At 67.9% G+C, this 56,850-nt stretch carries 56 protein-coding genes and 1 pseudogene (1 of these 57 running past the window's edge); 28 read left to right on the top strand and 29 right to left on the bottom strand.

Translation table 11 applies throughout. The features are described 5' to 3' along the window. Positions 1 to 320, bottom strand: part of the annotated coding region (locus A5790_RS09230; protein ID WP_231987652.1) for an Ig-like domain-containing protein (this coding region is incomplete at its 3' end). Its footprint begins 2,302 nt before the window's first position; 320 of its 2,622 annotated nt are in view. A gap of 383 nt (positions 321 to 703) precedes the next feature. Between A5790_RS09230 and A5790_RS09225 the strand changes: the two genes are divergently transcribed. Beyond that, positions 704 to 1,333 (top strand): PaaI family thioesterase, encoded by a 630-nt coding sequence (locus tag A5790_RS09225; protein ID WP_066842821.1) that lies wholly within the window; start codon positions 704 to 706, stop codon positions 1,331 to 1,333. Beyond that, positions 1,330 to 2,190: a TIGR03619 family F420-dependent LLM class oxidoreductase gene (locus A5790_RS09220; RefSeq protein WP_066842878.1), complete on the top strand. Its 861-nt coding sequence runs from the start codon at positions 1,330 to 1,332 to the stop codon at positions 2,188 to 2,190. The genes A5790_RS09225 and A5790_RS09220 overlap by 4 nt, the downstream gene beginning before the upstream one ends. A gap of 18 nt (positions 2,191 to 2,208) precedes the next feature. Here A5790_RS09220 and A5790_RS09215 read toward each other — a convergent pair whose 3' ends face one another. Next, positions 2,209 to 2,763, bottom strand: a complete 555-nt coding sequence (locus tag A5790_RS09215) for a DoxX family protein (RefSeq protein WP_066842819.1) — start codon at positions 2,761 to 2,763, stop codon at positions 2,209 to 2,211. An 88-nt stretch (positions 2,764 to 2,851) separates the two neighbouring features. Next, positions 2,852 to 4,288, bottom strand: coding sequence for a type I glutamate--ammonia ligase (gene glnA, locus A5790_RS09210; RefSeq protein WP_064394040.1), 1,437 nt, complete (start codon positions 4,286 to 4,288; stop codon positions 2,852 to 2,854). Between the two features lie 155 nt (positions 4,289 to 4,443). Here glnA and A5790_RS09205 point away from each other — a divergent pair, with 155 nt between their 5' ends. Continuing rightward, positions 4,444 to 4,926, top strand: a complete 483-nt coding sequence (locus tag A5790_RS09205) for an RDD family protein (protein WP_066842817.1) — start codon at positions 4,444 to 4,446, stop codon at positions 4,924 to 4,926. A gap of 99 nt (positions 4,927 to 5,025) precedes the next feature. Here A5790_RS09205 and A5790_RS09200 read toward each other — a convergent pair whose 3' ends face one another. Genes A5790_RS09200 through sucB form a run of 6 tightly spaced genes read right to left on the bottom strand, consistent with a single transcriptional unit; the run spans position 5,026 to position 12,026 of the window. Then, positions 5,026 to 6,819, bottom strand: coding sequence for an amidohydrolase (locus tag A5790_RS09200; RefSeq protein ID WP_197696748.1), 1,794 nt, complete (start codon positions 6,817 to 6,819; stop codon positions 5,026 to 5,028). Between the two features lie 24 nt (positions 6,820 to 6,843). Next, a complete protein-coding gene (locus A5790_RS09195) occupies positions 6,844 to 7,596 on the bottom strand; it encodes a DUF4191 domain-containing protein (protein ID WP_066842815.1) in 753 nt (250 codons plus the stop codon). Positions 7,597 to 7,600: 4 nt separating this feature from the next. Then, a complete protein-coding gene (gene lipA, locus A5790_RS09190; RefSeq protein ID WP_066842813.1) occupies positions 7,601 to 8,527 on the bottom strand; it encodes a lipoyl synthase in 927 nt (308 codons plus the stop codon). Beyond that, a complete protein-coding gene (lipB, locus tag A5790_RS09185; protein ID WP_066842812.1) occupies positions 8,527 to 9,207 on the bottom strand; it encodes a lipoyl(octanoyl) transferase LipB in 681 nt (226 codons plus the stop codon). The genes lipA and lipB overlap by 1 nt, the downstream gene beginning before the upstream one ends. Positions 9,208 to 9,217: 10 nt before the next feature. Beyond that, positions 9,218 to 10,123 carry a TIGR01777 family oxidoreductase gene (locus A5790_RS09180; protein ID WP_066842811.1) on the bottom strand — a complete coding sequence of 302 codons (906 nt, stop codon included), beginning with the start codon at positions 10,121 to 10,123 and terminating at the stop codon, positions 9,218 to 9,220. Between the two features lie 19 nt (positions 10,124 to 10,142). Then, entirely contained in the window at positions 10,143 to 12,026 is a 1,884-nt protein-coding gene (gene sucB, locus A5790_RS09175; protein ID WP_066842810.1) for a 2-oxoglutarate dehydrogenase, E2 component, dihydrolipoamide succinyltransferase, read from the bottom strand. Between the two features lie 159 nt (positions 12,027 to 12,185). Here sucB and A5790_RS09170 point away from each other — a divergent pair, with 159 nt between their 5' ends. Continuing rightward, positions 12,186 to 12,542 carry an oxidoreductase gene (locus tag A5790_RS09170; RefSeq protein ID WP_066842808.1) on the top strand — a complete coding sequence of 119 codons (357 nt, stop codon included), beginning with the start codon at positions 12,186 to 12,188 and terminating at the stop codon, positions 12,540 to 12,542. 70 nt (positions 12,543 to 12,612) lie between these two features. After that, on the top strand, positions 12,613 to 14,379 hold the full coding sequence (locus A5790_RS09165) for an SDR family oxidoreductase (RefSeq protein ID WP_066842874.1): 1,767 nt from the start codon (positions 12,613 to 12,615) through the stop codon (positions 14,377 to 14,379). 119 nt (positions 14,380 to 14,498) lie between these two features. On the opposite strand, the gene A5790_RS09160 is transcribed toward A5790_RS09165, so the two are convergent. Continuing rightward, entirely contained in the window at positions 14,499 to 16,019 is a 1,521-nt protein-coding gene (locus A5790_RS09160; protein ID WP_066842872.1) for a leucyl aminopeptidase, read from the bottom strand. Between the two features lie 17 nt (positions 16,020 to 16,036). After that, complete coding sequence (locus A5790_RS09155; RefSeq protein ID WP_066842869.1) at positions 16,037 to 17,122, bottom strand: adenylate/guanylate cyclase domain-containing protein; 1,086 nt, start codon at positions 17,120 to 17,122, stop codon at positions 16,037 to 16,039. A 60-nt stretch (positions 17,123 to 17,182) separates the two neighbouring features. Between A5790_RS09155 and gcvT the strand changes: the two genes are divergently transcribed. Continuing rightward, positions 17,183 to 18,277, top strand: a complete 1,095-nt coding sequence (gcvT, locus tag A5790_RS09150; RefSeq protein WP_066842867.1) for a glycine cleavage system aminomethyltransferase GcvT — start codon at positions 17,183 to 17,185, stop codon at positions 18,275 to 18,277. 22 nt (positions 18,278 to 18,299) lie between these two features. Continuing rightward, on the top strand, positions 18,300 to 19,418 hold the full coding sequence (locus tag A5790_RS09145; protein WP_066842806.1) for a branched-chain amino acid aminotransferase: 1,119 nt from the start codon (positions 18,300 to 18,302) through the stop codon (positions 19,416 to 19,418). A gap of 20 nt (positions 19,419 to 19,438) precedes the next feature. Here the strand turns inward: A5790_RS09145 and A5790_RS09140 are convergent, their stop codons facing one another. The 4 genes from A5790_RS09140 to A5790_RS09125 are packed head-to-tail and all read right to left on the bottom strand — an operon-like array spanning position 19,439 to position 22,376. Beyond that, complete coding sequence (locus tag A5790_RS09140) at positions 19,439 to 20,161, bottom strand: adenosylcobinamide-GDP ribazoletransferase (protein WP_066842804.1); 723 nt, start codon at positions 20,159 to 20,161, stop codon at positions 19,439 to 19,441. 3 nt (positions 20,162 to 20,164) lie between these two features. Beyond that, complete coding sequence (gene cobT / locus A5790_RS09135) at positions 20,165 to 21,220, bottom strand: nicotinate-nucleotide--dimethylbenzimidazole phosphoribosyltransferase (protein WP_066842802.1); 1,056 nt, start codon at positions 21,218 to 21,220, stop codon at positions 20,165 to 20,167. After that, positions 21,217 to 21,747 carry a bifunctional adenosylcobinamide kinase/adenosylcobinamide-phosphate guanylyltransferase gene (locus tag A5790_RS09130; protein ID WP_066842800.1) on the bottom strand — a complete coding sequence of 177 codons (531 nt, stop codon included), beginning with the start codon at positions 21,745 to 21,747 and terminating at the stop codon, positions 21,217 to 21,219. Before A5790_RS09130 ends, cobT begins: the two co-directional genes overlap by 4 nt. 5 nt (positions 21,748 to 21,752) lie before the next feature. Further along, the gene (locus tag A5790_RS09125; RefSeq protein ID WP_369829778.1) at positions 21,753 to 22,376 is read right to left on the bottom strand and encodes a DUF3043 domain-containing protein; all 624 of its coding nucleotides are present in this window, start codon (positions 22,374 to 22,376) and stop codon (positions 21,753 to 21,755) included. Positions 22,377 to 22,570: 194 nt separating this feature from the next. Between A5790_RS09125 and A5790_RS09120 the strand changes: the two genes are divergently transcribed. Further along, positions 22,571 to 22,945 (top strand): iron-sulfur cluster assembly accessory protein, encoded by a 375-nt coding sequence (locus A5790_RS09120; protein ID WP_066842795.1) that lies wholly within the window; start codon positions 22,571 to 22,573, stop codon positions 22,943 to 22,945. A 16-nt stretch (positions 22,946 to 22,961) separates the two neighbouring features. Here the strand turns inward: A5790_RS09120 and A5790_RS09115 are convergent, their stop codons facing one another. After that, entirely contained in the window at positions 22,962 to 23,594 is a 633-nt protein-coding gene (locus A5790_RS09115; RefSeq protein ID WP_066842793.1) for a hypothetical protein, read from the bottom strand. A gap of 119 nt (positions 23,595 to 23,713) precedes the next feature. On the opposite strand from A5790_RS09115, the gene A5790_RS09110 reads away from it, so the two are divergent. Next, positions 23,714 to 24,688 (top strand): carbohydrate kinase family protein, encoded by a 975-nt coding sequence (locus tag A5790_RS09110; protein ID WP_066842791.1) that lies wholly within the window; start codon positions 23,714 to 23,716, stop codon positions 24,686 to 24,688. On the opposite strand, the gene asnB is transcribed toward A5790_RS09110, so the two are convergent. Then, positions 24,689 to 26,620: an asparagine synthase (glutamine-hydrolyzing) gene (gene asnB / locus A5790_RS09105; RefSeq protein WP_066842789.1), complete on the bottom strand. Its 1,932-nt coding sequence runs from the start codon at positions 26,618 to 26,620 to the stop codon at positions 24,689 to 24,691. Between the two features lie 128 nt (positions 26,621 to 26,748). Between asnB and A5790_RS09100 the strand changes: the two genes are divergently transcribed. The 4 genes from A5790_RS09100 (at position 26,749) to A5790_RS09085 (ending at position 30,007) form a co-directional block, all read left to right on the top strand. Beyond that, positions 26,749 to 27,816: a cytochrome c oxidase subunit II gene (locus tag A5790_RS09100; protein ID WP_066842787.1), complete on the top strand. Its 1,068-nt coding sequence runs from the start codon at positions 26,749 to 26,751 to the stop codon at positions 27,814 to 27,816. A gap of 9 nt (positions 27,817 to 27,825) precedes the next feature. Continuing rightward, positions 27,826 to 28,245, top strand: coding sequence for a cytochrome c oxidase subunit 4 (locus A5790_RS09095; protein WP_064394022.1), 420 nt, complete (start codon positions 27,826 to 27,828; stop codon positions 28,243 to 28,245). Positions 28,246 to 28,457: 212 nt separating this feature from the next. After that, entirely contained in the window at positions 28,458 to 29,324 is an 867-nt protein-coding gene (locus A5790_RS09090) for an MmpS family transport accessory protein (protein WP_066842785.1), read from the top strand. After that, on the top strand, positions 29,324 to 30,007 hold the full coding sequence (locus A5790_RS09085) for a DUF2561 family protein (RefSeq protein WP_066842783.1): 684 nt from the start codon (positions 29,324 to 29,326) through the stop codon (positions 30,005 to 30,007). The genes A5790_RS09090 and A5790_RS09085 overlap by 1 nt, the downstream gene beginning before the upstream one ends. Positions 30,008 to 30,046: 39 nt before the next feature. Here A5790_RS09085 and A5790_RS09080 read toward each other — a convergent pair whose 3' ends face one another. Genes A5790_RS09080 through A5790_RS09065 form a run of 4 tightly spaced genes read right to left on the bottom strand, consistent with a single transcriptional unit; the run spans position 30,047 to position 34,420 of the window. Then, complete coding sequence (locus tag A5790_RS09080; RefSeq protein ID WP_066842781.1) at positions 30,047 to 31,759, bottom strand: cytochrome bc complex cytochrome b subunit; 1,713 nt, start codon at positions 31,757 to 31,759, stop codon at positions 30,047 to 30,049. Beyond that, positions 31,756 to 32,970, bottom strand: a complete 1,215-nt coding sequence (locus tag A5790_RS09075; RefSeq protein WP_066842779.1) for a ubiquinol-cytochrome c reductase iron-sulfur subunit — start codon at positions 32,968 to 32,970, stop codon at positions 31,756 to 31,758. Before A5790_RS09075 ends, A5790_RS09080 begins: the two co-directional genes overlap by 4 nt. After that, entirely contained in the window at positions 32,967 to 33,797 is an 831-nt protein-coding gene (locus tag A5790_RS09070) for a c-type cytochrome (RefSeq protein WP_197696753.1), read from the bottom strand. Before A5790_RS09070 ends, A5790_RS09075 begins: the two co-directional genes overlap by 4 nt. Positions 33,798 to 33,808: 11 nt before the next feature. Next, complete coding sequence (locus A5790_RS09065) at positions 33,809 to 34,420, bottom strand: heme-copper oxidase subunit III (RefSeq protein WP_066842775.1); 612 nt, start codon at positions 34,418 to 34,420, stop codon at positions 33,809 to 33,811. A 69-nt stretch (positions 34,421 to 34,489) separates the two neighbouring features. Between A5790_RS09065 and trpD the strand changes: the two genes are divergently transcribed. Further along, positions 34,490 to 35,557, top strand: coding sequence for an anthranilate phosphoribosyltransferase (trpD, locus tag A5790_RS25410; protein ID WP_369829777.1), 1,068 nt, complete (start codon positions 34,490 to 34,492; stop codon positions 35,555 to 35,557). Here the strand turns inward: trpD and A5790_RS09050 are convergent. Further along, a pseudogene (locus A5790_RS09050) lies at positions 35,495 to 37,390 on the bottom strand (DEDD exonuclease domain-containing protein); the annotation flags it as partial. The gene trpD and the pseudogene A5790_RS09050 overlap by 63 nt on opposite strands. A gap of 2 nt (positions 37,391 to 37,392) precedes the next feature. On the opposite strand from A5790_RS09050, the gene A5790_RS09045 reads away from it, so the two are divergent. The 4 genes from A5790_RS09045 to A5790_RS09030 all read left to right on the top strand — a co-directional run bounded on the left by A5790_RS09045 (position 37,393) and on the right by A5790_RS09030 (position 40,829). After that, positions 37,393 to 37,596, top strand: coding sequence for a hypothetical protein (locus tag A5790_RS09045; protein ID WP_064349930.1), 204 nt, complete (start codon positions 37,393 to 37,395; stop codon positions 37,594 to 37,596). 153 nt (positions 37,597 to 37,749) lie between these two features. Next, positions 37,750 to 38,871 carry a peptidoglycan hydrolase RipC gene (gene ripC, locus A5790_RS09040; RefSeq protein WP_066842772.1) on the top strand — a complete coding sequence of 374 codons (1,122 nt, stop codon included), beginning with the start codon at positions 37,750 to 37,752 and terminating at the stop codon, positions 38,869 to 38,871. After that, positions 38,840 to 39,691 carry a peptidase gene (locus tag A5790_RS09035; RefSeq protein WP_066842770.1) on the top strand — a complete coding sequence of 284 codons (852 nt, stop codon included), beginning with the start codon at positions 38,840 to 38,842 and terminating at the stop codon, positions 39,689 to 39,691. Before ripC ends, A5790_RS09035 begins: the two co-directional genes overlap by 32 nt. 1 nt (position 39,692) lies before the next feature. Next, on the top strand, positions 39,693 to 40,829 hold the full coding sequence (locus A5790_RS09030) for a glycosyltransferase family 4 protein (protein ID WP_066842768.1): 1,137 nt from the start codon (positions 39,693 to 39,695) through the stop codon (positions 40,827 to 40,829). Here A5790_RS09030 and A5790_RS09025 read toward each other — a convergent pair. Further along, positions 40,817 to 42,619 carry a long-chain fatty acid--CoA ligase gene (locus A5790_RS09025; RefSeq protein WP_066842766.1) on the bottom strand — a complete coding sequence of 601 codons (1,803 nt, stop codon included), beginning with the start codon at positions 42,617 to 42,619 and terminating at the stop codon, positions 40,817 to 40,819. The two genes, A5790_RS09030 and A5790_RS09025, sit on opposite strands and share 13 nt — an antisense overlap. A 92-nt stretch (positions 42,620 to 42,711) precedes the next feature. On the opposite strand from A5790_RS09025, the gene A5790_RS09020 reads away from it, so the two are divergent. From A5790_RS09020 to A5790_RS09000, 5 genes are all read left to right on the top strand, one after another. Continuing rightward, entirely contained in the window at positions 42,712 to 43,101 is a 390-nt protein-coding gene (locus tag A5790_RS09020) for a polyketide cyclase / dehydrase and lipid transport (protein ID WP_066842764.1), read from the top strand. A 40-nt stretch (positions 43,102 to 43,141) separates the two neighbouring features. Beyond that, positions 43,142 to 43,579, top strand: coding sequence for an SRPBCC family protein (locus A5790_RS09015; protein WP_064394010.1), 438 nt, complete (start codon positions 43,142 to 43,144; stop codon positions 43,577 to 43,579). Between the two features lies 1 nt (position 43,580). Further along, on the top strand, positions 43,581 to 44,840 hold the full coding sequence (locus tag A5790_RS09010) for an ArsA family ATPase (protein WP_066842762.1): 1,260 nt from the start codon (positions 43,581 to 43,583) through the stop codon (positions 44,838 to 44,840). Then, a complete protein-coding gene (locus A5790_RS09005) occupies positions 44,837 to 45,226 on the top strand; it encodes a hypothetical protein (protein ID WP_066842864.1) in 390 nt (129 codons plus the stop codon). The genes A5790_RS09010 and A5790_RS09005 overlap by 4 nt, the downstream gene beginning before the upstream one ends. A gap of 83 nt (positions 45,227 to 45,309) precedes the next feature. Beyond that, a complete protein-coding gene (locus A5790_RS09000; RefSeq protein ID WP_066842761.1) occupies positions 45,310 to 46,035 on the top strand; it encodes a 1-acyl-sn-glycerol-3-phosphate acyltransferase in 726 nt (241 codons plus the stop codon). 32 nt (positions 46,036 to 46,067) lie between these two features. Here the strand turns inward: A5790_RS09000 and A5790_RS08995 are convergent, their stop codons facing one another. Beyond that, positions 46,068 to 47,345, bottom strand: a complete 1,278-nt coding sequence (locus tag A5790_RS08995) for a glycosyltransferase family 87 protein (protein WP_066842759.1) — start codon at positions 47,343 to 47,345, stop codon at positions 46,068 to 46,070. Between the two features lie 129 nt (positions 47,346 to 47,474). Here A5790_RS08995 and A5790_RS08990 point away from each other — a divergent pair, with 129 nt between their 5' ends. Genes A5790_RS08990 through A5790_RS08980 form a run of 3 tightly spaced genes read left to right on the top strand, consistent with a single transcriptional unit; the run spans position 47,475 to position 50,233 of the window. Further along, a complete protein-coding gene (locus A5790_RS08990; RefSeq protein ID WP_197696752.1) occupies positions 47,475 to 48,317 on the top strand; it encodes a hypothetical protein in 843 nt (280 codons plus the stop codon). Then, a complete protein-coding gene (locus A5790_RS08985) occupies positions 48,317 to 48,814 on the top strand; it encodes a polyadenylate-specific 3'-exoribonuclease AS (protein WP_064394005.1) in 498 nt (165 codons plus the stop codon). The genes A5790_RS08990 and A5790_RS08985 overlap by 1 nt, the downstream gene beginning before the upstream one ends. 33 nt (positions 48,815 to 48,847) lie before the next feature. Continuing rightward, positions 48,848 to 50,233, top strand: a complete 1,386-nt coding sequence (locus A5790_RS08980; RefSeq protein ID WP_066842755.1) for a class II 3-deoxy-7-phosphoheptulonate synthase — start codon at positions 48,848 to 48,850, stop codon at positions 50,231 to 50,233. Here A5790_RS08980 and A5790_RS08975 read toward each other — a convergent pair. Continuing rightward, complete coding sequence (locus A5790_RS08975) at positions 50,230 to 51,414, bottom strand: protein kinase (protein WP_066842863.1); 1,185 nt, start codon at positions 51,412 to 51,414, stop codon at positions 50,230 to 50,232. The genes A5790_RS08980 and A5790_RS08975 overlap by 4 nt on opposite strands. Positions 51,415 to 51,481: 67 nt before the next feature. Here A5790_RS08975 and A5790_RS08970 point away from each other — a divergent pair, with 67 nt between their 5' ends. Then, on the top strand, positions 51,482 to 51,886 hold the full coding sequence (locus tag A5790_RS08970) for an Rv2175c family DNA-binding protein (RefSeq protein ID WP_066842753.1): 405 nt from the start codon (positions 51,482 to 51,484) through the stop codon (positions 51,884 to 51,886). Here A5790_RS08970 and A5790_RS08965 read toward each other — a convergent pair. From A5790_RS08965 to A5790_RS08950, 4 genes are all read right to left on the bottom strand, one after another. Continuing rightward, positions 51,807 to 53,426 carry an alpha-(1->6)-mannopyranosyltransferase A gene (locus tag A5790_RS08965; protein ID WP_066842751.1) on the bottom strand — a complete coding sequence of 540 codons (1,620 nt, stop codon included), beginning with the start codon at positions 53,424 to 53,426 and terminating at the stop codon, positions 51,807 to 51,809. The two genes, A5790_RS08970 and A5790_RS08965, sit on opposite strands and share 80 nt — an antisense overlap. Positions 53,427 to 53,428: 2 nt before the next feature. Continuing rightward, entirely contained in the window at positions 53,429 to 54,517 is a 1,089-nt protein-coding gene (gene idsA2 / locus A5790_RS08960) for a bifunctional (2E,6E)-farnesyl/geranyl diphosphate synthase (protein WP_066842747.1), read from the bottom strand. A gap of 66 nt (positions 54,518 to 54,583) precedes the next feature. After that, a complete protein-coding gene (locus A5790_RS08955; RefSeq protein WP_109395591.1) occupies positions 54,584 to 55,312 on the bottom strand; it encodes a DUF3153 domain-containing protein in 729 nt (242 codons plus the stop codon). Positions 55,313 to 55,322: 10 nt separating this feature from the next. After that, positions 55,323 to 55,922: an N-acetyltransferase gene (locus tag A5790_RS08950; RefSeq protein WP_066842745.1), complete on the bottom strand. Its 600-nt coding sequence runs from the start codon at positions 55,920 to 55,922 to the stop codon at positions 55,323 to 55,325. Between the two features lie 229 nt (positions 55,923 to 56,151). On the opposite strand from A5790_RS08950, the gene A5790_RS08945 reads away from it, so the two are divergent. After that, positions 56,152 to 56,556: a DUF3040 domain-containing protein gene (locus A5790_RS08945; RefSeq protein WP_066842743.1), complete on the top strand. Its 405-nt coding sequence runs from the start codon at positions 56,152 to 56,154 to the stop codon at positions 56,554 to 56,556. The last annotated feature ends 294 nt before the right edge of the window (positions 56,557 to 56,850 follow it).

The following is a 56,850-nucleotide window of genomic DNA, read 5'->3' as shown; positions in this document are numbered from 1 at the left end:
TTAGTCTGGCCGTCGTTTTGGCTAGTCTGGGCGCCGCTGCGAACCTCTCCGTTCGCCGAGATGACAACACCATCGTCGAGCTTTAGAGAGCCTTTCGAGTCGGCTGGCGGCTCAGGGGGTGCTGCGATTCGTTCGTCGGGCGAGGCATTCGGCTGTTGCGCGGCTTTGGTCAGGTCCGTAGCAGTCTCTGCCTCCGGGGAATTCACCGAATTCGTCTGCTGACTTTCGTTATCTGTATCGACCGAAGCGCTGTCATCTTGCGCCCATACCACGCCTGTGCCGCTCGCCATAGCTACGCCCACACCCAACGCGACGGCCAACGCCCCGACCCGACCGACATGCTTTGCGTAGCCCATGACGCCCCCTTATTGATGCAGCTGGTCCAGGGCCGGACGCTACCTGTGAATTTGCTTGGAGGAATCGGGTGTTTCCCTATTCTGACGCCTAGGAAAAGGAAACCCTTCTGTTGGCAAACATCGGATTCACGGTTTCTCTTTCTCAAGATGCGCCGAACGCATGTTGCTGAATACCTATGAAGAAATGTTGCTGAGGCAATAATTCGGCTCGGCATTTTATTGAGAAGGAAATTTTCGAAGTCACAGCCGCTCGGGACCAACCCGGTCGGATTCCGGTGGGGAGGGCACTCGACGAGTGGCTGAGTGCGCACCGGCCAGTTGCTCTTTGTAGTGTTCGATGCGTGAGCATGGATTTCGGGTTCGACGTGATCACCGACGAGGAGTACGAGCGCCAGCGTGCGCTGTACGGTCCGCTGACCGAGGCAGTGCGCCGACTGATCTATGCGAGCCTGCACACCGAGATCGACGAGACCGCCGTCGCGGACGCGCAGGCCAAGATCGAGGCCGTCACACAGATTCTCGAGAGCACACAGCGCCCGGTGTCCTCCACCCTGCGGCACGAGGCCACCGGCCGCCCGCTGGCGTGGGCGAATCCCGCTGTGGGACTGCGTAATGCGATCGCACCGCCGATGGTGATCCACCACGAACAGGATGGTCGCTGCTGGAGTGAGTTCACGCTGAGCGGCGCCTATGAGGGGCCGCCGGGGTGGGTGCACGGTGGCATCTGCGCGTTGGTGCTCGATCATCTACTGGGCGAGGCCGCCAGTGACGGCCTTACCCAGCCGAAGTTCACCGGCACCATCTCGCTGCGTTATCTGCGCGGCACACCGCTTGGACCGCTGCGTGCGGAGGCGTTCGTGGAACGGTCCGAGGGGGTCAAGACGTTCGCCCGCGGATATCTGCTCGACGCACAGGGGGCCACGGTGGAGGCTGAGGGTGTGTTCATCCAGCCGGCGTGGGCGAGGGACGCCGGATGAAGTTCTATGTCAGCCTGGCTTTCCTCGACACCGCAGAGGTCGTCGAGATCGCCAAGGCGGCAGACGACCTCGGCTACGAAGGCCTCGGCATCCCGGATCACGTCGTCAACCTCGAGACGTTGGAGACCCCGTACCCCTACACCAAGGACGGCAGCAGGCGCTGGGAGCCGTTCACCGACTGGCCCGATCCGTGGGTGCTGATCGGCGCGCTGGCCCTCGTCACGTCACGGTCGCGGTTCGTCACCACGGTGTATCTGCCCGCGATGCGCGACCCCTACTCGGCGGCGAAGGCGATCGGCACCGCAGCCGTCCTGGCCGGCGGCCGACTCGAACTCGGAATCGGCGTCGGCTGGTGTGAGGAGGAGTTCACGCTGATGGGTCAGCAGTTCGCGCGGCGCGGTAAACGCACCGACGAGATGCTCGACCTGATGAAGGAACTCTGGAAACCGGGCTGGACTGAGTTCGACGGCGAGTTCTACACAACGCCGAAGCTGGAGATGGAGCCGACACCGCCGCCGATCCCGATGTACGTCGGCGGGCTCTCCGATATCGCGCTTCGCCGCGCGGCGCGCCACGACGGCTGGATCGGCGACCTGATCACCACCGACCGTGCCCTCGAACGCGTCGCCACGCTGCGCGACCTACGCGCCGAAAACGGTTTGACCATGGCCGATTTCGAGGTGCTGACCCCGCTGACCGACGCATTCACCCCCGATCATTTCGACCGCGCGGAAGCAGGCGGCATCACCGGCATCATCACCATGCCGTGGATGTTCTACGCCGGCCCGGCAGCCTCGTTGGCCGAGAAGATCGACGGGATGAAGATGTTCCGCAAGGACCTTCGGCTCGACAGCTAACCCCAGCGAGCGATCACGTCACCGCCGGAAGCGGCTCAGCAGGCCGCGACGCCGAACCGGCGCAGCAGTGGCGGCCGGCCCCGCAGTGGCGGCCGGTGCGGCGGTGCCGGTGACCACGCGTCCGGGCGCCGCGCCACCGACTCGGGTGCGGCGGCGGGCGTCGGCCGACCAGGCACCTGGACCGGTCGTCGCCAAGAGCAGGAACGCAAAGCAGTACAGGATCGCCGCCTCGCCGCCGTTGCCGCCCATCTGCGCGTCGAACGGCCAGAAGCTGGCGGCCGGGCCTTCCAGCGGTGGCCAGTGCATCCAGAAGTACGCGACGGCCATGTGGCCCGCGGCGATGAACGCGGCGATCCGCGTGAAGAGACCCACGGTGATCAGCAGGCCCGCGACGAATTCGATCAGCCCGGCCCACCACGCGGGCCAGGTTCCAACCGGTACGGCAGCACCGAGGGGCCAGCCGAAGAGCTTCATCGAGCCGTGCAGTGTGAAGAGCAGACCGAAGATGATCCGGAAGATGCTCAGAACAGGTGAGGAGTATCTGGCAAGACGGGCATCGAAGGTGGTCGTCATGCGCGTTTACCCTACGCGCAGACGCACTTCGGGCCGGGCGATTTGACTCGCCCGGCCCGAAGTGTCGACTGATGTTTACCCGGCTCGGTTACACGTCGAAGTACAGCGCAACCTCGTACGGATGCGGCCGGATCTGGATCGGCATGATCTCGTTCTCCCGCTTGTAGGAGATCCACGTCTCGATCAGGTCCTCGGTGAACACCCCGCCCTCGGTGAGGTAGTCGTGGTCCTCTTCGAGCTTGTCGATGACCGCCGACAGCGAGGTGGGCGCCTGCGGAATGTTGGCGGCCTCCTCCGGCGGCAGCTCGTAGAGGTCCTTGTCGACCGGCGTCAGCGGCTCGATCTTCTTCTTGATCCCGTCGATGCCTGCCATCAGCATGGCCGCGAACGCCAGGTACGGGTTGCCCGAGCTGTCCGGGCAGCGGAACTCGAGGCGCTTGGCCTTCGGATTGTTGCCGGTGATCGGGATACGCACACACGCCGACCGGTTGCGCTGGCTATACACCAGGTTGATCGGCGCCTCGTAGCCCGGAACCAGACGCTTGTAGGAGTTCACCGTCGGGTTAGTGAACGCCAGCAGCGACGGCGCGTGGTGCAGGATGCCGCCGATGTAGTGGCGGGCGAGGTCGGACAGTCCCGCGTAGCCGGACTCGTCGTGGAACAGCGGCTGGCCGTCCTTCCACAGCGACTGGTGCGCATGCATACCGGAGCCGTTGTCACCGAACAGCGGCTTGGGCATGAACGTCACCGTCTTGCCGGCCTGCCAGGCGGTGTTCTTGATGATGTATTTGAACAGCAGCACATCGTCGGCCGCATGCAGCATGGTGTTGAACTTGTAGTTGATCTCGGCCTGGCCCGCGGTGCCGACCTCATGGTGGCCACGCTCGAGAACGAAGCCCGCGTTCTGCAGGTTGGTCGCCATCTGGTCGCGCAGGTCGACGTAGTGGTCGTAGGGCGCGACGGGGAAGTAGCCGCCCTTGGGCCGGACCTTGTAGCCGCGGTTGGGGCTTCCGTCGGCCTCCAGCGGCTCACCGGTGTTCCACCAGCCCGACTCCGAGTCCACCTCGTAGAAGGTGCCGTTGATCCTCGAGTCGAAGGTCACCGAGTCGAAGATGTAGAACTCGGCCTCGGCGCCGAAGTACGCGGTGTCGGCGATGCCAGTGCTGGCCAGGTAGTTCTCCGCCTTGCGGGCAACGTTGCGGGGATCGCGCGAGTAGGCCTCGCGGGTGAACGGATCGTGCACGAAGAAGTTCATGTTCAGCGTCTTGGCGGCGCGGAACGGGTCGATGCGTGCGGTCTCGGGATCCGGAAGCAGCATCATGTCGGACTCGTGGATCGACTGGAAGCCGCGAACCGACGAGCCGTCGAAGGCCAGGCCGTCCTCGAAGACGTCCTGGGTGAAGGCCGAGGCCGGGATCGAGAAGTGCTGGACGACGCCGGGCAGATCGCAGAATCGGATGTCGACGTACTCGACTTCCCCGTCCTTGATGAGCTTGAGAATGTCGTCGGCCGTCTTTTCTGCCACTGAGTTGTCTCCTTTATCCAGTAACTCGCGCGTTGACGCTAAGGACACGATGTTGCACGGTCGTCAACCGAATGTTGCGCTGAAGTTACGCAATCACATCAGGGCCAGTCGCAGGCGGCCAATGGACTTCTTTTCAGTCCCATATCCTTCAGTGTATGGCCCGCACACTCGGGTCCTGGCTGTCGGGACCGGATCCGACCAGCGACGCGGGACCCAACGACTATCCCGGCAAGCGCCTCGGTTTACCGGAGACCGGCCCCGGGTCCATCGCCCGGTTCGGCAGGCGAATCGGCGCGCTGATGCTCGACTGGTTCATCGCATACGGGCTGGTGGGGCTCGCCGTGAACCTCGGATTCATCAGCAAGGACGATCTCCTGTACTCACCGCTGGGGTCGACGTCCATCGCGGCGGTGTGGCTGCTGCTCGGCATCGTCTCGGTGCGGTTGTACGGCTTCACCCCCGGGCAGTGGGCGCTCGGTCTGCGGGTCGCCTCGGTCGACCACCGCCAGCACGTCGGCGTCGGCCGTGCCGCGGTGCGCGGGCTGCTGGTGTTCTTCGTCATACCCGCGCTGTTCACCGACAGGGACTTCCGCGGCTACCAGGACCGCTTCAGCAACACGGCGGTGGTCCGGCGGTAGGGCCGCGCTGCTCCGTTCCCGTTTCTGCGCGCGATTCTGAAGTTGTGCTCGAAATACCGGCCGGATCTCGCACAGAAGTTCACTTTCCGCGGCCGAACGTCACACCTCGTGGCGGATCTGGCCGTTCATCATCGTCATCGTGACGTTCGCCCCGGCGATGTCGTGCGGGTCGATCGCGAGGATGTTCTCGCTCACGACGATCATGTCCGCGAGCTTGCCGACCTCGAGCGAACCCACCTTGTCGTCCATCCGGATCTGATAGGCCGCGCCCAGCGTGTTGGCGTGCACCGCCTCCGCGACGGTCAGCCGTTGGTTCGCGGGCGCCAGCACCGGCGCATCCGGTTGGCCGATCAGCTGACGGGTGACACCGATCTGGATCGTATCGAGCGGTTTGTAGGTCGAGAAGTAGCCCGCGGCCGGCCAGTCGGTACCCAGCGAGATGCGCCCGCCCGACTTCAAGACGTCTTGGGGGCGATACATCAGGTTTCGCCGTGGTGGCCCGTACCGGGCAGCCATGTTCTGCAGCGTGTCCGGATCGGCGGACATCCAGTTGGCCGAGAACTGGGCGACGACGCCGAGTTGGCCGAAGCGCCGGCTGTCGGGGTCCTCGACGTAGACCAGGTGCGCGATCGCATGCCTGCGGTCGCGCGGCGGATTGGCGGCCGCGGCGCGCTCGATCGCATCGAGGGCGACGCGGGCGGTGCGTTCCCCGCAGGCGTGTACGTGCACGTCGAAACCCGCGGCGTCGATCCGGCCGATGAGCTGGTGCCACTGCTGCTCGGTGAACGGGGATCCGCCCGTGGAATCGGGATTGTCCGCATAGGGCTCGATGAGCCATGCGGTGTATCCGCCCTGTGTTCCGTCACCGACGATCTTGACGACGTCGGCGCGTACCAGGTCGGTCGAGAACCGATCCCTGATGTCGGTCATCGCCTGTACGACGTCGTCCACCGGCGCCGATCGCACGCTGTAAGAGGCCACCACGCGGAACGGCAGCTGTCCGCGGTTCTCGACGTCGGTGTACACGCCGATCAGCGCACCCTGATCGGAGCCGATAGGTGGCACGCCGGCGTCGAACACCGACGTGATGCCGGCCGCGGACGCCTTCGGCAGCCATTCTTCGAGCAACCGCCCCATGGTCTCCGGTGCGATCGGCTCGATCGCGTCGACGAGACCGAGAACGGCGTTGACCTCGAGCACATATCCGGTCGGATCGCCGTTGCCGTCGCGTGCGTAATAGCTGAACCCCGGGATCGGATCCGGGGTGTCGCGGCCGACGCCTGCGATCTCGAGCGCCTTGCTGTTGGTCCACAGGCTGTGCCCGTCGATGGCGAAGAAGAAGCCCGGCCGGTCGGGCAGCACGCGGTCGAGGTCGGCGCGATTCGGTCCGTCGGGGCCGAACATGTCGACGCGCCAACCGAATCCGCGCACCGGTCCGGTCGGATTCTTTTCCGCGTACTGCTCGATCGCGGCCAGCGCCTCCGCGCCCGTCGGCACCTGCAGGTCGACACCCGACGTGAGGAACGCGCCGAGGAAAGGGTGGGTGTGGCCCTCGACGAAGCCGGGCATCAGCAGCCGGCCCTGCAGGTCGACCACCCGGGTGTCGGGACCGACGAGCGCCATCGCGCCCGCCTCGTCGCCGACGTGGGTGATGGTGTTGCCCCGCACCGCCACCGCCTGCGCCCACTGCGCCGGGCCTGCGACGGTGTAGATCGGGCCGTTGCGGAACACGTAGTGGGCCGCGCCATCGGTGCCCGTGGCGTCGGAGCCGCTTCCGGACGGGGCGCTCGGAGAGCAGGCGCTGGCTGCGGTCGCGGCGAGGACCACCGCGCCCGCGCGCAACACGGTGCGTCGATTCGCGAAATAGCCTGCCCATTCGCAGGCGGTGCACATACCGCGCGTCCGGCCGGAGCTGCCCTACCGCCGCCTCACCGTGCGCTGCACGCCCCGCATCTTGGCCTGCGCCGGCAGCGGGCCCTTGGGCATCGCGGCGGGCCCGACCTTGGTGCCCAGCGCGGCCAGCCGCGACTCCAGCGCGTCCAACTGCTTGACGGTGATGTTCGCGGGCAGCTTGTTCAGGTGGCGCTCCAGTTTGGCCAGCGGTACTTCACCCTCGCCGTTGCCGATGATGACGTCGTAAATCGGGGTGTCGCCGACCAGTCGAGCCGTGCGCTTCTTCTCCTGCGCCAGCAGCGGTCGCACGCGCGACGGCGACCCCTCACCGACGAAGATGACTCCCGGCCTGCCGATCACCCGGTGCACCGCGTCGAAGTGGCCCGTCGCCGCGACACCGGGCGTCACCCGCCACTTGCCCCGCATGTTGTCCAGCGCCCAGGCCGCTGCGCCCGTCTGGCCCTCGGCCTTGCTGTACACCGACTTCTGCGCGCGCCTGCCGAAGATGATGAACGCGACCAGCGCCCCGAGCACTATGCCGAGCGGAATCATCATGTAGGTGGTGAAGCCGCCCGCGAAGATGCCGAGCGCCACCGAAGCGGCGACGATCAGCACGAATGCGCCGATCATGTACGGCAGCAGACGCTTGTCCTCTTTACGCTGAATCTGGAACGCCTGCCACAGCTGGCTGCGGCGCTGTTTGGACGCCGCCTTACGAGCCGCCTTGGCTTCGGCCTTCGCAGCCTTCAGTGCCTTTGGATCGCGGGATTTCGCCATTGCTTCAGGATACGGACGCCGATTTGGCCTGGGCGTACAACCGACCCGCACGGTACGACGAGCGCACCAGGGGTCCGGCCAACACACCGGCGAAGCCGAGGCGCTGCGCGAACTGCTCATGCTCGACGAACTCGTCGGGGTGCACCCAACGCTCCACCGGGTGGTGGCGCACCGACGGCCGCAGGTACTGGGTGATCGTGACGATGTGGCAGCCCGCGTCGTACAGATCGGTCAGCGCGGCCCGCACCTCCTCGGGCGTCTCGCCCATCCCGAGGATCAGGTTCGACTTCGTCACCAGCCCGAGGTCGCGCGCCGCGGTCAGCACGTCGAGGCTGCGCTCGTAGCGAAACGCGGGCCGGATGCGCTTGAAGATCCGCGGGACCGTTTCGACGTTGTGCGCCAACACTTCTGGACGGGACTCGAACACCTGCTGCAGCAGGTCCGGCTCACCGTTGAAGTCGGGGATCAGCAACTCGACACCGGTATTGGGGTTGAGCGTCTTGATTGCGCGCACCGTCTCGGCGTACAGCCACGCCCCACCGTCGGACAGGTCGTCGCGGGCCACCCCGGTCACGGTCGAGTAGCGCAATCCCATCGCCTGCACGCTCTCGGCGACGCGGCGGGGCTCGTCGCGGTCGAGTTCGGCGGGCTTGCCGGTGTCGATCTGGCAGAAATCGCAGCGACGGGTGCACTGCTCACCGCCGATCAGGAACGTGGCCTCGCGGTCCTCCCAGCATTCGAAGATGTTGGGGCAGCCGGCTTCTTCGCAGACCGTGTGCAGACCCTCGCGCTTCACCAGCGCCTTGAGTTCCTGGTACTCCGGGCCCATCTTGGCGCGGGTCTTGATCCACGGCGGCTTGCGCTCGATCGGCGTCTCGGCGTTGCGGACCTCGAGACGCAGCAGTTTCCGACCTTCAGGAACGACAGTCACTACGTCAACGCTACCTCTAGCCGACCGTCGAGCGCATCGCACACGGCGTCGGCCACCCGGTCGATGACGTCGGAGACCGCGACGCGGCGCCCCAGTTCGGCTGACAGCGAAGTCACCCCGGCGTCGGCGATGCCGCACGGCACGATCGCGTTGAACGCCGTCAGGTCACAGTCGCAGTTGAGCGCGAATCCGTGCAGGGTGGTCGCCCGCGACACCCGGATGCCGATGGCGCCGATCTTGCGGGCCGGGCCGTTCTCATCGGCAGCGACCCACACTCCGGAGCGGCCCTCCACCCGGCCGGTCCGCACACCGAGGTCGGTGCAGACCTTGATCAGCGACTCCTCGAGCCGTCGCACGAAGTTGACGACGTCGAGCGGTTCGGCAAGGCCGATGATCGGATAGCCGACGAGTTGGCCCGGGCCGTGCCAGGTGATCTTTCCGCCGCGGTCGGTGTCGATGACGGGAGTGCCGTCGGCCCCGGGGTTCGGCCGCTCCTCGGCGAGCGTGCGTCGCCCGGCGGTGTACACCGGTGGGTGCTCGAGCAGCAGCAGGGTGTCCGGGCCGCCCGCCACGCGCTGGTCGGCGATCGCTCGTTGCAGCTGCCAGGCGTTCTCGTAGTCGACCGAACCGAGTCGGCGCACCTCGACCGGCACCGTCGCCGACCGGATCGAATGCGTCATGCCCTCGACGCTACTCCGGGCGCGCGGTGGCGAACGCCAATGCTTCACCAATGGTGTTGTGGTGGAAAACGAATCCGGCCCGCTCGAGCGCGGCGGGGATGGCGCGTTGACCGCCGAGCAGACCTTCGTCGGCGAACTCGCCCATCGCGGCGCGCAACGCGAACCCCGGCACCATCAGCGGTGTCGGGCGGTTGACGGCGCGGCCCAACGCCGTGGTGAACTCGGCGTTGGTGACAGGCGCCGGGCCGGTGAGGTTCACCGGACCCGACAGCTCGTCGTGCGATATCGCGAACAGCAGCGCGCGGATCTCGTCCTCGAGGCTGATCCACGGCATGTACTGGCGGCCGTTGCCCAGCCGAGCGCCCAGTCCCACGGAGAACAGCGGCTTGAGCCTGCCGAGTATGCCTCCGGCTTGTGCCAGCACCAGCCCCGAGCGCACGAACACCACCCGGGCGCCGTCCTGACGAGCTGGCCAGGTGGCGGCCTCCCAGTCCACGCACAGGTGGGCGAGGAACCCGTCACCTGCCGGGGCGGTCTCGTCGGTGATCTGGGAACCGGTGTCGCCGTAATAGCCGACCGCGCTGGCGTTGACCAGCACCGGAACCCCGGCCTCGGCGACCGCGGTGGCCAGCACCTCGGTCGGGCCGATGCGGCTGTCCCGCAGGCTCTGCTTGAAGGCGCCCGACCATCGCTTCTCGCCGACGTTGACCCCGCACATGTTGACCACGGCGTCCACCCCGGCCAGCATCGCCGGGTCGAATTCGCCGGTGTCGGGATTCCAGAACACCTCGTCGGCGTTCGACGGTGCGCGCCGGACGATGCGCAGCACACGGTGGTTGGTGGCGCGCAACGCGTAGACCAGAGCCGTGCCGATCAGACCGGACGATCCCGCGATCGCGATGACGGGTTCGGACACGAGATTCTCTCGAGGCGTTCTAGAGACCCAGATCGGCCTCGAATGCGCCCTCTTCTAGGCGACGCTTGATGGTGGTCAGGAAGCGCCCCGCATCGGCACCGTCGATCAGCCGGTGGTCGTATGTCAGCGGCAGGTAGCACACCGAACGCACACCGATCGACTCGTTGCCGAACTCGTCGGCGATTACCCGCGGCCGCTTGACGATCGCGCCGGTTCCCAGCATCGCCGCCTGCGGCGGCACCAGGATCGGCGTGTCGAACAGCGCGCCCTGGCTGCCGATGTTGGTGATGGTGAACGTCCCGCCGGACAGCTCGTCGGGCTTGAGGTCACTTGACCTGGCGCGCGCGGCGATGTCGGAGATCGCGCGGGCCAGCCCGGCCAGCGACAGGTCACCGGCGTTCTTGATCACCGGCGAGAGCAGACCCTGCTCCGTGTCGACCGCGATACCGAGATGCTCGGCGTCGTAGTAGGTGATCTCCTTGGTTTCCTCGTTGTAGCTGGCGTTGACATTGGGATGCGCCTTGAGCGCGTCGATCACGGCGACGGCGATGAACGGCAGGTACGTCAGGTTGACGCCCTCGCGTTCGGCGAACCCCGCCTTCGCCCGCGCCCGCAGCGACACGATCCGGGTCATGTCGACCTCGTGGGTCTGCGTCAATTGCGCTGTCGCCTGCAGGGATTCGCGCGTCTTCTTCGCGGTCAGCTGCCGGATCCGGGTGGCCTTCTGGGTGGTGCCGCGCAGGTGTGCGAGCGACGCCGCCGACGCGTCGGCATTCGCGGGCGCCTTCGCTGCGGGCGACCTGCCCGGGGCCTCGGCCGCCTGTTCGGTCGACGCCGCCGGTTCCTTGCCGGCCTCCGCGGCCGCGAGGACGTCCTGCTTGCGGATGCGGCCGCCGACCCCGGTGCCCTTCACGCTGGCGAGGTCAACGTTGTTCTCCGCGGCCAACTTTCGCACCAACGGAGTGACGTAGGGCCCGGACTCGCTCGCCGGCTGCGGTTCGGACTTGGGCTCGGATTTGGGTTCTGGCTCTGGTTCTGGCTTCCGTTCCGGCTTGGACTCCTGCGCCGGTTCCGGCTTCTTCTCTTCCTTCGGCTCCGGCTTCTTCTCTTCCTTGGGTTCGGGCTCCGGCTCTGGTTCGGGCTCAGGCTCAGGCTCCGGTTCGGGTTCCGGCTCGGGCTCGGGCTCGGGCTCGGCTTCTGCGTCGGCATCACCGATCTTGGCCAGCTCGCCGCCCACCTCGACGGTGTCGTCCTCTTCGGCGGTGATCGAGATCAAGGTGCCCGCCACGGGCGAGGGGATCTCGGTGTCGACCTTGTCGGTCGACACCTCGAGTAGCGGTTCGTCGACCTCCACGCTGTCGCCGACCTTCTTCAGCCAGCGGGTCACGGTGCCTTCGGTCACCGACTCGCCGAGTTCGGGCATCAGCACCGGAGTCGACTTACCCGAAGACTCACCCGACGACTTCGCGGCGGGCTTGTCCTTGTCCTTGTCCTCGTCGTCGGACTCGGGCTCTTCTTCGGTCTCCTCGGCTGCGGGCTCGGGCTGCGCGGCCGGTTCCTCGGCGGGCTTCTCCTCCTCGGCGGGCTGCTCGTCGTCGTCAGACCCTTGGTCCTCCTCCGACGCTTCCTCGGAGTCGTCGGAGCCTCCGGAGTCGCCGTCGTCGTCGGCATCACCGATGACCGCCAACTCGCCGCCCACCTCCACGGTGTCGTCCTCTTGGGCGATGATCTTCTTCAGCACACCGGAAGCGGGCGCGGGGATCTCGGTGTCGACCTTGTCGGTGGAAACTTCGAGCAATGGCTCATCTTGTTCGACCGTGTCACCCTCTTGCTTGAGCCATCGGGTGACAGTCCCCTCGGTAACGCTCTCACCGAGTGCGGGCATCTCAACGGTGATGGCCATGTGATTGACTACCTCGCTCCCTTGAACGGTCGTCAGTCGTGCTGGGTGATTGTCTGCATACCCATCCTGTCACGTCCGGACGCGCAGTTCGCCGCAGACCGTCCGACCCACTGTTCTGGCACTATCGAAAAGAGATGATCGGAGGGAGCGCGGACGCGAGTGGGAGTCCTCGATAGGTTTCGGCGCAGGAAGCGTAAAGGCAGGGGTTCGGGTCCCGACCCCGCCGCCGATCTGAACTATCTCCGGCAGTGGGTCGCCACGCACACCGGCGTCGAAGCGTTCGTCGAACCGAAGACCACCGTCACCGACGTCACCGTGGTGCTGGTCGCCGCCGACGGGGAATGGACGCGGCGACGCGCCGGGGGAGACGCCGGCGCGCGGCGGCTGTCCGACCGACTGAAGATCCCGGTGTACGACGTGCAGAAAGTCGGCTACCCGCAGCGGATGCGGGACTACGACGAGAAGCGCCGCATCGAGCGTCGGCGCGCTGCTCGACGGGAACTCGACGAGCGCTGACGAACGCTTGCGTGAGGAACAGAAGGCACTGATACGGTACCGGCGGTTCCGCCAAGTCACGGGAGGTGCGATGGGGGACATCGCTACGCGGTTCGTCGACAGCACCGACGACGTGCGAATCGCCGTCTACGAAGAAGGCGATCCGCAGGGGCCGACCCTGGTCTTCGTGCACGGGTGGCCCGACTCGCACGTGCTGTGGGACGGCGTGGTGCCCTTGCTGTCCGACCGGTTCCGCATCGTGCGGTATGACAATCGCGGTGTCGGGAACTCGACTGGGCCCAAACGGGTTTCGGCCTACCGCATGTCTGCGTACGCGGATGACTTCGACGCAGTCGTCGCCGCGGTGAGCCCGGGCGAGCCGGTGCACGTACTCGCCCACGACTGGGGCTCGGCGGCGATGTGGGAGTTCCTGGCCCGACCCGGTGCCGGTGACCGGGTCGCGTCGTTCACCTCGATCTCCGGTCCCAGCATCGACCATCTCAACGCCTTCGTCACCAGCAGCCTGTTGCGTCCGTGGCGTCCGCGCCGATTCGCCCGCGCCCTGAGTCAGTTCCTGTCCTTCGCCTACATGGGCTTCTTCTCGATCCCGGTGATCGCACCGCTGGCGGTGAGTGGCTTCGTCGCGAACCTGGTGCGCCAGATCCTGTTGGTGCGCGACGGCATCCCGCGTGAGCAGCTGCACCATTCCGCGACCTACAAGGCCGACGCCGCGAAGAGCGTCAAGGTCTACGGCGCCAACTACCTGCGGTCGATGAAGCCCGGACGTCGCGATCACTACGTCGACGTCCCGGTGCAGCTCATCGTCAACACCAAAGATCCGTTCGTGCGGCCGCACGTCTACGACGACACGAAGAAATGGGTGGCTCGGCTGTGGCGGCGCGACCTCGCCGCCGGGCACTGGTCGCCGATGTCGCATCCGCGAGCCATCGCCCTGTCGGTCGGACAGCTCGTCGATTTTCTCGCCGGCAAGCCACCCGCGCGTGAACTCCTGCGCGCGCAGGTCGGCACGCCACGCGAATACTTCAGCCACACACTGGTTTCCGTCACAGGTGCGGGTAGCGGCATCGGCCGTGCGACGGCGCTGGCATTCGCCCGCGAGGGCGCTGAAATCGTGGTCAGCGATATCGACGAGGGCACCGCGAAGGAGACCGCGGCCCACGTCGCCGCGCGCGGCGGAATCGCGCACGTCTACACCGTGGACGTGTCGGACGCAGAGTCCGTCGAGCGGTTCGCCGAAAAGGTGTGCGCAGAACACGGGGTGCCCGACGTCGTGGTCAACAACGCAGGCGTCGGGCACGCTGGCATGTTCTTCGATACCCCGCGCGAGGAGTACGACCGCGTGCTGGCCATCAACTTCGGCGGAGTCGTCAACTGCTGCAGGGCCTTTGGGCGCAGGATGGTTGACCGGGGGCTCGGTGGGCACGTCGTCAACATCTCCTCGATGGCCGCGTACTCACCGCAGCAGTCTATGAACGCCTATGCCACGAGTAAGGCGGCGGTCTTCATGTTCGGCGACTGCCTGCGCGCCGAACTGGACCAGGCGGGTGTCGGGCTGACGACGGTGTGTCCCGGCGTCATCGACACCAACATCGTGCACACCACCCGGTTCGACATACCGGCCGCCAAGCGGGAGCAGGCCGAAGCCCGTCGCGCGCAACTCGAGAAGGCGTTCTCCCGGCGGCGGTACGGTCCGGATAAGGTCGCCAACGCGATCGTGTCGGCGGTCAAGAAGAACAAGCCCATCCGCCCCGTGGCCCCGGAGGCCCACATCGTCTACGGCGTCGCACATCTGCTTCCGCAGGTGATGCGCAGCGCCGCGCGCGGCAAGGTCGTCTAGCGCCGAAACCGACGTTATGGCGGGTTTTTGCGCGTAAAAGCCGCCATTTCGTCGGTCTCACGGAGAGGATCAGCCGCTCGCGGCTCTTGCTTGATCAGCCGCTCGCGGCCTCTGTCTGATCAGCCGCTCGCGGCTATGTCCTCCAGGACCGCGAACATCGTCCGCGTCGGCACACCCGTGCCGCCCTTACCCGTGTAGCCCCACGGCCCTCCCGTGTTGTACGCCGGGCCCGCGATGTCGATGTGGGCCCACTGCACACCGTCTGGCACGAACTCGCGCAGGTAGGTGCCCGCCACGAGCATGCCGGCATAGCGCGAACCGCTGACGTTGGCGAGGTCGGCGACCGTCGACTTCAAATCGTCCTTGAGTTCCTCGGGCAACGGCATCGCCCAGGCGTTCTCGCCGACCGACTGCGAAATACCGGCCACCCGGTCGCGGAACTCGTCGCTGCCCATGACGCCCGGTGTCCGCGCGCCGAGGGCGACGGTCTGGGCGCCGGTCAGCGTCGAAGTCTCGATCAGATAGTCCGGCTTGTCCTCACCCGCGCGCACGATCGCGTCGGCCAGGATCAGCCTGCCTTCGGCGTCGGTGTTGAGCACCTCGACCGTGATGCCGCCGTACTGCGTCAAGACGTCACCGGGACGCTGCGCGGTCGCCGACGGCATGTTCTCGGCCATCGGCACCGTGGCGATCACGTCGATCGGCAGCTTCTGCTTGGCCGCCAGCACAACCGTGGCGATGACCGCCGCCGCACCGCCCATGTCAGAGGTCATGTGGTGCATGTTCGCCGCGGGCTTGATCGAGATGCCGCCGGTGTCGAACGTGATGCCCTTGCCGACCAACGCGACACGCTTCCCCTTACGGCGGGCGCCCTTGTGGGACAGCCGCACCAGCCGCGGCGGCCGCGACGAACCCTTGCCGACGCCGATGATGCCGCCGTAACCGGCCTTCTCCAACGCCTTCTCGTCGAGGACCTCGACCGATAGCCCGGCTGCTTCGCCCAAAGCTTTTGCGCGCCGGGCGAACTCGTCGGGAAACAGGTGGCTGGGCGGAGTGTTGACGAAATCGCGGGCAGTGGCCACCGCGGTCGCGATGTCCGCCGCACGTTGTGCGGCCTCCTTGGTGGCCGACTTGCTGTCCGAGGTCAGCGCGGTGATCTCGCGAAGGCCGGCGTCTTTGGGTGCGGTCTTGTCGCTGCGGAAGTCGCTGAACCGGTATGCGCCCAGAATCAGGCCCTCGACCGCCGCCGCGAGGTCCACGCCCGACAGCGCGGTCAGCACCGACTCGGTGCCGTTGAGCGACCGCGCCGCCACCCCGGCCGCGCGGCGGATAACATCGGCCGGATACCCGTCCCGTCGCTTACCGAGCCCGACGGCCAGCACGCTGCCCACCGGAAGCGACGGTGCGACGACACGCGTGACCTGCTCGCAGCCGCCCTTGGCGTTCAGCGCCGCCAGCGCGGACTCGATCTCGGCGACCGCCGCGGCGTTGAGGGACGGGCTGGGCACCACCTTCACCGCTGAGTCGTCGTCCCCGTTCACCACGGGGACGACCAGCACCGAGCCATCGGCTTTGCGTTTGGGCAGCGAGGTGCTGACGGTGACGATCGGGGTCTGATATCCGGGGGTTGCAGGGCTCACGAAACCCAACCCTAGCTTCAGGAGCCCGCGTGAAGGTCGTAGGCCGTGACCGGACCCTCGAACCCTTTGAGCGTCAAGGGTTCCAGCTGGGCCGCGGGGTGATCGGGCAGCGCATCGCGCACATCACGCGCGGCAAGTATCTGGCCGGGCGCCGCCGCGCTGACCAGTCGGGCTGCCAGGTTGACGGGGGTGCCGAAGTAGTCGCCTCCGATCGAGAGCACCAGCCCATACCCCAGGCCGGCACGAACCCCCAGGCCGCTCTCGCGCGCCCCCGGATACTCGACCAGGTCGGTCGCGGCCTTGACCAGCTGCTCCGGGCTGGAGTTCACCCACATCACCTCGTCGCCGATGAACTTGACCACCCGGCCGCCGTCGCCGTGCACCACATCGCTGACCGCGCCACTGAACTCGACCAGCAGATCCGACAGCTCCGTCGGGCTCAGCCGCTGGGTCAGCACCGTGAACCCCGACAGGTCGGCGAACCCGACGCCGCAGGTCACCATCGCCGATGCGTCGTGGATGACGTCCTCGAAGTAGGCCCTGGCGCTGGTGATGTGGTGGCGCCACACCGCATCCATCAGCGCCGAGATTCCGGGCACCAGCGCGGCGACCGAACGGTAGGCGCGTGCGGTGGTCAGCTCGTCGTGGGTGTGCGTCATCAACAGATCGGGCTGCGCCAGCCGGATCATCGTTCCGCTGGCCTCGGCGAGGCGCGCCATCGTCGCACCGATGATCCGGAGGAAGTTGAGCGCGGCGTCCGAGCCGGTCACCGCGCTGATCGTCCGCCACGACGCCAGCGCGTCGACGTCGGCGCGGCTCAGCGCGGGCACGTCGGGGCCGGCGACGCGCAGACCGAGCGCCTGCCAGGCGTGGGCGAGGTCGGCGAGGTCGACGCCGAGTTGTTCGGCGGCCGCCCGCAGGGTGTAGGTGGGAGGCCCCGACCACTGCAGGACGTCGCCGGCCAGACCGAAGAGCCGGCCGCGGCGTTCGGCCTCGACCATCTCCTCGGCGGAAAAGCCCAGCGAGTCGAGGTAGGCGATCAGCCCGGCCCGCGCATGGGCGTCGGCGATCCCGGCGGCTTGCAGCGCGTCGAGGTCGACCACCTGCACAAGTGTGCCAACTTCGCGGCCCCATTAGGGTGGATCGGCGTGACGCACGGTGAGATGAACGACGTGTCCAAGGGCCCGCTGGAAGACCGCCACCGCGAACTCGGAGCGAACTTCGCCGAGTTCGGCGGCTGGCTGATGCCCGTTTCGTACGCGGGAACGGTCAGCGAGCACAACTCGACGCGTACCTCCGTCGGGCTGTTCGACGTCAGCCATCTGGGAAAGGCATTGGTGCGCGGTCCGGGGGCCGCCGATTACATCAACTCCGCATTCACCAACGACCTGCGCCGGATCGGCCCGGGCAAGGCGCAATACACGTTGTGCTGCAACGACTCCGGCGGGGTGATCGACGACCTGATCGCCTACTACGTCTCCGACGACGAGATCTTCCTGGTGCCCAACGCCGCCAACACCGCCGCGGTCGTCGAAGCGCTGCGCGAGCGGGCGCCTGCAGGCCTCACCATCACCGACGAACACCGGTCGTACGCGGTGCTTGCGGTTCAGGGACCGAAATCGGCCGAGACGGTCGGCGCGCTGGGGTTGCCCACCGACATGGACTACATGGGCTACGCCGACGCCGAGTTCGCCGGCGTACCCCTGCGGGTCTGCCGCACCGGCTACACCGGCGAACACGGTTACGAGCTGCTGCCGCCGTGGGACAGCGCGGGCGTGGTCTTCGACGCACTGCTCGAGGCCGTCACCGCCGCCGGTGGCGAGCTCGCGGGGCTGGGGGCCCGCGACACCCTGCGCACCGAGATGGGTTATCCGCTCCACGGCCACGAACTGTCGCCGGACTTCTCGCCGCTGCAGGCCCGCTGCGGGTGGGCCATCGGCTGGCGCAAGGACGCGTTCTGGGGGCGTGCCGCGCTGCTTGCCGAGAAGGAGGCCGGCCCGCCCCGGCTGCTGCGCGGTGTGAAGGCCGTCGGCCGGGGAGTGTTGCGCGCCGATCTCACCGTGCTCGACGGTGATCGGCCCGTCGGGGTGACGACATCGGGAACCTTCTCTCCCACATTGAAAGTCGGCATCGGGCTGGCGTTGCTCGACACCGCGGCCGATATCGCCGACGGAGCCCGCGTCGCGGTCGACGTCCGCGGCCGCGCGGTCGAGTGCGAGGTGGTCAAGCCCCCGTTCGTCGCGGCAAAAACCCGGTAGCGCCCGGATATACAATCGGCGCATGACTGACGGCCCCCTCGAGTTCACGGTTGAGCGCAATGCGAACCGGGCGAGCGACGAGGTACGGGCGTCGATCCTGGCCGATCCAGGATTCGGCCGCTACCACACCGATCACATGGTCTCGATCGACTGGAAGAAGGACGGGACCGAGGGTGAAGGCTGGCACAACGCGCGCGTGATCCCCTACGGTCCGATCGAACTCGACCCGTCGGCGATCGTGCTGCACTACGCGCAGGAGATCTTCGAGGGGCTCAAGGCCTACCGCTGGGCGGACGGCTCGGTCGTGTCGTTCCGGCCCGAGGCAAACGCGCGCAGGCTGCGGACGTCGGCGCGGCGGCTCGCCATTCCCGAACTGCCCGACGACGTCTTCATCGAGTCGCTGCGCCAACTCATTGCCGTCGACGAGCAATGGGTCCCGCCCGCCGGTGGCGAAGAGTCGCTGTATCTGCGGCCCTTCGTATTCGCCACCGAGCCCGGACTCGGTGTGCGGCCGGCGACCGTATACCGCTACATGGTCATCGCCTCTCCTGCGGGTGCCTACTTCACGGGCGGCATCAAACCGGTCTCCGTGTGGCTTTCCACCGAATACGTGCGGGCCTGCCCGGGCGGTACCGGCGCCGCCAAATTCGGCGGCAACTACGCGGCTTCGCTGCTCGCCCAGGCCCAGGCCGCGGACAACGACTGCGACCAGGTGGTGTGGTTGGACGCCGCCGAACGCCGCTACGTCGAGGAGATGGGCGGGATGAACCTGTTCTTCGTCTTCGGCAGTGGTGGGTCGGCACGGCTGGTCACCCCCGAGCTGAGCGGCTCGATCCTGCCCGGTGTGACGCGGGATTCATTGCTGCAGTTGGCATCCGACGCTGGCTTCGCGGTCGAGGAACGCAAGATCGACGTCGACGAGTGGCAGAAGAAGGCGGCCGCGGGTGAGATCACCGAGGTGTTCGCGTGCGGGACCGCCGCGGTGATCACCCCCGTCGGCACCGTCAAGCACGCCGAGGGCGAGTTCACCATCGCCGACGGCGGGCCGGGGGAGATCACGATGGCGCTGCGCGACACGTTGACCGGGATCCAACGCGGCACGTTCGCCGATACGCACGGCTGGATGGCCCGGCTCGGCTGAGCCGGGCCACTCCGGCGGCTTCAGCGGATCGCGAGCCCCAACGCCGTGATCACGGTCGTCACCTCGATCGCGGCGCCGAGTACGTCGCCGGTGATGCCGCCGAAGCGCCGCACGCAGTGCGCCACGAGCACCGCGCCGCACGCGAGTCCGACGACGACGGCCAGTGGCCCCTGCCAGAGCCGGGGAGCCGCGAGCGCGGCCAACCCGGCGACCGCGACCGTCCACGCGGCGACCACCAACGCCGATTGCGTGCCCGCGACGCGAGCGCCCAGCGCACTTCCCGCCGCGGCGGGCACGCCTCGACGGCACGCCAGCACCGCCGCCACCCGCCCCGCCATGACCACCACCACCAGCCCGATCGCGGTCAGGCCGCCGAACGTGAAGGCCTGCGACAGGATGACCAAGACCACCGCGGCCACGCCGAACGGGCCCGCCGAGCCGTCCCGCATCACCTCGAGGGCACGCTGCGGCGGGCCGTAGCAGCCCAAACCGTCGGCGGTGTCGGCGAGACCGTCGATGTGCAGGGCACGCGTCGCGGCGACGACGGCGGCCACCGCCAGCGCCCCGGCCAGGGCTCCGGGCCCGAACGCCCACGACGCCGCCCACACCGTGGCCGCCGCCAGCCCCCCGACCGCCGCGCCGGCCACCGGCAACGCCGTCAACGCACCGCGACCGATCGCGGTCGAACTCCGTACCGGTACGACGGTGCCGAACGCGAAAGCCCCTGCAAGCGAACGGATCACCGGTTAGTTCTCCTGGGTCACGCGCGTGACGCCGGCTTCGTCGAACGTCGCCATCGACGTCAGCGTGGCCACCGCCGCGCGCACGACCGGCAGTGCCACCGCGGCCCCGGTGCCCTCGCCGAGACGCATGCGCATGTCGACGATCGGCTCGAGTCCCAGCCGGTTCAGCGCCACCTCGTGGGCGGGTTCGGTGGACAGATGCCCGGCCTGCCACCAGTGGCGGGCGCCGGGCGCCAGGCGTTCGGCCAGCAGGGCCGCCGCCGTCACCACCAGGCCGTCGAGCAGCACCGGCGTCCGCCGCACGGCCGCCTGCGCACAGAACCCGGCGATCGCGGCGAGATCGGCGCCGGCGCAGATACGCAGCAGCGCAACGGGATCGGTGAGGCTGTTGCGGCACCGGTACAGCGCGTCGCGGACGGCGGCGGCCTTGCGTGCCCAGCCCGCGTCGTCGACCCCGGTGCCTCGCCCGACCAGCACGACCGGCTCGGTGTCGGTGAGCGCCGCGATCAAAGTCGTTGCCGGGGTGGTGTTTCCGATGCCCATATCGCCCGCGATAAGCAGGTCGGCACCCGAATCGACCTCGTCGTCGACGACGCGGCGGCCCGCCTCGAGCGCGGCGGTGACCTCGTCGGCGCTCAACGCGTCCTCGACCGTGATGTCGCCGCTGCCCCGGCGTACCTTGTGCGCACCGATCGACGGCGAGTGCGGTTCTTCGGTGTCGACCGCGATGTCGACGACCCGCACGGTCGCGCCGGCGGCCTCGGCCAGCACGTTGATCGCCGCGCCGCCGGCGTCGAAGGTGGCGACCATCTGCGCGGTGACATCCGCCGGGTAGGCCGAAACTCCCGCCGAGGCGACGCCGTGGTCACCGGCGAACACCACCACTCGGGGCCGCTCGAGCGGCCGCGGCGGGCACACCCCCTGACATGACGCGATCCAGACCGCGAGGTCTTCGAGCCTGCCCAGGGAGCCTGCAGGTTTGGCCAGTTGGCCCTGGCGCGCACGGGCGGCGGCGGCGACCTCGGCATCGGGTGGCTTGACCGCCGGGAAGCCCGTCACACCGGGTCCTTCACGGCCAGTGGCTGCCCGGCGATGACGAGCACGACCCGATCGCAGACCGTCGCGAGCCGTTGGTTGAGCGATCCCAGCTCGTCGGCGAAACGGCGACCGGCCGCCGTCGCCGGCACGACGGTCAGCCCCACCTCGGGGCTCACCACCGCCAGCGGAGCGGGGAAGCCGTCGACCGCGTCGAGCAGGTCGTCGACGTCCGCGGCGACCGAGCCGCCGGTCCACGCGCCCGAGCGGTCCATCGCCGCGGTCAGCCATGTACCGATGTCGTCGACCAGTGTTGCGGCGGGGTGCGCGCGTAATTGCGTTGCGACGTCTGTGGTTTCGACAGTGGACCACCGACCCTGACGGCGCGAGCGGTGGGCCGCCACCCGGGCCGCCCACTCGGGATCGTCAACGGTCGAAGGCCCGGTGGCCAGGTAGCACACCGGTTGCGCGTCGGTCGCCTCGGCGGCGAGCGCGGTTTCAGCCCACTGCGACTTACCCGATCGGATGCCGCCGAGCACCAGGGTGCGCACCGGGCTCAGGTGACCTTGTCGCCGCGGTTCACCTGCGGGCGCGGTGCGCGCATGCGACGCAACTGCGAGGCGCGGCTGGCCGCGTAGAAACCGAGCTTCCAGCCACCTTCGGTGTTGTCCGGGAACTTCTCGTCGACCAGCCGGTTGACCCGACGGCCGAGGATGAAGCCGTCGATCACCATGATCAGCACCAGCACGAGCATCGCGGGGGAGAGCAGGCGCTGCACCTCGACCGAGGGCACCGCGAGCATCACGAAGATCAGGCCAAGGGCCGACGGCATGAACAGCCCGAGCACATTGCGCCGGGCGTCCACCACGTCGCGGACATAGCGGCGTACCGGTCCCTTGTCCCGGGGGAGCAGGTAGGCCTCTTCGCCGGCCATCATCTTCTCGCGGCGCTCGGTCATCTGCTCGCGGCGCGCCGCCTTCTCCTCGCGGCGTTCCTCACGGCTCATCGTGTTGCGCATCTCTTTGCGGCGGCGACGCGCTTCGGCGGCCGTCATCGGGGCGGGTGCCACCGGGCCGCGCTTGCGGGCCGCCTGGTCGCGCTTGGGGGTCGGCCTGCCCTTCGGTGGGGTAGTGCCAGGCCGGGCGGTTTCCTGCGCATCGGCGGAGGTGTTCTCCGCCACATCGGCGCTCGACGCGTCGGCGGTCGGCTTGTCGTCTTTCTTGCGGCCCAGCAGCTTCACGCCTGCCAGGTTACTTCCGTCGCGAGGAGCGGGACTGCCAGGGGAGGAGGCCTGGGGACAAACTCGGGAATAGCGTCGAGACGAGGTACCGTTGATTTGTACGCGCCACGACAATGAGGCCTACAGGAGACGTAATGACAGTTCAGGAAGAGTCGGCAGGAACCCCAGGGACGGCGACCGCCGCCCACGGCGTGACCCTGACCGACGCCGCTGCCGCGAAGGCCAAGGCGTTGCTGGACCAGGAGGGCCGCGACGACCTCGCCCTGCGCATCGCCGTGCAGCCGGGTGGGTGTGCCGGACTGCGCTACAACCTGTTCTTCGACGACCGGTCGCTCGACGGCGACCTGTCCGTGGAGTTCGGCGGCGTGAACCTGACGGTGGACCGGATGAGCGCCCCGTATGTGCAGGGCGCGACCATCGACTTCGTCGACACGATCGAGAAGCAGGGTTTCACCATCGACAACCCCAACGCCACCGGCTCGTGCGCCTGCGGCGACTCGTTCAACTGATTTCCGACCCGGTCGGTCAGTACTGGCCTGACGTGCGCGGCAGGTAGGAACACACCAGGATTTCGTTGTCTTGGGCCAACAGCTGGGCGACGGCCTGCTGTTCCCGGGTGTCGTTCTGATCTCGGCGCGATCCGCCTGCCGGCGTCACCCGCATGGTGAACAGCACCTGCGCCTGATGGGGCGAGGGCTGGACGATCTTGTCGATCGATATCACCTCGGCCTGCCTGTACTGCTTGCGGAACGCGTCACCCGACAGGCGCGCCAGCGCCAGATCCGAGCGCTTCTCCTTCACCGCATCGAACAGCCCACACAGCGTGTGGCGGGCGACCGTCTCGTCGTCACCATTGGTCAGCGCATCCAGGTAGTCCTGGATGGCCGCCGTTGCCGAGGATTCGCTCAGCGCGTTCGAACTGGCCGGCTCCTCGTCCCCGCCCGCCATGGCGATGACCGCGACGACCGCTGCGACCAACGCGACCGCCACCACCGCTGCCAGGACGATCGGCCAGCGCTTCTTCTTCCGGTACGGCACCGGCGGCGGCAGCATGCCCGGATACGCCGACGGCACGTTTTCCGGATACGGAAGTGATTGCGGATACATTTGCGGGCCGGTCGGTCCAGCGCCGTATTCGGGCGGGTACGGGCCGGTCATAGATTTGCTCCCCCGAGATGTGGGTCGGAATGCGCCTGTCTACAGTTGCTGGCGGGCTTTTGTACGCAGGTTAGCGCACTAGAATACCTAGGCGACTTAATAAATGAAGGGTGTAGTTCGTGACAATTGCGGTGACCGGATCGATTGCAACCGACCATCTGATGCGGTTCCCCGGAAAGTTCTCCGAACAGCTGCTCCCCGAACACCTGCAGAAAGTCTCGCTCAGCTTCCTGGTCGACGACCTCGTCGTGCACCGCGGCGGCGTCGCAGGCAACATGGCCTTCGCGATCGGTGTGCTCGGCGGTGACGTCGCACTCGTGGGCGCCGTCGGGCGCGACTTCGACGACTACCGCAGCTGGCTGGAGGCCGTCGGCGTCGACACCGAGTGCGTGCTGGTCTCCGAGACCGCCTACACCGCCCGGTTCGTCTGCACCACCGACGACGCCATGGCGCAGATCGCGTCGTTCTATCCGGGTGCGATGTCGGAGGCGCGCAATATCTCGCTGGCCGATCTGACTAAGCGGATCGGTAAGCCCGAGCTGGTGATCATCGGTGCCAACGACCCCGAGGCGATGTTCCTGCATACCGAGGAGTGCCGCAATCTCGGCCTGCCTTTCGCCGCCGACCCCTCCCAGCAGCTGGCGCGGCTCTCCGGTGAGGAGATCCGCAGGCTGATCGACGGTGCCACGTACCTGTTCACCAACGACTACGAGTGGGACCTGCTGCTGCAGAAGTCAGGCTGGAGCGAGGCGCAGGTGATGAGCCAGATCGGGATTCGCGTCACCACCCTCGGCCCCAAGGGCGTGGACCTGGTCAGTTCGGACGGCACCTTCATTCACGTCGGGGTGGTGCCCGAGAAGCACCAGGCCGATCCGACCGGTATCGGGGATGCGTTCCGTGCCGGCTTCCTGACCGGTCGCAGCGCCGGGCTGAACCTGGAGCGTTCGGCGCAGCTCGCCTCGCTGGTGGCCGTGCTCGTGTTTGAGGCGCCCGGCCCGCAGGAATGGGGCTGGGACCGCGACGAGGCGATTCAGCGCCTCGGCGACGCCTACGGCGACGAAGCGGCCGCCGAGATCTCGCAGGCGCTCAAGTAGCTAGAGCTGCACCGGGTAGGTCGGCTCGCCGATCTGCGGAGTGATGGCGTGCTCGACGAAGATCGCGTGCCACAGCATGAAGATCAGCACGGTCCACAACCGGCGGCTGTGATCGCTTGTGCCGTCGCGGTGTTCGTCGAGCATGGTGCGAACGGTCGCGAGGTCGACCAGATCGCCGGCCTGTGACGAGCTGACCATCGAGTACGCCCAATCCTGTAGCTCGCCGGCCCGCAGCCAGTGCCGGATCGGGACGGGGAAGCCGAGCTTGGGCCGGTTGAGCACGTGCTCGGGAACGATCGGCTCCAATGCCCGCCGTAATGCGAACTTCGTTGTGGCCCTGGTGATCTTCTGGTCATACGGCAGACGGGAAGCGACCGCGAAAACCTCGGGGTCGAGGAAGGGCACCCGCAGTTCGAGCGAGTTCGCCATGGTCATCTTGTCCGCCTTGACCAGGATGTCGCCGCGCAACCAGGTGAACAGGTCGACGTGCTGCATGCGCGCGACCGGGTCCCACCCCTGCGACGCGGCGTACACCGGTGCGGTCACGTCGGTGTGCGTCCACTCCTGGCGGAAGCCGGGAAGCACCGCGCGCAGTTGCTCGTCGGAGAAGCTGCGCGCATTGCCGTAGTAACGCTCCTCGAGCGTGAGCGAACCGCGGTGCAGCAGGCTCTTGCCCCGCATCCCCTCGGGCAGCGGTCGCGACGCGCGCCCCAGCGACCGTCGCAGCGGCCGCGGCAGGTATTCGAACGGCTTCAGCGACAACGGTTCCCGGTAGATGGTGTAGCCGCCGAACAACTCGTCGGCGCCCTCGCCGGAGAGCACCACCTTGACGTGTTTGCGGGCTTCGCGGGCGATGAAGAACAACGGAACCAGCGCCGGGTCGGCCACGGGTTCGTCGAGATACCAGACGATTTCGGGCAGCGCGGCGACGAACTCGGACTGGCTGACGACCTTGGCCACATGCCTGGCGCCGATCGCCTCTGCCGAGGCGACCGCGACGTCGACCTCGGAGAAACCTTCCCGCTCGAATCCGGTGGTGAACGTGATCAACCGCGGGTTGTGCCGCATGGCCAGCGCGGCGATCGCCGTCGAGTCGATGCCGCCGGACAGGAACGCGCCCACGGTCACGTCGGCCCGCATGTGCTTGGCCACCGAATCCTCGAGCACTGCGGTGATCTCGTCGTAGCGCTCCTGCTCGCGGCCCTGTATGAACGGCACAGCGGTGAACCGCGGGTGGAAGTAGCGGGTCACCTCGAGTTCACCGCCGGGGCGCACGCGCCCGTAGCTACCCGACTCCAGCCGCCGAATCCCGACGTGCAGCGTCTCGGGTTCGGGCACGTACTGCAGCACCGTGTAGTGCTGAACGGCGCGCTGATCGATGTCGAGGTCGAGACCCAGCTCGTCGGCGAGCTCGAGCAGGCACTTCTTCTCGCTGCCCACCGCCGTGCCGCCGGGGCCGGTGGCCAGATAGAGCGGCTTGATGCCGAACGGGTCCCGGGCGCAGAACAGCTCACCGCCGACGGTGTCCCACAACGCGAAGGCGAACATGCCGCGCAGCCGGGTCAGCGCCTCGGTGCCCCAGTGGTGGTAGGCCGCGATGATCGTCTCGCCGTCACCGTCGGTGTTGAACGTCACGCCGTGCCGGGCCGACAGTTCCTCGCGTAGCTCGAGGTAGTTGTAGATCTCGCCGTTGAACACGAGCACATAGCGGTCGGGCGTGTCCGGCGGCCCCCACCGCAGGGGTTGGTGGCTGTGGGCGATGTCGATGATCGACAACCGGTTGAACCCGAGCACGACCCGGTCGTCGGACCAGGTCCCGGGCTCGTCGGGGCCGCGATGACGCATCAGGTGGGACGCACCGGACACCGCGTCGATCAGCGCGGGGGAGACGTCAGCGGACGGGTCACGTACCAGGGCCAGCAGTCCGCACACGGCGCCAGTATGCCTAATCGTGAGGTGTGTTGAGACCTGCACCCGGGCGTGGTCTACGCTGCGTAGTATTCGCTCCAGAAATTGACCGCACCGCGGTCGCGCGTCACTGACTTCTAGGAGGCTCCAACGTGACACCTCGCGGGCTGAAGGCGGTGGCGCGAACCGCGTCGCTGTCAATCGTCCTGGGTGCTACGGCGTTGCTGCTCAGCGGTTGCAGCTGGTCGGAGGTGCTGGGCCTGGGATGGCCGAAGGGCATCACGCCCGAAGCGCACGTGAACCGCGAACTGTGGATCGGTTCGGTGATCGCCTCGCTGGTTGTTGGCGCGATCGTGTGGGGCCTCATCTTCTGGTCCTCGGCGTTCCACCGGGCCAAGAAGACCGACACCGAGCTGCCCCGCCAGTTCGGCTACAACATGCCGCTGGAACTGGTGCTGACCGTCATACCGTTCCTGATCATCTCGGTGCTTTTCTACTTCACCGTGGTGGTGCAGGAGAGGATGCTGCACGAGGAGTCCAACCCCGAAGTCGTCGTCGACGTCACCGCCTTCCAGTGGAACTGGAAGTTCGGCTATAAGTCGGTGAACTTCTCCGACGGCACCTTGACCTACGACGGCGCCGACCCCGAGCGCGCGGCCGCCGTGGCGTCCGGCCCCGAGGGCCTGGAAGGTGAGCACGGCGGCGAAGAAGGTTCACACGACCCCGCATTCGGCGTGATCGCCGGCAAGCACCCGCAGGACCGCTCGTATCTGGCGTTCGACAAGGTCGAGACGCTCGGCACGTCCTCGGAGATCCCGGTGCTGGTGGTGCCGTCGGGCAAGCGCATCGAGTTCCAGATCGCCTCCGCCGACGTCATCCACGGATTCTGGGTGCCGGAGTTCTTGTTCAAACGCGACGTGATGCCTAACCCGCGGGCCAACAACTCCGACAACACCTTCCAGATCAGCGAGATCACCCAGACCGGGGCGTTCGTCGGGCGGTGCACCGAGATGTGCGGCACTTACCACGCGATGATGAACTTCGAACTGCGCGTGGTGGAGCCCAACGACTTCAAGGCCTACCTGCAGCAGCGCATCGACGGCAGGACCAACGCCCAGGCGCTGGAAGCGATCAACCAGCCGCCGACCGCCGTCACCACGAAGCCGTTCGACACCCGTCGCGGTGAACTGGCGCCCCAGCTAACGCAGGCCAGCAAGTAGGGACACCACATGCATATCGAAGCCCGGCTGTTCGAGTTCTTGACCGCGTTCTTCGTTCTCGCGGCCGTCGTCTACGCGGTGCTGACGGCGATGTTCCAGTACGGCGGCATCGAGTGGGCCGGTACCACCGCGCTGGTGTTGACCGCCGGCCTGACCCTGATCACCGGCACGTTCTTCCGGTTCGTGGCCCGGCGCCTGGACACCCGGCCCGAGGACTACGAGGACGCCGAGATCAGCGACGGCGCCGGTGAGCTCGGCTTCTTCAGCCCGCACAGCTGGTGGCCGGTGATGATTGCGCTGTCGGCCTCGATCGCTGCGGTCGGGGTGGCGCTCTGGCTGCCGTGGCTCATCGTGGCCGGTGCATGCTTCGTGATCACGACGGTCGCGGGCCTGACCTTCGAGTACTACACCGGCCCCGAGAAGCACTGACCGTCGAATCGGCTGCCCTGCCGTTCGGTGCGGGCGGCCAGGGTCACAGCCAAGGTCACAATCGGGCCACCACTTGCGGCGGGAACCGTGGCGGGTGATCACGCCCGGTTACGGCGTTGGGTAATGTTGCCGAGGCACGGTCAGTCGCCGCCGCTGAGCCGGGAGTCTGTGGCGTGCCGCGCCGGTTGAGTAGTCGAGAAGGATAGGCGTAAATGAGCGGGCCGAATCCCCCGGATGACGAAGGGTCGGAATTTCAGAGTCGGGAGCCGAGCCAGGATCCGAAGCAGACCGGCGGTGACCAGCCTGCGCCCGATAGCAGCGACACCGACTTCTATTCGCGGGCGTATTCGGCGCCAGAGTCCGAGCAGTTCACGGCGGGCCCGTATGTGCCGGCCGACTCGTCGCTGTACGACTACGACAGCTATGAGCCGCCCGAACCGGTCGACCAACCCGCACCGCCACGGTGGCCGTGGGTCGTCGGCGTGGCGGCGATCATCGCGGCCATCGCGCTGGTGGTCTCCGTTTCGGTATTGGTGACCCGCACCGACACCGACAACCTCGCGACGCCCGAGACCTCGACGACGACCGTGGCGCCCCCGGTGCAGGACGAGATCACGACCACCACGCCGCCGCCACCGCCTCCGCCGCCTCCACCGAGCGAAGAGCCACCACCGCCACCGCCCGAAACGGTGACGGTGACCCAGGAGCCGCCTCCGCCGCCCGCACCAGTCGAACCGCCACCGCCACCACCGCCGCCGGAGACCACGTCGCCGCCGGCGCCGCCTCCACCCACGACGACCCGTTCGGGCCCGCGACAGGTCACCTATTCGGTGACGGGAACCAAAGCACCGGGAGACATCATCACCGTGACCTACATCGACGCGTCGGGCCGAAGCCGGACCCAGCGCAACGTCTACATTCCGTGGTCGTTGACCGTGACACCGATCTCGCAGTCCGAGGTCGGCTCGGTGCAGGCGTCGAGCCTGTTCCTGGTCAGCCGGTTGAACTGCTCGATAACCACGAGCGACGGCACCGTGCTGTCGTCGAACACCAACAACGCCGCACAGACCAGCTGCTGATGACGTACGAAACGGACGCGTCGGGGCGCTCGCGGTTGACCCCGGCACTGGATCCCCGCGAACTCGACCGCACCGATCGCATCCTGCTCGGCTCGTGCGCGGCGATCTGGCTGGTGGCGCTCGGCACCGGGGTCGCCGCGACGGTGGCGCTGGTCGACCTCGGGCGAGGGCCGGCCCAGTCGTCCGGAGATGCCGGCACACCGTGGCTGCTCTACACCGTCATCGGGATCTCCGCGGTGGTGATCATCGGAGCGGTTCCGCTGCTGTTGCGCGCCAGGCGCGAGGCAATGGCCGAATCGCCGCAGCCCCAAGCCACCGGGGCCGCGCCTGTCGCCTCGGCGGCTCCCGGCCGCGGTCGGCCGATCGACCCGACACCGCCCACCGAGAAGTTGCCGTACGCGGCGCCGCGCCAGGAGCGCACCCTCGAGGCGCCTGCGCCGACATCGACGCCCGCGTCCACGGCGGTTGACCTGCTGGGGCTGCGCTGCGCCGTGGCGATCGCTTGCGCGATCGGCATCGCCATGGTGGCGATCGGTGTGGCCACCTATCTGATGGCGGTCGACAGCAATGTCGCGGCCTGGGTCTTCTATGGGTTGACCGCGCTGGTCACGCTCGCCATGCCCGTCGTGCCGTGGTTCTACCTCAAAGAACTACGCGCCCTGCTCGATCAGCAGGGCGCGTAAGTCCTTCACAGCGGCCGCTTTTCGATTGTGCCGGCGGCCTCAGTGGTGGCCGTCGGACGAGTCTCCGTCACGCGAGCCATGTCCATTCGACGAGCCGTTGCGCTCCTGGTGCTCGGCCAGCGCGGTGAGCGCCTTGCGCTCGCCGGCGTGCAGAGCCGCGGTCAGCGCCTCGTGCTCTTCGATCGGGTCGGCCGTGAGGAAGCTGCCGGTACCCGGCGCGCCCGCGGAGCCCAGCTTGTTCATCCGCTTCGGGATGGCAGCGCCCTGGTATTCCAACGGAATCGGATGACCGTGCTCGTCCACCGGGCCCAGCGGCTGGTGCAGCTCGATGTAGGCACCGTGCGGCAACCGCTTGATGATGCCGGTCTCGATGCCGTGTTCGAGCACCTCGCGGTCACTGCGCTGGAGGCCGACGGCCCACCGGTAGGCGATGTAGTAGACGATCGCGGGCAGCACCACCATGCCGATGCGGCCGATCCACGTCGTCGCGTTCAGCGAGATGTGGAACTTGAACGCGATGATGTCGTTCATCGCGCACAGCGTGAACAGCATGTACAGCGCGATCGCCGCTGACCCCAACGCGGTTCGCACCGGGGCGTCACGCGGACGCTGCAGCAGGTTGTGGTGTGCAGTGTCGCCGGTCAGCTTCTTCTCGATGTACGGGTAGGCGATCAGCAGCGTGAACACCAGGCCCATGAACAGGGCCACCCAGGTGGACGCCGGGACGGTGTAGTTGCCGAAGTAGAGCTCCCACGGCGGGAAGATACGCGCCACACCCTCGGTCCACATCATGTAGAAGTCCGGCTGGCTACCCGCCGACACTTGAGATGGCTTGTACGGCCCGAGATTCCAGACGGGGTTGATCGTCAATAGCCCACCCATCAGGCCGAGGATGCCGACGGTCATCGCGAAGAAGGCACCCGACTTCACCGCGAACACCGGCATGACGCGCACGCCGACGACGTTGGTCTCGGTGCGGCCCGGGCCGGGGAACTGGGTGTGCTTCTGGAACCACACCAGGGCGAGGTGAAGCCCGATGAGCGCCAACATGATTCCGGGGATCAGCAGGATGTGCAGTGCGTACATCCTGGGAATCCAGTATCCGTCCTCGTTGCACATGTATCCGACTCCGCCGCAGGGGAAGTCGCCGCCGAACAGGGCCCAGTGCAACCAGGTGCCGATCACCGGCATGCCGAGCGAGATCGATGAGAGCGCGGCCCGCAGCCCGATGCCCGACAGCAGGTCGTCCGGCAGCGAGTAGCCGAAGTAGCCCTCGAACATCGCCAGGATCAGCAGCAGGGCTCCGATCACCCAGTTCGCCTCACGCGGACGCCGGAAAGCGCCGGTGAAAAAGATACGGGCCAGGTGGACCATGATCGCGGCCGCGAACAGAAGTGCGGCCCAGTGGTGGATCTGACGGACGAACAGGCCGCCGCGGACCTCGAAGCTGATGTCGAGCGTCGACGCGTAGGCCTTCGACATCTGCACCCCGCGCAGCGGCTGGTAGACGCCGTTGTAGGTGACCTCCGCCATCGACGGGTCGAAGAACAGCGTCAGGTACACGCCGGTGATGAGCAGCACGATGAAGCTGTACAGCGCGATCTCGCCCAGCAGGAATGACCAGTGGGTCGGGAACACCTTGTTCAGCTGGCGTCGCACCGCCGCGGACGGGTGGTAGCGCGAATCGATCGCATTCCCTTGGCCCGCCGCGACTTCGGCGAGGTTCGGCGGCTTCGGCAGTGATGGACTCATGCTGTTTTCCGTTCCCAGAAGGCCGGCCCGACGGGTTCGATGAAGTCGCCGTTGGCGACGAGGTACCCGTCCTGGTCGATGGTGATGGGCAGCTGCGCCAACGCGCGCGCAGCCGGGCCGAATATGGGTTTAGCGAAGTGCAACGCGTCGAACTGCGACTGGTGGCACGGGCAGAGGATGCGATACGACTGCTGCTCGTACAGCGACGAGGGGCAGCCCAGGTGTGAGCAGACCTTCGTATAGGCGAACAGGTCGCCGAAGTTGAAGCTCTCCTGACCCTTGCGCTTGACCACCCGGGGCAAGTCCTGCGCCTTGATTCTGATCAACATGACGGGATTGCGAACACCCATCGCGATCTCGGCGAGATGGTGGTGCGACTCGACAGTGGTTCCGTCGCCGTCGGATTCGCGCCACGGGAACACCGTCTCCATACCGCCGGCGTCGATGTCCTCGGGGCGCATCTTGACGAAGGTGCCGCTGCCGGTGGAGCGGGCCAGGAAGATGGTCTCGCCCTCGTACCGCGGCGTCCACCCGGACGTCCACAGCACCGCCTTCTTGCCTTCGGCGGTCTCGACGACGGGTTTCCACGGGTTCTTGATCAGACCGCCCGCGAACGCCACCAGCGTGCCGAGGCCGAACGCGCCGAGGCCGATGCCCAGCGACAGGCCGACCAGCTTGCGCCGCTTGATCGTCGAGCCTTCCAGCGCGTCGGTCAGGTTCGCCACGACCGTCTTGCGGTGGATCTCGGGGGAGGCGCCGTCATGGCGTTCCTGGATCGAGATCTCCTCGGGGATGAACTTCTTCTGGTACAGCACCGCACCGATGCCGATCGCCAGGATCGACAGCCCGAACGTCAACCCGTACAGCGGAGTGGTCAGGCTGAACAGGAACTCGCCCTCGGAGCCGTAGGGCACGTACTCCCACGGCCAGAACAGGAACACCAGCAGCAGGGCCAGGCCCGAAAAACCGCCGAGCAGAAGCCAGTACGAGACCACGCGGCTGGCGCGCTTCTCGGCCTTGGTGTCGGGGACCGGCCAGCGGTCCTCCTTGTAGACGATCTCGACGCCGTCGAGTTTGCCGCCGAGTTCGACCAGCTCCTCGCGGGACATCGCCGCCAGTTCGGCGTCGGTGGGCTGCCCCGATACACCGGCCTGACCCGGTGCGTCGGTGCCCTTCGGGGTGTTTTCGGTGCCGTTGCCCGGCTCGCTCATGCTCGCGCTCCGATCCACAGGGCCGCGGCGATGACGGCCACCATGCCGATGATCCAGGCCGCCATGCCCTCGGGCGCCGGGCCGAACCCACCGAGGCCGTAGCCGCCGTAGCTCGGCGCCTCCGCCGACTCGCGGACATAGGCGACGATGTCGCGCTTCTCATCCGGCGACAGCTGCCGGTCCGAGAACTTCGGCATGTTCTGCGGGCCGGTGAGCATCGCGGTGTAGATCTGCGCGGGCGTGGCATCGCCGAGGTCGGGCGCGTACTTACCCGACGACAGGGCGCCGCCCTTGCCGGTGAAGTTGTGGCACGACGCGCAGTTCAGCCGGAATAGGTCGCCGCCGCGGGCGACGTTGTCGCCCAGCAGCGACTCCTGTGCGACGCGTCCGTTGTCGTCGCGGGGGACGACCGGGCCGCCGCCGTTGGCCTGGACGTAGGCGCCGAGCGCGTCGGTCTGCGCCTCGTCGAACAGCGGGTCCTTCTTCGGGGCCTGGGCCTCGCCGCGCATCGCGGGCATGCGGCCGGTGGAGACCTGGAAGTAGACCGCCGCCTCGCCGACGCCGATGAGGCTGGGCCCGCGGTCCGGCACACCCTGGAGGTTGACGCCGTGGCAGGTCACGCACGAGGTGTCGAACAGCTGCTTACCCGTGCGCAACAGCGCCGACTGCGATTCGTCGGCGACCGCGACTTGCGGTGCGGGCGTCAGGGTCGCGGCGAGACCGCCGGCGACACCTAGTCCGAGCAGCAGCAGCACAGCACCTGACAGGCGCCGGCGTAGCCGACGGCGCGACTTGTCGGTCATCGAACTCCTTCTCATCGGATTCATCGGCGAGCCGATCAACGGACGAAGTAAATGACGGCAAACAATGCGATCCAGACGATGTCGACAAAGTGCCAGTAGTACGACACCACGATCGCGGCGGTGGCCTGAGCCGGAGTGAACTTACTCATCCGGGTTCGGGCCAGCAGGATGAGGAAGGCGACCAGGCCGCCGATCACGTGCAATCCGTGGAATCCCGTGGCGAGGTAGAACACCGAGCCGTAGGCGCTGCTGGAGATGGTGGTGCCGTGCTTGACCAGTTCGATGTACTCGTAGCCCTGGCCGAGGACGAAGAACAACCCCATCGCGAAGGTGAGGGTGTACCAGCGGCGCAGCCCGAACACGTCGCCGCGTTCGGCGGCGAACACGCCCATCTGGCAGGTGAACGACGAGGCGATCAGAACCAGCGTGACCGGTACGGCCTGCATGAGGTTCAACTCGGTAGGCGGCGGCGGCCATTCGCCCGCCGCTTGCGAACGCGCGGTGAAGTACATCGCGAACAGGCCAGCAAAGAACATCAGCTCGCTGGACAGCCAGACGATGGTGCCGACACTGACCATGTTCGGCCGGTTCAGCGAATGTACTCGCGACGTGATTGCGGTTCCGGAGGTACCTACAGCGCTCGTCACAGGAGCAAGTATGACGCTTTGTAGTTGTCGATCACCACCCGGGTCCGCAGTTTCGTCAATAATCGCGTGGTGGCTTCTCCCAAAAACCCCGATTCCTTCACCTGGCCCCGGATCCTTGGCCGCCTCACCACCGGTCAGTCGCTGGAGAACGGCCAGGCGGCGTGGGCGATGGACCAGATCATGACCGGCGCGGCCACCCCTGCCCAGATCGCCGGTTTCGGGGTGTCGATGCGGATGAAACGCCCGACGTCGGCTGAGGTGACGGAGCTCGCTGACATCATGCTCAAACACGCGCGCCGTGTCCCCACCGACGTGATCGGCACCGCGACCGTCGACGTCGTGGGGACCGGCGGCGACGGCGCCAACACCCAGAACCTGTCCACGATGGCGGCCATCATCGTCGCGGCCGCGGGCGTGCCGGTGATCAAGCACGGGAACCGTGCCGCGTCGTCGCTGTCCGGCGGCGCCGACACGCTCGAGGCGCTCGGGGTGCGCATCGATCTGGGTCCCGACGAAGTCGCGCGCAGCGTCGCCGAGATCGGTATCGGGTTCGCGTTCGCGCCCCACTTCCATCCGTCGTACCGGCACGCCGGTGTGGTGCGCCGCGAGCTCGGGGTGCCGACGGTGTTCAACCTGCTCGGTCCGCTGACCAACCCGGCCGCGCCACGGGCCGGGCTGGTCGGCTGCGCGTGGGCCGACCTGGCCGAGGTGATGGCCGGCGTGTTCGCGGCCCGCGGGTCCAGCGTGCTGGTGGTTCACGGCGACGACGGTCTCGACGAGCTCACCACCACCACGACCAGCACGATCTGGCGCGTACAGGCGGGCACGGTCGAGCAACTGAAGTTCGACCCCGCCGCGTTCGGCTTCAAGCGGGCCGAGATCTCCGAACTGGTCGGTGGCGACGCCGAGGCCAACGCGGCCTCGGTGCGCGCGGTGCTCGGCGGTGCGCCGGGGGCGGTGCGCGACGCCGTGATCCTCAACGCCGCGGGCGCGTTGGTGGCGCACGCGGGCCTAGCCAGCGACGCCAAATGGTTGCCGGCCTGGGAGAGCGGGCTGGCCAAGGCGGCCGAGGCCATCGACTCCGGGGCGGCCGAACAGCTCCTCGCGCGTTGGGTGCGGTTCACTCAAAAAGCCTGAGCGGGTTGTCCTCTCGACCTGGTCGGCGGCGAGCCGCGCCGAGCGCGCCGACGCCGCCCACGCCGCCCACCGGCCCGCTGCATGCGCAGGCGAGCAGTAGCCCTCGTCGGCGCGCACGATGCGCACCCCGGGTTGGTGCAGCCACCGCGCGATCAGTGCCGTCTCTTCGACCAGCGCGCCGCCCAACGGTGCCGTCGACGGCAGAATGGCTTGTGCGCCAGCGCAAATCGCGTCGACAACGGGCATCGGGGGAACCCCGCGCGGCGCGTTTCCCGCCGCGGCCAGATGGCCGTTGCGGATCACCGCGAGGTGCCATCCGCCGCTGCCGTCGGGGCGGGCCGCCACCAACTCGGTGACGGCGACCAGCGCCCGCAGTCGCTGGCCTCGCCACAGCCCGTCGATCGCAGCGGCGGCATGATCGCGTAGTCGCGCCGCAGTCTCGTAGCGGCCGCGGTCGGCGAGGTCGGCGACGTGGGCCAGCACCGCGGCCAGCGCCCGGCCGTCGCGGCCGGCCATCAGGTCGGCCGCCTGCGCGACCGTCTCCGCGTACTCGTCGGCGCCCACGTCGCGAGGCGCCGGGCACGGCGACAACTCCCGGTCGGGGCAGGCCGGGCCGTGCACCGCGGCGCGCCCCAGCTTGTTGGTGCACGTCCGCACCCCGGTGAACCGAGCCAGCAGGGCGGCGGTGTCGACGGCGTCGGCACGCGCGCGGAACGGGCCGATCACCGCGTCGTGCTTGGGGGTGCGCACGATCGAGAAGCGGGGAAAGGCCTCGCCGGTCAACGTGATCCACCACCATCGGTGCGGGAACTTCGACCGGCGGTTGTAGGGCGGGGCGTGCGCGGCCAGCAGGCGCAGCTCGCGCACGCCCGCCTCGAGATCGTGCGCGCATTCGACGTGGTCGACCGCGGTGGCCAGCGACGCCATCTCCTTGATGCGGGTGCGCGAGTCGGAGCCGTTGAAGTACTGCCCGACGCGTCGCCGCAGGTTGACGGCCGTGCCGACGTAGAGCACCTCGGCGCCGGGGCCGCGGAACAGGTAGACGCCGGGCCGGTGGGGCAGCGCGGCGGCGAGGTGGCGGTTGCGCCGCTGCGCCGGGGTGACGTCGGGCAGGTACGAACGCAACTCTGTGTACGTGTGCACACCCTGGTTGCCCACGCGCTCGATCAGCCCGTGCAGCACGTCGACCGTGGCACGCGCGTCGTCGAGTGCGCGGTGCGTCGGGGTGGTGCTCGCGCCGAACAAGCGGGCCAGCGCGGAGAGGCGCACGCTGGGCGCCTCGTCGCGGGTGAGGACCCGGCGGGCCAGTTTGACCGTGCACAGCACCGGCGGCCGCGGCCAGGCGATCTGAGCGCGTTCGGCGGCGGCCCGCAGGAACCCGATGTCGAATCCGGCGTTGTGGGCGACCAGCACGGCCCCGCGCGAGAACTCCAGGAATGCCGGCAACACCGACTCGATCCGCGGCGCGTTGCACACCATCGCGGTGGTGATCCCGGTGAGCGCCACGATCTGCGGCGGGATGCTGCGGCCCGGGTCCACCAGCGTCGCCAGTTCGCCGAGCACGACGCCGCCGCGCACCTTGACCGCCCCGATCTCGGTGATCTGGTCGTGGTTGTCGCCGCTGGCGCGGCCTCCGGTGGTCTCGAGGTCGACGACGACGAACGTGGTGTCGCGCAGTGAGACGTCAGCCTGCCGATCGACGTCGGCGAAGCTGAGTTGGCTCACGGGTCGACCGTAGAAAACCCCACCGACAGCTTCGGGTTGCCACGCGGTCCGCAGAACTTGTCGGTACCTCCCGATAGCGTGCGGACCGCACCGACCGAGAGGAGCCATTCGTGGGCACGGTGAAGATCGACTGCGACGACTGCGCGGTCCGCGGACCGGGCTGTCAGGACTGCGTCGTGAGTGTTCTGCTGGGCGTACCCGACACCTTGCTGGACGACGAGCGTCGAGCGTTGGAGGTGCTCGCCGACGTGGGCCTGGCACCGCGGCTGCGACTGGTACCCATCCGGCGGGAGGGCAGTTCAGGTGTCGCCTGATGACACGCGGCGCGACGGGCGACGGAACGAAATATGAGCTGCCTGTTAAATTTGCCTCTTCTGTTGGACAACGCCGATGCCGTTTCGTAACCTGTCTGAGACCTAAGGGCTATTCGACACGGCATCGTTCCGGAAGTTGAAGGACGCAAAATCTTGAGGCTCGACCGCACGCGTTTGACCATTCGTGGGTTCCTTCGCCCCTTCGTCAGCGCGATCGTCGGTATCACTTTTTTCGCAAGTCTCTTCGCGGTCAGTGTGCAGGCCGATCCGGCCGACGATGCGCTGGCGAAGCTCAACGAACTGTCGCGTCAGGCCGAGCAGACCACCGAGGCGATGCACTCGGCGCAGCTCGATCTCGACAACAAGCTGGCCATCCAGCGGGATGCGGAGGCCAAGCACGCCGCCGATGCGGCAGCGGCGAACGCGGCCCGCGAACAGCTGGCTAACTTTCAGATCGCCGTCGACAAGGTTGCCGCGGCCCAATATATGGGCGGCAGAACCGATGGACTGGACGCGATCCTGACCGCCGGTTCGCCGCAGGGCCTCATCGATCAGCTGTCCGTGCAACGCGTGATGGCCGCCCAGATGTCGGCGCAGATGAAGAGCTACCGCGAAATGGGCAGGCAGGCCGCCCTGGCCGAAGAAGCCTCCGCGAAGTCGGCCGCCGAGGCGAAGACCGCAGCCGAACAGGCCGCCGCCGTCCGGGCTGATCTGCAGTCCAAGCAGAGCACGCTGCAGGTGCAGATCGCGGTCGTGAAGTCGCAGTACGAGGCGCTGACACCGAACCAGCGTGAGGCGCTCGCCGCCCTCCCGCCCATGCCTCCGGTGCCTGCGCCTGCGCCAGTGCCACCCGGCGATGATCCCGCGGTCCTGGCCGCGCCGCCCGCGCCCGGCGCCATCGCGCCCGGAGACGTCGCGGCCCCGGGAGCCGGACACTCCGCGACCGTGATCCAGGCCGCGCTGAGCCGTATCGGCTCGCCGTACTCCTGGGGCGGATCCGGACCGAATGCGTTCGACTGCTCGGGGCTGGTGATGTGGGCATTCCAACAGGCCGGCGTCTCGCTGCCCCACTCCAGCCAGGCGCTGGCCCGCGGCGGTCAGCCGGTGTCGCAGGACCAGATGCAGCCGGGGGACGTCGTCAACTACTACTCCGACGCGTCGCACTCGGCGATCTACATCGGTGACGGAATGATGGTGCACGCCTCGACCTACGGCACGCCGGTGCGGGTCGCCCCGGTGGACAATGCGCCGATTTACAACGTCCGCCGTTACTGACCGCCGGGGTGTCGCGCACGCGAGGAGCAGGTCTCGGCTCGCGGCGCTGCTCATCGCCGAACTGATCTTCGCGCTGCTGATCGTTGGCCGCTCCGAGGCGCCGTCCGGTCCGGTGGTGGCCACGCCCGCGGTTCCGGCGTCGCTGACCACGCCGACCGCGGCATCGCGCGTCCACACGCTCGCTGACTCCCGTGCGGTCCGGTTGGTGAATCTCGGCGGGCCGCGGACCGAGCGGTTGCTGTCCCGGATCGCGGCCGAGACGGACGGGGCCGCGGCGGCGGTGACCGCGTTCTGGGGACCGGAGTGGCCGCGCGAGATCGTCATCGCCGTCGCAGGCACCGGCGCACAGTTCGCGGCGATCGGCGGCGGGGACTCCCACACCGCGGCCACCACCACGCCCGAGCGGATCATGTTCGCCCCCGGCGCTGCCGATCTGAGCGACGCCGCGTTGCGAATCGTGTTGCGCCACGAGCTGTTTCATTACGCTGCCCGCACGCGAACCGCGTCGGACGCTCCGCGCTGGCTCACCGAGGGGGTGGCCGACTTCGTGGCCCGGCCCGCGACACCGGCGCCGGACCCTTCGCTTCTCACGCTGCCCGGTGACGCCGAACTGTCCGGGCCAGAGCGTTCGCTGGCCTACGACCGGGCGTGGTGGTTCAGCAGGTTCGTCGCCGACCGGTTCGGCGCGGCCACGCTGCTCGCGCTATACCAGCGGGCCTGCGGAGCCGGCCACCCCGACGTCGCGACGGCGGTGCGCGACACCCTCGGAACGGACCTCGATACAGTGCTGGCCGAGTGGCGGCAGTGGGCGAGCCGATGACGTGACGCGGGTTCTGTTGGTCACCAACGACTTTCCGCCGCGGCGCGGCGGCATTCAGTCCTATCTGCAGGAGTTGGTCGACCACCTCGAGGCCGAAGGGCGGCACACGCTGACGGTGTACGCGCCGAAATGGAAGGGTTCCGACGCGTTCGACCGGGACGCGTCGTATCGGGTCGTGCGGCACCCGACCACCCTCATGCTGCCCGAGCCGTCGGTGAGCGGCCGGATGCGGCGCCTCATCGAGCAGACCGGGGCCGAGACGGTTTGGTTCGGCGCAGCGGCTCCGCTGGCGCTGATGGCGCCGCTGGCCCGCGACGCAGGCGCACGCCGGGTGATCGCCAGCACGCACGGTCACGAGGTCGGCTGGTCGATGTTGCCCCTGGCTCGAAACGCGCTGCGGCGCATCGGATCCGTCACCGATGCGGTCACTTACGTCAGCCAGTACACCCGGCGCCGGTTCGCCTCGGCGTTCGGGCCACGCGCCGCGCTCGAACACCTGCCGCCGGGGGTCGACACCGACCGGTTCACGCCCGACGAGATCGCGCGAGCCGAACTACGCGCCCGCTACCGGCTCGGCAACCGCCGCGTCGTCGTATGCCTGTCGCGACTGGTTCCGCGCAAAGGGCAGGACATGCTGATTCGGGCGATGCCCGCGATCCGGCAGCGCGTGCCCGATGCGGCGCTGGTGATCGTCGGCGGCGGGCCCTACCGGTCGACCCTGCACAAGCTGGCGCGCAGCTTCGGGGTGGCCGACGACGTCGTCTTCACCGACGCTGTCCCCGGCGACGAGTTGCCCGCATACCACGCCGTGGCCGACGTGTTTGCGATGCCGTGCCGAACCCGCGGCGCCGGGCTGGACGTCGAGGGACTGGGCATCGTTTATCTCGAGGCGTCGGCGACCGGTGTTCCGGTCGTGGCGGGCCGGTCGGGTGGTGCGCCGGAGACCGTGCGGGACGGCGAGACCGGCGTGGTGGTCGACGGCTGGGACGTCGGCGCGATAGCGGCGGCTGTCAGCGACCTGCTGGCCGATCCCGACCGTGCCGGGCGGATGGGTGCGGCGGGCCGGCGCTGGGTGGTCGAGAACTGGCAGTGGCACACCCAGGCGAAGCGACTGTCGAACCTGCTCTACCCCGAGTAGAGCGCCTCGATGTCGCTGGCGAACTTCTCCGCCACCACCTTGCGCTTGACCTTCATCGTCGGGGTCAACTCGCCGCTGTCCTCGGTGAAGTCCATCGGCAGGATGCGGAACTTACGGATCCCCTCGGCCTTGGACACCGCCTGATTGGCGTCCTTGACGGCGAGGTCGATCTCGGCGACCAGGTCCGGGTCGGTGGCCAGGTCGCCCACCGACGCGTCCGCGTTCTTGCTGTTGCGTTCCTTCCAGCCTTCGATCGCCTCGGGGTCGATGGTGATCAACGCGCCGACGAAGGGTTTGGCGTCGCCGACCGCCATCGCCTGGCTGATCAGCGGGTGCGCGCGCAACCGGTCCTCGAGGATCGCCGGGGCGACGTTCTTGCCGCCCGCGGTCACGATGATCTCCTTCTTGCGGCCGATGATGGTCAGGAAGCCGTCGTCGTCGATCGCGCCGAGGTCACCGGTGTGGAACCAGCCGTCGGAGGAGAAGACCGCCTTGGTCTCCTCCTCGTTCTTCCAGTACCCGTTGAACACCACGCCGCCCCTGACCAACAACTCGTCATCGTCGTTGATGCGCATGCTGTTGCCAGGCAATGGCGTTCCGACCGAACCGACCTTGACGTTGTCGATCCGGTTGACGGTGATCGCGGCGCTGGTCTCGGTCAGCCCGTAGCCCTCGTAGATCGTCAGCCCCACCCCGCGGTAGAAGTGGCCGAGCCGTGCGCCCAGCGGAGCGCCGCCGGAGATGGCGGCGCGGCAGTCACCGCCCAGCGCCGCCCGTAGTTTGCCGTAGACCAGGCGGTCGAACACCGCGTGCCTGACGCGCAGCAGCAGGCCGGCCTTGCCGGTGTCCAGCGACTTGCTCCACTCGATCGCGGTGTTGACGGCCATCTCGAAGATCCGGCCCTTGCCGTCGTTGTGGGCGTTCTGCTCGGCGGTGTTGTAGACCTTCTCGAACACACGCGGCACCGACACCACCACGGTCGGCTTGAACACCGCGAACGTCGCGACCAGGTTCTTGATGTCGCTGGTGAACCCCAACGTGACCTTGTTGGCGAGCGCGGCGAGCGTGATCGCCCTGGCCAGCACGTGCGCGAGCGGCAGGAACACCAGCATGCGCTCGCCCTTGGCGAGCAGCGTCGGGAAGCACTCCTTGGAGCCGCGGATCTCGTAGACCAGGTTGGAGTGGGTGAGCTGGCACCCCTTCGGCTGGCCGGTGGTGCCCGAGGTGTAGATCAGCGTCGCGGGATCGGCGGCCGCCAGACCGGCCACCCGGGCGTCGAGTTGTTTGGCGTCGACCGACATGCCCGCCTCGGCGAGTTCGTCGAGCGCCGATGTGCCCGCGCTCTCGATGCGCAGCACCTCTCGCAGCCCGGGCAGTTCGTCCTTGAGGTGCTCGATCCTGTCGGCGTGCGCGTCGGTCTCGACGATCAGCAGCACGGATTCGGAGTCCGAGAGCACGAACTTCACCTGCTCGGGCGAACTGGTCTCATAGATCGGCACGGTGAGCGCACCGGTGGCCAGGATCGCGAAGTCCAGGATGGGCCATTCGTAGCGGGTGGCCGACAGCAGCGCCACGCGGTCGCCCGGTTGCACGCCCTTGGCGATCAGGCCGAGCGCGGCGGAGCGAATCTGGTCGGCGGCCTGCCTGCACGTCACATCTGTCCACGAACCGTCGACGAGGCGCTGGAAGATCACATGGTCGGGATCGTCGCGCTCATGGTCGAACACGGCGGTGACGACGTTGTCGTGCTCCTCAACCGTGAAGGACGCTGGCACACTGAACTCACGCACGGTCCTGGCCTCTCGATCCGGCTGCTCTTGCCGTATCCACCCTAGTCGGCCGGTATCCGGGTGGGCAGGCTCGTATGTGAAGCTGGTATGCCATGCACAGCATTCAGATCGCGGACGACACGTTCGTCGCGGCTGACCCCGCCGAGGTCGGCCGCTACATCGCCGAACCCGCGAGCTGGCGTCGCTGGTGGCCGGACCTGCGGCTGTCCGTGGTGGAGGACCGCGGCGACAAGGGCCACCGGTGGACTGTCACCGGGGCGCTCGTCGGGACCATGGAGATCTGGCTGGAACCGGTGCTCGACGGGGTCGTGCTGCACTACTTCCTGCACGCCGAGCCGGCGGGGGTGGCGGCGTGGCAGCTGGCCAAGATGAATCTGGCGAAGATGAACCACCGGCGACGGGTCGCGGGTAAGAACATGGCATTCGAGGTGAAGCAGCGGCTGGAGGCCACGCGCCCGGTGGGTGTTTCGCCGTTGGCCTGAGGCTTCGGCCGCCGACAACAGGGGAGGGTAGATTTTCAACGTGGCGGACAAGACGGCGCAGACCATCTACATCGATGCCGATCCCTCGACGGTCATGGACGTCATCGCGGACATCGGGTCCTATCCGGACTGGGTGGCCGAATACAAGGAGACCGAGGTGCTCGAGGCCGACGCCGAGGGCTATCCGAAGACCGCCCGGCTCGTGCTGGATGCCGCCGTCCTAAAGGACACGATGGTGTTGTCCTACAACTGGCCGCCTGACCGCAAGTCGGTGACGTGGTCGCTGGTGTCGAGCTCCCTGCTGAGGTCGCTGGAAGGCGCATATCGACTGTCGCCCAAGGGATCCGGGACGGATGTCACCTATGAGCTGTCCGTCGATCTGATCATTCCGATGATCGGGCTGTTGAAGCGCAAAGCCGAACGGCGCCTCACCGACACCGCGTTGAAGGACCTCAAGAAACGAGTCGAGGCTGAGTGAGCTGAATGCCCCCGACCCGCCTGTCGCCAAGATCGACCTGTTCGTCGGTAAGGGCGGGGTCGGCAAGTCGACGTTGGCGACCGCCACCGCCGTGCGTGACGCACGCGCGGGGCTGCGGGTGCTGATCGTCTCGACCGATCAGGCGCACTCCATCGGCGACGTGCTCGGGGTGACCGTGACACCGACCGGCACGCGCCGGCCCATCCGGGTGTTCACCGACGACGCCGACGCGGGTGGCGGAGCACTGGACGCGCTGGCGTTGGACACATTGGCCCTGCTCGAAGCGCGGTGGCGCGAGATCGCGGGCCTGCTGTCCGACAGGTTCCCCGAGTCCGAATTAGGAAGCGTTGCCCCCGAGGAACTTTCGGCCCTACCGGGCGTCCAGGAGGTGCTCGGCCTCTACGAGGTGGGCGAACTGGCGGCCTCTGGGGACTGGGACCGGATCGTGGTCGACTGCGCGTCGACCGCCGACGCGTTGCGCATGCTCACCCTGCCCGCGACGTTCGGTCTGTACCTGGAGCGGGCGTGGCCGCGGCACCGGCGGCTGTCCACCGGCTTCGACGATCCGCACAGCGCGGCCGTCGTCGCCCTGTTCGAACGCATCAGCGCCGGCACCGAATCATTGAGCGCGATGCTCACCGACGGTTCGAAGGTCAGCGCGCATCTGGTGATGACCGCCGAGCGGGTGGTGGCCGCCGAGGCCGCGCGGACACTGGGTTCGTTGGCGCTGATGGGCGTTTCGGTAGCCGAGTTGATCGTCAACCAGATACTCGTACAAGACGATTCGTTCGAATACCGCAACCTGCCCGAACATCCCGCCTTCGACTGGTACACCGAGCGGATATCCGAGCAGCGGGCCGTCCTCGAGCAGCTCGACGCGACCATCGGCGATGTGCAACTGGTCCTGGTCCCGCATCTGGCAGGCGAGCCGATAGGGGCGAAGGCGCTCGGTGAACTGCTGGACTGCGCACGCCGCCGCGACGGGTCGCCCCCGCCCGGCCCGTTGCGCCCGATCGTCGACCGCGAGTCCGGCTCCGGCCTCGAATCGGTGTACCGGTTACGGCTAGAGTTGCCGCAGGTCGACTCCTCGGCGCTAACGCTGGGCCGGGTCGACGACGATCTGATAGTCGGCGCGGGCGGATTGCGGCGCCGGGTCCGATTGGCGTCCGTGTTGCGGCGATGCATCGTCGTGGACGCGCAGCTGCGTGGGAGTGAGTTAATCGTGCGGTTCCGACCGAATCCGGAGGTGTGGCCGAAGTGACGACGCCACACGGCGATCTCGGACCGGAGCTGCGGGCGCTCGCGCAGGCCATCCTGGACCGGCTGGACCCCGCGGTGCGACTGGCCGCGGCGCGCGCGACGACCGGTACGGCGGGCAAGTGTCAGCAGGTCTGGTGCCCGGTGTGTGCGCTTGCCGCCCTGGCCGCGGGCGAGCAGCATCCGTTGCTCACCGTCGTCGCCGAGCACAGCGTCGCCCTGCTTGCCGTGGTTCGGGCGATTCTGGACCAGGCAGCAGAAGGCCCGACGGGGCCGGACACACCTCCGGACGGCCCGCCTGGGCCGCCGGATGACCCGGGTCCGAACGGCTCGGCTCCGCCTCCTGCGCCGGGGCGATATCAGCACATTCCGGTAACTGTCGAGGAGTAGTCTTGCGCGCTGTGGTCGCATCCACAGTGCGTGGGTAAAGTTGGCGCAGAACACCGGCCGGTGTTCGATCACCGGGAGGGCCCATGTGGTATTGGCTGTTCAAGTACATCTTCATGGGACCCTTGCTGACGTTGTTGGGGCGGCCGAAAGTCGAAGGGCTGGAGCATGTTCCGCCTTCGGGCGCGGCGATCTTGGCGAGTAACCACCTTGCGGTCGCGGACAGTTTCTACAAGCCGCTCGTTGTCAGCCGGCGCATCACATTCCTGGCCAAGGCCGAGTACTTCACCGGCACCGGGCTCAAGGGCTGGTTCCAGCGCTGGTTCTACACCGTCGCCGGTCAGGTGCCGATCGACCGCACCGACGCGGATTCGGCACAGGCCGCACTGACCACCGCAGAACGCATCCTCGGTGAGGGCAAGCTGCTCGGGATGTATCCGGAGGGCACCCGGTCCCCGGACGGGCGGCTTTACAAGGGCAAGACCGGACTGGCGCGGCTCGCGCTGCAAACGGGCGTGCCGGTGATCCCGGTCGCGATGATCGGCACCGACTCCGTCAACCCGCCGGGCAGCAAGATGTGGCGCTTCGGCAAGGTCCACGTGAAGTTCGGCAAGCCGATGGACTTCACCCGCTTCGAGGGGATGGCGGGCAACCGCTTCATCGAGCGCGCGGTCATCGACGAGGTGATGTACGAGCTGATGCGACTGTCGGGTCAGGAGTACGTCGACCTCTACGCCGCCGACGTCAAGGAAGGCAACGCCGACGACACGGCAAAGCCGTCGGCCCGCATGCCGGAGGTGGCCGCCGGCTGAGCCGGCAATTCAACCGGGGCCGGCTGAGCCGGCTAGTTGACCGCGGGTACCGGCGCCTCGTCGACGACCGGCCTGCTGCGCATCGAGGGCGCCGCCGTCAGTGACCCGGCAACCACGATTACCGCGATCGCCCACCACACATAGGAACCGCCGACCAGCTGTCGCCACAGCGACGCAGCCGTCTCCTGGTGCTCGGGCATCAGCGTGATCGGTGTCCACACCATCAACGCAAATCCCGCGGCCGCGACCACACCCAGCGCCGCATGGCGCCTCCGATAGGCCACCAGCGCCGTGACCAGCAGAGTCGGCAGCGCCCACACCCAGTGGTGCGACCACGACACCGGCGACACCACCAACCCGAACATCGCCACGCAGATCAGCGCCAGCACCGGTTCGTCGGCCTTGAGCACGCGTCGCACCGCCCACACGGTGAGCGCCAGCACCGCGAAGCAGGCCGCGGTCCACAACACGAACCGTGGCCCTTCGCTCAGTCCCAGCCGAGCCAGGGCCCCGGCGATGTTCTGGTTGGTGTTCAGCGTCGCCGTGCCGATGCGATCGGTGTTGCGCACGGTCTCGGTCCAGTACTCCAGGGAGTCACGCCAGGCGAACGCCACCCCGATCAGCGTGGCGACGACGGCGGACACCGCGGTGACGACCACCGCGCGAACGTCGCGGCGCAGCACGAAATACAGCAGGAAGACCGCCGGGGTCAGCTTCAGCGCGATGGCCAGCCCCAGGAGCATGCCCCGCGGCCAGGGGGTCCTGCGCGGCACGCAGTCGGCGATCACCAGCGTCATCAGCACGACGTTGATCTGGCCGAAGTCGAAGTTCGACCGGATGGGCTCCAAATAGACCACCGCCGGGGCGACGATCGCGGCGGCCAGCCACGCCTGCCGCAGCCACGCGGGTTCGGTCGTCACCGACGTCTTCGACCAGACATCACATCGGTGCAGCACGATCGTCACCGCGACGATGAGCAGCACCAGCGTGATCACCGTGATCGCGACGCTTGCCGCTTCCAGTGACAGCAACGCGAACGGCGCGAACACCACGGCCGCAAGCGGCGGATAGGTGAACGGCAGATCGAGGCCGCCCCTGGTGTGGAACATCGCGCCGTCGGCGTAGAGCGGCCTGCCGTCCAGCCAGGCCTGCCCGCCCATCCTGTAGACGTCGACGTCGATGCGGTAGGGCACCCGGCCGAGCACACGCCAGCCCGCCCAGGCCAACGCCGCCAGGGTCAGCAGCTGGAACAGCCGCCAGGCGAGCGTTGGCCCCCAACCAGCCCCGCCGGGCGACCGCCACGTACTCATGTCGCTGACCAGACTATCGGGGCGCCCCGGCGCGTCGGTCGGTATCCCGGGCGCGACACGCGCAGGTCGGCGTAAGTTTTCTGGGTGCTCGCGGACTTACACCTCGTGTTCGGCATCCCGCACGCGCGGATGCCGCTCGTGTACTGCCTGATCGCGTTCATCCTGACGTTCTTCGTGACCCGCACGATCGTGCGGTACATCCGCAGCCACGCCGGAAGTGACGCGCCCCGCAAGTGGTGGCAGCCGCGCAACATCGGAACTGGTAGTGGACTGCACATCCACCACGTGGTGATCGGCGTGGTGCTGGTCATGATCTCCGGTGTGACGATGGTGACGTTGGGCGTTGACGGGGGAGTACCCGAGTTCTCGGTGGCTGCAATCTTTTTCGGAATCGGTGCAGCGCTGGTGCTCGACGAGTTCGCGCTGATTCTGCACCTCCAGGACGTGTACTGGGCCGAGGACGGCAGAACCTCGGTCGACGCGGTCTTCGCAGCCGTCGCCGTCGCAGGCCTGCTGATCTTGGGTTTCAACCCGTTGTCGTTCTTCGACATCGACATCTGGCGTAACGACCCCTCGCTGCTGGCGCGCGCCGGGGTGGTCGCGGCGGCCGTGCTGACGCTGATGCTGGCCGTCGTCGTGTTGCTCAAGGGCAAGGTGTGGACCGGGCTGGTGGGGATGTTCGTGACGCCGCTGCTGTTTATCGGAGCGATCCGGTTGTCGAGGCCGCATGCGCCGTGGGCGCGCTGGCGCTACACGAACCGCCCGCGCAAGATGCATCGGGCGCTGGAGCGCGAGCGCTGGCTGCGGCGCCCGGTGGTCCAGGCCAAACTGTGGCTGCAGGACGCCATCGCGGGTATGCCCAAGTTTCCCGACGACGCTAAGGTCGACGAGCAACTCGACCGCGAGATCCACGCCGCACCCGCCCCGAAGGATCGGTCGGTCGCGGCCGCGCCCCAGAAGGAACCCGCGTAGTGCGCTACTTCTACGACACGGAGTTCATCGACAACGGGCGCACCATCGACCTGATCTCGATCGGTGTCGCCGCCGAGGACGGCCGCGAGTATTACGCGGTGTCAACCGAATTCGACCCTGACCGGGCAGGCAGCTGGGTCCGCAAGCATGTGTTGCCCAAGCTTCCGCCGCCGTCCTCACAGCTGTGGCGCTCGCGTCGGCAGATCCGCTCGGAGTTGGAGGACTTCTTCGGAATCGACGGGGACGAGCCGATCGAGCTGTGGGCCTGGGTGGGCGCCTACGACCACGTCGTGTTGTGTCAGCTCTGGGGCCCGATGACCGATCTTCCGCCGGCGATACCGCGCTTCACCCGCGAGTTGCGCCAGTTCTGGGAGGAGCGCGGTTCGCCGCGCATGCCCCCGCGCCCGCGTGATGCCCACGATGCGTTGGTTGACGCTCGTCACAATTTGCGGCGGTTCCAGCTGATGACCACCGGTGAAGCGCCGGGCCAGCGGTGAAAAGCACATGTCGCGGGCCGTTACCATGAACGGGTGAACTGGACCGTCGACGTACCCATCGAACAGCTGCCCTCGTTGCCGCCGCTGCCCGATGAGCTGCGACAGCGGCTCGACGCCGCGCTCGCCAAGCCCGCGGTGCAGCAGCCGACCTGGGATGTCGAAGCGGCGAAGAACATGCGCACCGTGCTCGAGAGCGTCCCGCCGGTGACGGTGCCCGCCGAGGTGGAACGACTCAAGGACCTGCTGGCCGCCGTGGCCCGTGGCGAGGCTTTCCTGCTGCAGGGCGGCGACTGCGCCGAGACCTTCGTCAACAACACCGAGCCCCACATCCGGGCGAACCTGCGGGCGCTGCTGCAGATGGCCGTGGTGCTGACCTACGGCGCCAGCGTGCCGGTGGTCAAGGTGGCCCGCATCGCAGGCCAGTACGCCAAACCGCGCTCGGCCGACATCGACGCGCTCGGTCTGCGGTCCTACCGCGGCGACATGATCAACGGATTCGCGCCCGACGTCGCAGTGCGTGAGCACGACCCGTCGCGGCTGGTCCGCGCGTACGCCAACGCCAGCGCCGCGATGAACCTGGTGCGCGCCCTGACCGGTTCGGGCCTGGCGTCGCTGCATCTGGTGCACGACTGGAACCGCGAGTTCGTCCGCACGTCGCCTGCCGGTGCCCGGTACGAGGCGCTGGCCGGTGAGATCGACCGCGCGCTGACGTTCATGAGCGCGTGCGGGGTCGACAACCGCAACCTGGAGACCGCCGAGATCTACGCAAGCCACGAGGCGTTGGTGCTCGACTACGAGCGCGCGATGCTGCGGCTGTCGGAGACCGAGCAGGGCTCGAAGCTCTACGACCTGTCCGCGCATTACGTGTGGATCGGTGAGCGCACCCGTCAGCTCGACGGCGCCCACATCGCGTTCGCGGAGGTGATTGCGAATCCGATCGGGGTAAAGCTTGGCCCGACCATGACACCGGAGCTGGCTGTCGAGTACGTCGAACGCCTCGACCCGAACAACGAGCCGGGACGGCTGACGCTGGTCACCCGCATGGGTAACAACAAGGTGCGTGACCTGCTGCCGCCGATCATCGAGAAGGTGCAGGCCACCGGCCATCAGGTGGTTTGGCAGTGCGACCCGATGCACGGCAACACCCACGAGTCCTCGACCGGCTACAAGACCCGCCATTTCGACCGGATCGTCGACGAGGTGCAGGGTTACTTCGAGGTGCACAGGGCGCTGGGCACCCATCCCGGCGGCATCCACGTCGAGATCACCGGTGAGAATGTCACCGAATGCCTCGGTGGGGCGCAGGACATCTCGGACGCCGACCTCGCCGGGCGTTACGAGACGGCGTGCGACCCGCGGTTGAACACCCAGCAGAGCCTGGAGTTGGCGTTCCTGGTCGCGGAGATGCTGCGCGACTAGATCAGATTGGACAGGTTGCTGCCGGTCGTCCATGCAGCCGCCGCAACCAGCGCCGTCAGTGTGATCACCGCGGTCACCCAGAACAGCAGTGCGCGCCTGGCGCGCTGCCGCGCCCAGTAGAACTCCTCGAGCTCGATTCCGGCGAACCGTCCTGTCACCGTTTCGTATTCGGGTTCGGGGGCCTGCCAGTCGTCGCGCGGTAGCGTCCGGGTCGCCTGGCGTGGTGCGGGCGGGGCCGCAGCCGCAGGCGGGTGAAGTGGAACCGACGCGTTCTGAGCGGAGTTGCGTGGTGCCGGCACCCGAAACGGTGGCAGGCCGAGTTCGTCGACGATCGCTTCGAGGTCCTCACCCATCTCTCGGGCATCGGCATAGCGCCGGGCCGGATCGCGGGCGGTCGCGCGCAACACCAGCTCGTCGAACTGCGCGGGCACGCCCGCGATCACCGAACCCGGAGCCGGGACGTCGTTGTCCATCCGCTGATACGCCACGGCCAGCGCCGAGTCGCCCGCGAACGGGGTGCGGCCGGTCAGCAGTTCGTAGGTCAAGATGCCCGCCGCGTAGACGTCGCTGCGGGGATCGGCGTCACCGGTGCTGACCTGTTCGGGTGACAGGTACGCCGCGGTGCCCAGGATGACGCTGGTCGAGGTGATCTTCGCTTCGGCCACCGCCCTCACCAGTCCGAAGTCGGCGATCTTGACGTCGCCGTCGTCGGAGATCAGCACGTTCTCGGGTTTGACGTCGCGGTGCACCAGGCCTGCGCGGTGTGCTGCGGCCAGCCCGCCGAGAACCGGGCCGAGCACCGCAGCGGCGGCGTGCGGCGGCATCGGCCCACGCTCGCGCAGCAACTCCCGCAGCGTGCCGCCCTCGACGAGTTCCATCACCAGGAACGGGGGAGGACCGCCCGTGCGTCCGCCGCCCTGGTCGTACACCGCGACCAGACCTGGATCGGTCAACCGCGCCACCGCGCGCGCCTCGCGCTGGAACCTGGTGAGGAATTGAGAGTCGCCCGCATAGCGGCTGTCCATCACCTTCAGCGCGACCGGACGATCCAGCCGCAGATCGAGTCCGCGGTACACGGACGACATGCCCCCGGTCGCGATCATCACGTCGACGCGGTACCGACCGTCGAGCACGGTTCCCAGCAGCGGGTCCGTCCGCGGGTAGGCCTCCACCGGAGACATGTTACGGAGCACGACACCGGCGGCTTTGCGGCTCCGGCCGACGGCTAGGAGATTTAGACTCAGTGCGGTGAGCAGTATTCCGGCCTCCGAGGATGTCCTCGATCCCGCCGAGGACGTCTACGACCTACCCACCGTCGCCGAGATGCTCGGTGTCGCGGTGACGAAAGTGCATCAGCAGCTGCGGGACGGCCATCTGATTGGCGTCCGGCGCGACGGAGTCGTCGTGGTTCCGAAGGTGTTCTTCGACGACACCGGCCACGTCGCCAAGAGCCTGCCCGGACTACTCGTCGTGCTGCGCGACGGCGGCTACCACCACACAGAGATCGTGCGCTGGCTGTTCACGCCCGACGCATCCCTGACCATCAGGCGCGACGGCGCGACCGGCGAACTGCCTAACGCTCGGCCCGTTGATGCTCTTCACTCGCATCAGGCCCGTGAGGTGGTGCGCCGGGCCCAGGCGATGGCTTATTGACCGCCCGCGGTCGTGGCTTATTGACCGCCCGCGGTCCTTGAGGCGCGTTCTTCAGCGAGTACCACGCCACCGCGGCGCATGCCAGCGAGAGCAGCACGTGGGGCCACGAGTACATCCCGTGCGCCCCATCGGGTTTCCAGATCACCATGATCCACGTCGACAGGCCCGCGATGATCGCGATCGATCGCCTGCTCTGAGCCAGCGCGGCCACCACGGCCAGCGGCCAGGTGTAGTACCAGGGCAGCGCCGCGGGCACGAGAAGCACCACGATCACCATCACCACCGCGATGCCGGTCAGCGCTTCGCGGTCGGTGTGCCGAAACCGCCACCACACGAACGGAAGTGACAGTGCGATGAGCGCGATGCCGATGATCCTGGCGACGTCGAGCACCGCGTAGAAGTTCACCGGCAGGAACAGGCCGCCGACCGCGTTGATCACGTTGGCCGCCGCGGTGGGCAGGGTCAGCCAGTTGATGATCTTCACCGAGCCTGCCAAGGCCGTCAACCAGCCCAGCCCGACCCCCGCGGCCAACGACAGCACGGCGAACACCGCGGTGAAGATCAGCGCTGAGCCCGCCGACGCCGTCACGAATGCCTTGACCGCCGAGACGTCGCGTCTGTTCCGCAGGTCCCGCGCCCACACCCAGACCATGAACGGAAGCGCCAGTCCCGCGGTCGCTTTCACCGCGACCGCCGCGGCGATCAGGCTCACGCCCCACAGGTGGCGGCCGGAGAACGTCAACGCGATGCCTGCCATCATCAGGCCGACCATCAGCATCTCGTTGTGCACGCCGCCCATCAGGTGGATGATCACCAGCGGGTTGAGCACGCAGATCCACAGCGCGGTCGCACCGTCGGCGCCGATATGTCTTGCGACGCGCGGCGCGGCCCAGATCAGCAGCGCCAAGCCGGGAAGCATGCCCAGCCGCAACAACATCGTGCCGGCGACGACGTCGTTGCCGACCAGCATCGTGACGAACTTGGCGATCAGGATGAACCCCGGCCCGTACGGTGCGGTGGTGGTTGTCCAGATGGGACTGACGTTGTCCAGCAACGAGTTCGGGTTGTCGACGGGCCCGACCGCGTACGGGTCGAGGCCGTCGCGCAGCAGTGCCCCCTGCGCGAGGTAGGAGTAGGTGTCGCGGCTGAACAGCGGGACGCTCAGCAGCAGCGGCGCCAGCCAGATGCCGGTGGTGGCCACCATCGTGTATTCGGTTGCGGTGCGGTCGATCACCCGGCGTCCCAGCCACAGCCACGCCGCCAGCATCAGTGCCACACCGCCCCACAACAGGATCGACGACAGCACCAGGCCGTGCCCGAACCGCAGCCACGACAGGTGCAGCGACTCCAGCAGCGGGTCGTGCAGGCGCGTGCTGCCCGCGCCCAGCCCTCCGGCGGTGATCAACACGGCGCCGAGGAAGCCCAGCCGGGCCGGTTGGGCCTGTGGCGACGTCGCAAACGAGGTCAACCGTGAAAGGTGTGCAGTGAAGCCGGCTTTCGAAGGCCGTGTCGATGGGGAGGTCGATGGGGAGGTCGTCATCGTTATGCGGTTCGATTCGCGACCAATCGGGCGAGCTCGGACAACCCCGCCTTGGCATGGGCGTCGATGTCGGCGGAATCGAGGGTGTCGAGCGCGCGGCGGGTGAGCTCGGAGATGCGGTTCTCCACCGCGGCGAGCGCGCCGACGGACTCGATCACTGTGCACAGTTCCTTGACCTGGGCGTCGGAGAGTTTCGACCCGATGGAGGTGCGCAGCAGCTTCGCCGCCGCGGGGTCGGCCTCTTCGGCCAGCTCGACCGCCTCGGCCAACAGCACCGTGCGCTTGCCTGCTCGCAGATCGTCACCGGACGGCTTGCCGGTGACCGCGGGGTCGCCGAACACGCCGAGCACGTCGTCGCGCAGCTGGAACGCCACACCGAGGTCGGTGCCGAACTGATGGAAGGCGGCATGGACGTCGGGCCGGTCGGCGGCCGCGGCGGCGCCGAGTTGCAGCGGCCGGGTGATCGTGTACGACGCGGTCTTGTAGATGTTGACCGTCAGCGCTGAAGCCACCGAATCGGCTCCGCTGGCCTCGGCGACGATGTCGAGGTACTGGCCGCCGAGCACCTCGGTGCGGATCGCGCTCCACACCCGGCGGACCCGCACGGCGGCCTCGGTCGACAGGTTCGCCGTGGCGACGACGTCGTCAGCCCAGACCAGGGCCAGGTCGCCGAGCAGGATCGCCGCCGACATGCCGAACTGCTCGGCCGAGCCGTGCCAGCCGTGCGTGCGGTGCCGCTCGGTGAACAGCCGGTGCACTGTCGGCAGCCCTCGGCGGGTCGCCGAGGCGTCGATGACATCGTCGTGGACCAATGCGCAGGCGTGCAGCAGCTCGAGCGCCGAACACAACCGCAGGACGTCCGGATTAAGCGGGTCCCCGGGCTGCTCGGCGACCGCCCGCCACCCCCAGTAGGCGAACGCGGGCCGCAGTCGCTTGCCGCCGCGCAGCACGAATTCCTCCAACGCGGCGGTCATTTCGGCGTAGTCGTCGCCCATATAGGCGCATTCGCTGCGACGCTGCTGCAGATAGTCCCGCAGCTGATCGGTGACGGCCTCCGCCAACTCGACGGCCGACGGTGCCGTGGCATGCACGCTCAGCGGGCGCCCCTTTCTCTGTGCGACCACCCTGCCCCGAACGCCTTCAGCGTAGAGCCTGCGCTAATCGCGGGCTTCGCCCACTTTCGGCGATTGGTCACGGCTCATGTACGCCAGGGTTCCGATGATGGCCGCCACCACGAAGGAGCCGAGGCCGAGCCAGATCGCGGCTCCGGTGAAGGACCGTGCGCTGGGGTCGGTGTAGCGGGCCTGGGCGTTCATGGTGCTGACCACGCCGGGCCGCAACTGCCACTCGACGATCTCGGCCGACACCTGATCACCGTTGGTGGAGGTGACTTCGCCGGGGAACGACACGGTCACCGACACGTCGGCCTCCGAATCGCTGAGCGAGGTGAGGTCGGCGCGCCCCTCGAGGATGACGAGGTCACCCGCCCGGCGCAACGAGAGGTCGACACCGGCGGCGTCGCGGTTCATGTTGGCCAGCTGAGGCAGTTCGGCGAAGGTGAGGTCGGAGAACACCGCCTGAGAGCCGACGTAGTCGTCGCGGCTGTACTCCGAGACCGCCACCTTGTTGGCGAACGGCAGGTTGTTCAGCAGCTGCGGGCCCTTGTCGTCGGCGTTGCGCGGCTTTGCCGCCGCGACGATCTGACCGGACACCCGGTCGTCGGGGGAGACCGTGATCGAGGCCCGCACCCGGACGCAGCCGACGGCGGTCGGAAGCACGACGAGGATCAGCATCACGAGTGCGAGCAGGCGGGTTCTGCTGCTGCGGTGGCGGGCCGGCACGTGGTCATCGTGCCAGACCGAGCCGAGCCGAGGCGTCGGCGACATCAAATCCGTGTCACAGCGGCAATGACCGGCCCAGGATCGCGAAAGCCCGCGGATCGCCCGCGAAATGGTAGCCACGGATGACGTCGGTGAAGCCGAGCCTGCGGTACAGCCGCCACGCCCGGTTCGCCTCACCGTTGATCTCCGGCGTCGACAACAACACGTGGGACTCCTGGCGATCGGAGAGCAGTCGGCGTGCCAGCGCCTCACCGAGCCCCTGTCCCTGGGCGCGCGGGTGGATGTGCAGTTCGGTGAGCTCGAAGTAGCTCGTCATCAACGCAGAGATGGAGTTGCGGTCGGTGCCGACCCGCTGCAGCCCGGCCACCACCTGCTGCTGCCACCACTGGTCAGGGGCGCCGCAGTAGCCATAGGCGATGCCGACCATCGGGGCTGAGGCCAGTTCGGCCTCACCGACGGGTGCGTCGTCGGAATCGCCGATGATCACCGCCGCCACGGCCTTCCACCCGGGCCTGCGGGTGTGCTCGAGCCACATCGACGCCCGCTGCGCCTCGGTGCCGCGCGGATAGCGCATCGCGTCGACGTAGACGGCGAGTGCGTCACCGAGCCGGCGTTGCATATCGCTCGGCGACAGATCGATGAGAAATGTCGCCAACTGTGTCTGCCTCTCCGCGTATCGGGGCGGTGTCGTCCCAACCATTATCGAGTGGATCCGCCTGCGCCTCCCACGCGGCGGCGTCCGTCATACAATCGGGCGTCGAACAAGGTGGTACGGCTCAGATCGACCTCGTATCATGACTGTTAGATGCCCGTGAACGCGGGCACACAAGACTTTGAACAACGAGATGGCCACGGTGGGCCCCTGGGTTCCGAGGGAGGGACGAATGCCACTCTCCGATCATGAGCAGCGCATGCTCGACCAGATCGAGAGCGCGCTCTATGCCGAGGACCCGAAGTTCGCTTCGAGTGTCCGCGGCGGAACCCTGCGCGCACCCTCGACCCGGCGCCGCCTGCAGGGTGCCGCGCTCTTCGTTCTCGGCCTCGCGATGCTGGTGTCCGGTGTCGCGATCCCTGCCACCCAGATCAGTGGCTTCCCGGCGCTCTCGGTACTCGGGTTCATCGTGATGTTCGGCGGTGTGGTGTTCGCGATCACCGGTCCGCGCGTCCCCGGTGGACGCGACCGGTCGGTCGCCGAACCCGGCGCTCCCCGGCAGAAGCGGGGCAAGGGTTCGGGTGGATCGTTTGCCAGCCGCATGGAGGATCGCTTCCGTCGCCGGTTCGACGAATAGGCGCTGACGCGACACAGGGGTAGCCCGCACCGCGGGCTGCCCCTTTTTCGTGGGTCCGACAGCTGATCGCCCCCACTTCACCCCACCGCCTCCGTCGCCGCGTCCACCTGCGCTTTTATTCACCGTTGCCGTCGACGCCGGGACGTTGCCGCCCTCGCCACGTCAGCTGTGGGGCGACGAGTGGGGACTCACCAGGAAAATTGACACGCAAATGGTGGATGGTGGGGGATTGTGGGGTAAAGTGGCGGACAACGGAGCGACCGGGGCTCTGTTGATCGGCAGGGAGGTGGCGAG

Source organism: Mycobacterium sp. 852002-51152_SCH6134967, assembly GCF_001667105.1.
Taxonomy (GTDB): Bacteria; Actinomycetota; Actinomycetes; order Mycobacteriales; family Mycobacteriaceae; genus Mycobacterium; species Mycobacterium neumannii_A.
This window is presented reverse-complemented; position numbering and strand designations above follow the sequence as displayed.

Bases quoted from the DNA above. Each gene is read 5' to 3' on its own strand.
- A5790_RS09225 (WP_066842821.1), top strand. From the start codon at position 704: ATGGATTTCGGGTTCGACGTGATCACCGACGAGGAGTACGAGCGCCAG.
- A5790_RS09220 (WP_066842878.1), top strand. From the start codon at position 1,330: ATGAAGTTCTATGTCAGCCTGGCTTTCCTCGACACCGCAGAGGTCGTC.
- A5790_RS09215 (WP_066842819.1), bottom strand. From the start codon at position 2,763: ATGACGACCACCTTCGATGCCCGTCTTGCCAGATACTCCTCACCTGTT.
- A5790_RS09205 (WP_066842817.1), top strand. From the start codon at position 4,444: ATGGCCCGCACACTCGGGTCCTGGCTGTCGGGACCGGATCCGACCAGC.
- A5790_RS09200 (WP_197696748.1), bottom strand. From the start codon at position 6,819: ATGTGCACCGCCTGCGAATGGGCAGGCTATTTCGCGAATCGACGCACC.
- A5790_RS09195 (WP_066842815.1), bottom strand. From the start codon at position 7,596: ATGGCGAAATCCCGCGATCCAAAGGCACTGAAGGCTGCGAAGGCCGAA.
- lipB (WP_066842812.1), bottom strand. From the start codon at position 9,207: ATGACGCATTCGATCCGGTCGGCGACGGTGCCGGTCGAGGTGCGCCGA.
- sucB (WP_066842810.1), bottom strand. From the start codon at position 12,026: ATGGCCATCACCGTTGAGATGCCCGCACTCGGTGAGAGCGTTACCGAG.
- A5790_RS09165 (WP_066842874.1), top strand. From the start codon at position 12,613: ATGGGGGACATCGCTACGCGGTTCGTCGACAGCACCGACGACGTGCGA.
- gcvT (WP_066842867.1), top strand. From the start codon at position 17,183: ATGAACGACGTGTCCAAGGGCCCGCTGGAAGACCGCCACCGCGAACTC.
- A5790_RS09145 (WP_066842806.1), top strand. From the start codon at position 18,300: ATGACTGACGGCCCCCTCGAGTTCACGGTTGAGCGCAATGCGAACCGG.
- A5790_RS09120 (WP_066842795.1), top strand. From the start codon at position 22,571: ATGACAGTTCAGGAAGAGTCGGCAGGAACCCCAGGGACGGCGACCGCC.
- A5790_RS09115 (WP_066842793.1), bottom strand. From the start codon at position 23,594: ATGACCGGCCCGTACCCGCCCGAATACGGCGCTGGACCGACCGGCCCG.
- A5790_RS09095 (WP_064394022.1), top strand. From the start codon at position 27,826: ATGCATATCGAAGCCCGGCTGTTCGAGTTCTTGACCGCGTTCTTCGTT.
- A5790_RS09090 (WP_066842785.1), top strand. From the start codon at position 28,458: ATGAGCGGGCCGAATCCCCCGGATGACGAAGGGTCGGAATTTCAGAGT.
- A5790_RS09085 (WP_066842783.1), top strand. From the start codon at position 29,324: ATGACGTACGAAACGGACGCGTCGGGGCGCTCGCGGTTGACCCCGGCA.
- A5790_RS09080 (WP_066842781.1), bottom strand. From the start codon at position 31,759: ATGAGTCCATCACTGCCGAAGCCGCCGAACCTCGCCGAAGTCGCGGCG.
- A5790_RS09075 (WP_066842779.1), bottom strand. From the start codon at position 32,970: ATGAGCGAGCCGGGCAACGGCACCGAAAACACCCCGAAGGGCACCGAC.
- A5790_RS09070 (WP_197696753.1), bottom strand. From the start codon at position 33,797: ATGAATCCGATGAGAAGGAGTTCGATGACCGACAAGTCGCGCCGTCGG.
- A5790_RS09035 (WP_066842770.1), top strand. From the start codon at position 38,840: ATGCGCCGATTTACAACGTCCGCCGTTACTGACCGCCGGGGTGTCGCG.
- A5790_RS09020 (WP_066842764.1), top strand. From the start codon at position 42,712: ATGCACAGCATTCAGATCGCGGACGACACGTTCGTCGCGGCTGACCCC.
- A5790_RS09000 (WP_066842761.1), top strand. From the start codon at position 45,310: ATGTGGTATTGGCTGTTCAAGTACATCTTCATGGGACCCTTGCTGACG.
- A5790_RS08995 (WP_066842759.1), bottom strand. From the start codon at position 47,345: ATGAGTACGTGGCGGTCGCCCGGCGGGGCTGGTTGGGGGCCAACGCTC.
- A5790_RS08990 (WP_197696752.1), top strand. From the start codon at position 47,475: ATGCCGCTCGTGTACTGCCTGATCGCGTTCATCCTGACGTTCTTCGTG.
- A5790_RS08975 (WP_066842863.1), bottom strand. From the start codon at position 51,414: ATGTCTCCGGTGGAGGCCTACCCGCGGACGGACCCGCTGCTGGGAACC.
- A5790_RS08965 (WP_066842751.1), bottom strand. From the start codon at position 53,426: ATGACGACCTCCCCATCGACCTCCCCATCGACACGGCCTTCGAAAGCC.
- A5790_RS08955 (WP_109395591.1), bottom strand. From the start codon at position 55,312: ATGTCGCCGACGCCTCGGCTCGGCTCGGTCTGGCACGATGACCACGTG.
- A5790_RS08945 (WP_066842743.1), top strand. From the start codon at position 56,152: ATGCCACTCTCCGATCATGAGCAGCGCATGCTCGACCAGATCGAGAGC.